Annotated in this window: 58 protein-coding genes (2 of these 58 running past the window's edge); 29 read left to right on the top strand and 29 right to left on the bottom strand. The window is 67.5% G+C overall.

What is annotated here, in order from left to right:
- A protein-coding gene (locus EGH21_RS01500) for an amidohydrolase (RefSeq protein WP_220616704.1) crosses the window boundary here: on the bottom strand, nucleotides 1-757 show its 5' portion. Its footprint begins 518 nt before the window's first position; the window shows 757 of its 1275 coding nt (coding positions 1-757); the start codon lies at nucleotides 755-757; its stop codon lies beyond the left edge, outside the window.
- A gap of 24 nt (nucleotides 758-781) precedes the next feature.
- Nucleotides 782-1114 carry an uS10/mL48 family ribosomal protein gene (locus tag EGH21_RS01495; protein ID WP_220616703.1) on the bottom strand — a complete coding sequence of 111 codons (333 nt, stop codon included), beginning with the start codon at nucleotides 1112-1114 and terminating at the stop codon, nucleotides 782-784.
- A 217-nt stretch (nucleotides 1115-1331) separates the two neighbouring features.
- Between EGH21_RS01495 and EGH21_RS01490 the strand changes: the two genes are divergently transcribed.
- Complete coding sequence (locus tag EGH21_RS01490; protein WP_220616702.1) at nucleotides 1332-1772, top strand: bis(5'-nucleosyl)-tetraphosphatase; 441 nt, start codon at nucleotides 1332-1334, stop codon at nucleotides 1770-1772.
- Nucleotides 1773-1787: 15 nt separating this feature from the next.
- On the opposite strand, the gene EGH21_RS01485 is transcribed toward EGH21_RS01490, so the two are convergent.
- A complete protein-coding gene (locus EGH21_RS01485; RefSeq protein ID WP_220616701.1) occupies nucleotides 1788-2081 on the bottom strand; it encodes a hypothetical protein in 294 nt (97 codons plus the stop codon).
- Between the two features lie 61 nt (nucleotides 2082-2142).
- On the opposite strand from EGH21_RS01485, the gene EGH21_RS01480 reads away from it, so the two are divergent.
- Nucleotides 2143-3177: a DUF5787 family protein gene (locus EGH21_RS01480; protein WP_220616700.1), complete on the top strand. Its 1035-nt coding sequence runs from the start codon at nucleotides 2143-2145 to the stop codon at nucleotides 3175-3177.
- Here the strand turns inward: EGH21_RS01480 and EGH21_RS01475 are convergent, their stop codons facing one another.
- On the bottom strand, nucleotides 3178-3657 hold the full coding sequence (locus EGH21_RS01475; RefSeq protein WP_220616699.1) for a DUF5797 family protein: 480 nt from the start codon (nucleotides 3655-3657) through the stop codon (nucleotides 3178-3180).
- Nucleotides 3658-3754: 97 nt separating this feature from the next.
- Here EGH21_RS01475 and EGH21_RS01470 point away from each other — a divergent pair, with 97 nt between their 5' ends.
- The 3 genes from EGH21_RS01470 to EGH21_RS01460 are packed head-to-tail and all read left to right on the top strand — an operon-like array spanning nucleotide 3755 to nucleotide 7174.
- Nucleotides 3755-5344: a COG1361 family protein gene (locus EGH21_RS01470; protein ID WP_220616698.1), complete on the top strand. Its 1590-nt coding sequence runs from the start codon at nucleotides 3755-3757 to the stop codon at nucleotides 5342-5344.
- On the top strand, nucleotides 5341-6042 hold the full coding sequence (locus EGH21_RS01465; RefSeq protein WP_220616697.1) for an ABC transporter ATP-binding protein: 702 nt from the start codon (nucleotides 5341-5343) through the stop codon (nucleotides 6040-6042). Before EGH21_RS01470 ends, EGH21_RS01465 begins: the two co-directional genes overlap by 4 nt.
- Entirely contained in the window at nucleotides 6035-7174 is a 1140-nt protein-coding gene (locus EGH21_RS01460) for an ABC transporter permease (RefSeq protein WP_220616696.1), read from the top strand. The genes EGH21_RS01465 and EGH21_RS01460 overlap by 8 nt, the downstream gene beginning before the upstream one ends.
- A 177-nt stretch (nucleotides 7175-7351) precedes the next feature.
- On the opposite strand, the gene EGH21_RS01455 is transcribed toward EGH21_RS01460, so the two are convergent.
- Genes EGH21_RS01455 through EGH21_RS01445 form a run of 3 tightly spaced genes read right to left on the bottom strand, consistent with a single transcriptional unit; the run spans nucleotide 7352 to nucleotide 9999 of the window.
- Entirely contained in the window at nucleotides 7352-7816 is a 465-nt protein-coding gene (locus EGH21_RS01455; protein ID WP_220616695.1) for a Mut7-C RNAse domain-containing protein, read from the bottom strand.
- Nucleotides 7809-9545: a DNA polymerase/3'-5' exonuclease PolX gene (gene polX, locus EGH21_RS01450; RefSeq protein ID WP_220616694.1), complete on the bottom strand. Its 1737-nt coding sequence runs from the start codon at nucleotides 9543-9545 to the stop codon at nucleotides 7809-7811. Before polX ends, EGH21_RS01455 begins: the two co-directional genes overlap by 8 nt.
- Nucleotide 9546: 1 nt before the next feature.
- On the bottom strand, nucleotides 9547-9999 hold the full coding sequence (locus EGH21_RS01445; protein WP_220616693.1) for a DUF5788 family protein: 453 nt from the start codon (nucleotides 9997-9999) through the stop codon (nucleotides 9547-9549).
- Between the two features lie 131 nt (nucleotides 10000-10130).
- Between EGH21_RS01445 and EGH21_RS01440 the strand changes: the two genes are divergently transcribed.
- A complete protein-coding gene (locus EGH21_RS01440) occupies nucleotides 10131-12230 on the top strand; it encodes a hypothetical protein (protein ID WP_220616692.1) in 2100 nt (699 codons plus the stop codon).
- 122 nt (nucleotides 12231-12352) lie between these two features.
- Here the strand turns inward: EGH21_RS01440 and EGH21_RS24350 are convergent, their stop codons facing one another.
- On the bottom strand, nucleotides 12353-12487 hold the full coding sequence (locus tag EGH21_RS24350) for a DUF7503 family protein (protein ID WP_268899034.1): 135 nt from the start codon (nucleotides 12485-12487) through the stop codon (nucleotides 12353-12355).
- A gap of 391 nt (nucleotides 12488-12878) precedes the next feature.
- On the opposite strand from EGH21_RS24350, the gene EGH21_RS01435 reads away from it, so the two are divergent.
- From EGH21_RS01435 to EGH21_RS01420, 4 genes are all read left to right on the top strand, one after another.
- Nucleotides 12879-13856, top strand: a complete 978-nt coding sequence (locus tag EGH21_RS01435) for a response regulator (RefSeq protein WP_328765029.1) — start codon at nucleotides 12879-12881, stop codon at nucleotides 13854-13856.
- 77 nt (nucleotides 13857-13933) lie between these two features.
- A complete protein-coding gene (locus EGH21_RS01430) occupies nucleotides 13934-14869 on the top strand; it encodes a rhomboid family intramembrane serine protease (protein ID WP_220616691.1) in 936 nt (311 codons plus the stop codon).
- A 1-nt stretch (nucleotide 14870) separates the two neighbouring features.
- On the top strand, nucleotides 14871-15683 hold the full coding sequence (locus tag EGH21_RS01425; RefSeq protein WP_220616690.1) for an endonuclease V: 813 nt from the start codon (nucleotides 14871-14873) through the stop codon (nucleotides 15681-15683).
- 54 nt (nucleotides 15684-15737) lie between these two features.
- Nucleotides 15738-16559, top strand: coding sequence for an SDR family NAD(P)-dependent oxidoreductase (locus EGH21_RS01420; RefSeq protein WP_220616689.1), 822 nt, complete (start codon nucleotides 15738-15740; stop codon nucleotides 16557-16559).
- 1 nt (nucleotide 16560) lies between these two features.
- Here EGH21_RS01420 and EGH21_RS01415 read toward each other — a convergent pair whose 3' ends face one another.
- The 6 genes from EGH21_RS01415 to mct form a co-directional block, all read right to left on the bottom strand.
- Nucleotides 16561-17628, bottom strand: coding sequence for an ArsA family ATPase (locus tag EGH21_RS01415; RefSeq protein ID WP_220616688.1), 1068 nt, complete (start codon nucleotides 17626-17628; stop codon nucleotides 16561-16563).
- A gap of 120 nt (nucleotides 17629-17748) precedes the next feature.
- Nucleotides 17749-17910, bottom strand: a complete 162-nt coding sequence (locus EGH21_RS24675; protein WP_262176004.1) for a DUF7563 family protein — start codon at nucleotides 17908-17910, stop codon at nucleotides 17749-17751.
- Between the two features lie 90 nt (nucleotides 17911-18000).
- Nucleotides 18001-20445, bottom strand: coding sequence for an ATP-dependent DNA helicase (locus EGH21_RS01410; RefSeq protein WP_220616687.1), 2445 nt, complete (start codon nucleotides 20443-20445; stop codon nucleotides 18001-18003).
- Between the two features lie 139 nt (nucleotides 20446-20584).
- Nucleotides 20585-22522 carry a methyl-accepting chemotaxis protein gene (locus EGH21_RS01405; RefSeq protein ID WP_220616686.1) on the bottom strand — a complete coding sequence of 646 codons (1938 nt, stop codon included), beginning with the start codon at nucleotides 22520-22522 and terminating at the stop codon, nucleotides 20585-20587.
- A gap of 85 nt (nucleotides 22523-22607) precedes the next feature.
- Nucleotides 22608-22820, bottom strand: coding sequence for a hypothetical protein (locus EGH21_RS01400; RefSeq protein ID WP_220616685.1), 213 nt, complete (start codon nucleotides 22818-22820; stop codon nucleotides 22608-22610).
- Nucleotides 22821-22869: 49 nt separating this feature from the next.
- Nucleotides 22870-24060 carry a succinyl-CoA:mesaconate CoA-transferase gene (gene mct, locus EGH21_RS01395; protein ID WP_220616684.1) on the bottom strand — a complete coding sequence of 397 codons (1191 nt, stop codon included), beginning with the start codon at nucleotides 24058-24060 and terminating at the stop codon, nucleotides 22870-22872.
- A gap of 121 nt (nucleotides 24061-24181) precedes the next feature.
- On the opposite strand from mct, the gene glmS reads away from it, so the two are divergent.
- From glmS to citE, 5 genes are read left to right on the top strand one after another with little or no spacing between them, the layout of a single operon-like run.
- Nucleotides 24182-24622, top strand: coding sequence for a methylaspartate mutase subunit S (glmS, locus tag EGH21_RS01390; RefSeq protein WP_220616683.1), 441 nt, complete (start codon nucleotides 24182-24184; stop codon nucleotides 24620-24622).
- 2 nt (nucleotides 24623-24624) lie between these two features.
- A complete protein-coding gene (locus tag EGH21_RS01385) occupies nucleotides 24625-26079 on the top strand; it encodes a methylaspartate mutase subunit E (protein ID WP_220616682.1) in 1455 nt (484 codons plus the stop codon).
- Complete coding sequence (locus EGH21_RS01380; RefSeq protein WP_220616681.1) at nucleotides 26069-27340, top strand: methylaspartate ammonia-lyase; 1272 nt, start codon at nucleotides 26069-26071, stop codon at nucleotides 27338-27340. Before EGH21_RS01385 ends, EGH21_RS01380 begins: the two co-directional genes overlap by 11 nt.
- Entirely contained in the window at nucleotides 27333-28418 is a 1086-nt protein-coding gene (mch, locus tag EGH21_RS01375) for a 2-methylfumaryl-CoA hydratase (protein ID WP_220616680.1), read from the top strand. Before EGH21_RS01380 ends, mch begins: the two co-directional genes overlap by 8 nt.
- On the top strand, nucleotides 28415-29461 hold the full coding sequence (gene citE, locus EGH21_RS01370; RefSeq protein ID WP_220616679.1) for an L-malyl-CoA/beta-methylmalyl-CoA lyase: 1047 nt from the start codon (nucleotides 28415-28417) through the stop codon (nucleotides 29459-29461). Before mch ends, citE begins: the two co-directional genes overlap by 4 nt.
- Before the next feature lie 52 nt (nucleotides 29462-29513).
- Here the strand turns inward: citE and EGH21_RS01365 are convergent, their stop codons facing one another.
- Both EGH21_RS01365 and EGH21_RS01360 read right to left on the bottom strand, forming a co-directional pair.
- A complete protein-coding gene (locus EGH21_RS01365; protein ID WP_220616678.1) occupies nucleotides 29514-30632 on the bottom strand; it encodes a pyridoxal phosphate-dependent aminotransferase in 1119 nt (372 codons plus the stop codon).
- Nucleotides 30633-30669: 37 nt separating this feature from the next.
- Entirely contained in the window at nucleotides 30670-30813 is a 144-nt protein-coding gene (locus tag EGH21_RS01360) for a hypothetical protein (RefSeq protein ID WP_220616677.1), read from the bottom strand.
- An 80-nt stretch (nucleotides 30814-30893) separates the two neighbouring features.
- Between EGH21_RS01360 and EGH21_RS01355 the strand changes: the two genes are divergently transcribed.
- Nucleotides 30894-31403, top strand: a complete 510-nt coding sequence (locus EGH21_RS01355; RefSeq protein ID WP_220616676.1) for a CinA family protein — start codon at nucleotides 30894-30896, stop codon at nucleotides 31401-31403.
- Between the two features lie 37 nt (nucleotides 31404-31440).
- A complete protein-coding gene (locus EGH21_RS01350; RefSeq protein ID WP_220616675.1) occupies nucleotides 31441-31947 on the top strand; it encodes a metal-dependent hydrolase in 507 nt (168 codons plus the stop codon).
- Here the strand turns inward: EGH21_RS01350 and EGH21_RS01345 are convergent.
- A complete protein-coding gene (locus EGH21_RS01345) occupies nucleotides 31944-32744 on the bottom strand; it encodes a PHP-associated domain-containing protein (RefSeq protein WP_220616674.1) in 801 nt (266 codons plus the stop codon). The genes EGH21_RS01350 and EGH21_RS01345 overlap by 4 nt on opposite strands.
- A gap of 62 nt (nucleotides 32745-32806) precedes the next feature.
- Between EGH21_RS01345 and EGH21_RS01340 the strand changes: the two genes are divergently transcribed.
- Nucleotides 32807-33097, top strand: coding sequence for a DUF7565 family protein (locus tag EGH21_RS01340; protein ID WP_220616673.1), 291 nt, complete (start codon nucleotides 32807-32809; stop codon nucleotides 33095-33097).
- A 133-nt stretch (nucleotides 33098-33230) separates the two neighbouring features.
- On the opposite strand, the gene EGH21_RS01335 is transcribed toward EGH21_RS01340, so the two are convergent.
- From EGH21_RS01335 to EGH21_RS01305, 7 genes are all read right to left on the bottom strand, one after another.
- Nucleotides 33231-33668 carry a transcription elongation factor Spt5 gene (locus EGH21_RS01335; RefSeq protein ID WP_166969030.1) on the bottom strand — a complete coding sequence of 146 codons (438 nt, stop codon included), beginning with the start codon at nucleotides 33666-33668 and terminating at the stop codon, nucleotides 33231-33233.
- A 4-nt stretch (nucleotides 33669-33672) separates the two neighbouring features.
- Entirely contained in the window at nucleotides 33673-33852 is a 180-nt protein-coding gene (locus tag EGH21_RS01330; protein WP_166969032.1) for a protein translocase SEC61 complex subunit gamma, read from the bottom strand.
- A gap of 58 nt (nucleotides 33853-33910) precedes the next feature.
- Nucleotides 33911-34177, bottom strand: coding sequence for a hypothetical protein (locus tag EGH21_RS01325; protein ID WP_220616672.1), 267 nt, complete (start codon nucleotides 34175-34177; stop codon nucleotides 33911-33913).
- Nucleotides 34178-34246: 69 nt separating this feature from the next.
- The gene (locus EGH21_RS01320; protein WP_220616671.1) at nucleotides 34247-35794 is read right to left on the bottom strand and encodes a methyl-accepting chemotaxis protein; all 1548 of its coding nucleotides are present in this window, start codon (nucleotides 35792-35794) and stop codon (nucleotides 34247-34249) included.
- A 123-nt stretch (nucleotides 35795-35917) separates the two neighbouring features.
- On the bottom strand, nucleotides 35918-37078 hold the full coding sequence (gene ftsZ, locus EGH21_RS01315) for a cell division protein FtsZ (protein WP_220616670.1): 1161 nt from the start codon (nucleotides 37076-37078) through the stop codon (nucleotides 35918-35920).
- A 103-nt stretch (nucleotides 37079-37181) separates the two neighbouring features.
- Nucleotides 37182-38537 carry a D-aminoacyl-tRNA deacylase gene (locus tag EGH21_RS01310; RefSeq protein WP_220616669.1) on the bottom strand — a complete coding sequence of 452 codons (1356 nt, stop codon included), beginning with the start codon at nucleotides 38535-38537 and terminating at the stop codon, nucleotides 37182-37184.
- A complete protein-coding gene (locus EGH21_RS01305; protein WP_220617282.1) occupies nucleotides 38537-39898 on the bottom strand; it encodes a sodium:calcium antiporter in 1362 nt (453 codons plus the stop codon). The genes EGH21_RS01310 and EGH21_RS01305 overlap by 1 nt, the downstream gene beginning before the upstream one ends.
- A 138-nt stretch (nucleotides 39899-40036) precedes the next feature.
- Between EGH21_RS01305 and EGH21_RS01300 the strand changes: the two genes are divergently transcribed.
- The 5 genes from EGH21_RS01300 to EGH21_RS01280 are packed head-to-tail and all read left to right on the top strand — an operon-like array spanning nucleotide 40037 to nucleotide 44434.
- The gene (locus tag EGH21_RS01300; RefSeq protein WP_220616668.1) at nucleotides 40037-40834 is read left to right on the top strand and encodes a shikimate dehydrogenase; all 798 of its coding nucleotides are present in this window, start codon (nucleotides 40037-40039) and stop codon (nucleotides 40832-40834) included.
- 50 nt (nucleotides 40835-40884) lie between these two features.
- Nucleotides 40885-41403: a helix-hairpin-helix domain-containing protein gene (locus tag EGH21_RS01295; RefSeq protein WP_220616667.1), complete on the top strand. Its 519-nt coding sequence runs from the start codon at nucleotides 40885-40887 to the stop codon at nucleotides 41401-41403.
- 48 nt (nucleotides 41404-41451) lie between these two features.
- Nucleotides 41452-42924, top strand: a complete 1473-nt coding sequence (gene pabB / locus EGH21_RS01290) for an aminodeoxychorismate synthase, component I (RefSeq protein WP_220616666.1) — start codon at nucleotides 41452-41454, stop codon at nucleotides 42922-42924.
- Entirely contained in the window at nucleotides 42921-43577 is a 657-nt protein-coding gene (locus EGH21_RS01285) for an anthranilate synthase component II (protein WP_220616665.1), read from the top strand. Before pabB ends, EGH21_RS01285 begins: the two co-directional genes overlap by 4 nt.
- The gene (locus EGH21_RS01280; RefSeq protein WP_220616664.1) at nucleotides 43562-44434 is read left to right on the top strand and encodes an aminotransferase class IV; all 873 of its coding nucleotides are present in this window, start codon (nucleotides 43562-43564) and stop codon (nucleotides 44432-44434) included. The genes EGH21_RS01285 and EGH21_RS01280 overlap by 16 nt, the downstream gene beginning before the upstream one ends.
- A 63-nt stretch (nucleotides 44435-44497) precedes the next feature.
- Here EGH21_RS01280 and EGH21_RS01275 read toward each other — a convergent pair whose 3' ends face one another.
- Complete coding sequence (locus tag EGH21_RS01275) at nucleotides 44498-45802, bottom strand: alpha-amylase domain-containing protein (RefSeq protein WP_220616663.1); 1305 nt, start codon at nucleotides 45800-45802, stop codon at nucleotides 44498-44500.
- 273 nt (nucleotides 45803-46075) lie between these two features.
- Nucleotides 46076-47134, bottom strand: coding sequence for a saccharopine dehydrogenase family protein (locus EGH21_RS01270; protein WP_220616662.1), 1059 nt, complete (start codon nucleotides 47132-47134; stop codon nucleotides 46076-46078).
- A gap of 98 nt (nucleotides 47135-47232) precedes the next feature.
- Between EGH21_RS01270 and EGH21_RS01265 the strand changes: the two genes are divergently transcribed.
- Nucleotides 47233-47649 carry a Rieske (2Fe-2S) protein gene (locus EGH21_RS01265; RefSeq protein ID WP_220616661.1) on the top strand — a complete coding sequence of 139 codons (417 nt, stop codon included), beginning with the start codon at nucleotides 47233-47235 and terminating at the stop codon, nucleotides 47647-47649.
- A gap of 46 nt (nucleotides 47650-47695) precedes the next feature.
- Here EGH21_RS01265 and EGH21_RS01260 read toward each other — a convergent pair whose 3' ends face one another.
- On the bottom strand, nucleotides 47696-47986 hold the full coding sequence (locus EGH21_RS01260; protein WP_166969058.1) for a transcriptional regulator: 291 nt from the start codon (nucleotides 47984-47986) through the stop codon (nucleotides 47696-47698).
- 84 nt (nucleotides 47987-48070) lie between these two features.
- On the opposite strand from EGH21_RS01260, the gene EGH21_RS01255 reads away from it, so the two are divergent.
- Together EGH21_RS01255 and EGH21_RS01250 are read left to right on the top strand one after the other, a co-directional pair.
- On the top strand, nucleotides 48071-48514 hold the full coding sequence (locus EGH21_RS01255; RefSeq protein ID WP_220616660.1) for a pyridoxamine 5'-phosphate oxidase family protein: 444 nt from the start codon (nucleotides 48071-48073) through the stop codon (nucleotides 48512-48514).
- A gap of 52 nt (nucleotides 48515-48566) precedes the next feature.
- Complete coding sequence (locus tag EGH21_RS01250) at nucleotides 48567-48761, top strand: hypothetical protein (RefSeq protein WP_188994033.1); 195 nt, start codon at nucleotides 48567-48569, stop codon at nucleotides 48759-48761.
- 77 nt (nucleotides 48762-48838) lie between these two features.
- On the opposite strand, the gene EGH21_RS01245 is transcribed toward EGH21_RS01250, so the two are convergent.
- Nucleotides 48839-49474, bottom strand: coding sequence for an FAD-dependent oxidoreductase (locus EGH21_RS01245; RefSeq protein ID WP_220616659.1), 636 nt, complete (start codon nucleotides 49472-49474; stop codon nucleotides 48839-48841).
- Between the two features lie 142 nt (nucleotides 49475-49616).
- On the opposite strand from EGH21_RS01245, the gene EGH21_RS01240 reads away from it, so the two are divergent.
- The 3 genes from EGH21_RS01240 (at nucleotide 49617) to EGH21_RS01230 (ending at nucleotide 53827) form a co-directional block, all read left to right on the top strand.
- Complete coding sequence (locus EGH21_RS01240) at nucleotides 49617-51395, top strand: 2-oxoacid:acceptor oxidoreductase subunit alpha (RefSeq protein ID WP_220616658.1); 1779 nt, start codon at nucleotides 49617-49619, stop codon at nucleotides 51393-51395.
- Entirely contained in the window at nucleotides 51392-52255 is an 864-nt protein-coding gene (locus EGH21_RS01235; RefSeq protein ID WP_220616657.1) for a 2-oxoacid:ferredoxin oxidoreductase subunit beta, read from the top strand. The genes EGH21_RS01240 and EGH21_RS01235 overlap by 4 nt, the downstream gene beginning before the upstream one ends.
- Before the next feature lie 201 nt (nucleotides 52256-52456).
- Complete coding sequence (locus EGH21_RS01230) at nucleotides 52457-53827, top strand: cryptochrome/photolyase family protein (protein ID WP_220616656.1); 1371 nt, start codon at nucleotides 52457-52459, stop codon at nucleotides 53825-53827.
- A gap of 13 nt (nucleotides 53828-53840) precedes the next feature.
- Here EGH21_RS01230 and EGH21_RS01225 read toward each other — a convergent pair whose 3' ends face one another.
- Nucleotides 53841-53998, bottom strand: partial view of a hypothetical protein gene (locus EGH21_RS01225; RefSeq protein ID WP_220616655.1) — the 3' portion only. The gene runs 997 nt beyond the window's last position; the window shows 158 of its 1155 coding nt (coding positions 998-1155); the start codon falls outside the window, past its right edge — the gene reads right to left on this strand; its stop codon occupies nucleotides 53841-53843.

Genomic DNA, 53998 nt, shown 5'->3' with positions numbered 1-53998 from the left:
GGACCGCCGTCGCGAGGGCCTGCACCGCGTCCCGGCCCGACCCCGGACTCGCGCCGGCGTGGGCCGACTCGCCGGTGAACGTCACCTCGAACTGGCGGACCGAGAGGAACCCGTCGACGCCCGCGACGACTTCGCCCGTCGGGTGGTCGAGGCCGACGTGGACGGCCAGCAGTCGGTCCACGTCGTCCAGTACGCCGCTCTCGGCGACGGCCTTCCCGCCGCCGATGACCTCCTCCGCCGGCTGGAAGAGGACGTGGAACGTCCCCGCGAACTCGCTCTCGGCGACGGCTTCGAGGACGCCGACGCCGAAGGCGGCGTGGGCGTCGTGCCCGCACGCGTGCATGTACCCCTCGTTGGTCGAGCGGAAGCCACCGTCCGCCGGCACGTGGGTCGGCTCCTCGGACTCGGTGATGGGGAGGCCGTCGATGTCGACCCGCAGTGCGACGGTCGGCCCGTCGCCGCGTTCGAGCGTCGCGAGTGCACCGGTGAACCCGCCGGCCGTCCGTTCGAGGACGTCCTCACGTGCACCCGCCTCGCGGGCGCGTTCGTGCCACTCGGCGAGTTCGTCGTCGTCCGGGACGGCCATGCGGGCGTCGCCGTCGAGCATCTCCGGGCCGAGTCGCAGGTCGTCGACGCCGATGCGCTCCAGTTCGTCGACGATGCGGCTGGTGGTGTAGAACTCGCGCCACGCCGGTTCGGGACGCCGGTGGAGGTCACGCCGCAGCGAGACGAGTCGCTCGTGTCTGTCGTCGTCCATAGGGGCCCAAGGCCCCGGAGGGACTTATGACCCGCTCCCGAGTTGGGTTCGCTGCTCGACGCCGACCGACACGTGGACGCCGTCGGGGAACTCCTCCTCGGTCACCGACCGGGCGAACGCCTCGTAGCCGACGATTTCGATGGTGCGGGTGTAGACGGTGTGGTGCCACGACTCGAAGCGGCCGCCGTCGGGCCCCAGCGTCTTCGACTGCGGGATGCGCAGTTCGTCGGGGGACTTCGGGTGCGGCCCCTTCAGTTCGACGCCTTTCCGTGCGGCGCGGTCCTTGATGTCCGCCACGACGTCGTCGAGACGGTGGCGGTCCCCACTCGTGAGCGTCAGGGTCGTGACGAAGGGCATCTCTGTCCTGACTCTCACCAGCGAGGTGTAAAAGGCCCTCCGTTTCGCGTATCGGCGTCCGACGCCGGTTGCAGAATCGGGACCTGCCACACGCGTTTCGGCCGTCACACGGCTTCGTGTCGGGGGCTACGATATGAAACCTACCGTTTCGGCTTCGCCGGCGACGTCGCGGCCGCCTCCGATATTCTCTTAAGTACCGGTGTACTAAATCTTCGCAATGATAGAGGCCACGAGCGCGGGAGCCATCCTCTTTCGCGATACGCGTGGCCGGCGGGAGTACCTCCTGCTCAAGAGCCGCCCCGGAGACTGGGAATTCCCCAAGGGCGGCGTCGAGGGCGACGAGGAACTCCAGCAGACCGCCATACGCGAAGTGAAAGAGGAGGCCGGAATCGGCGATTTCCGGCTCTTGGACGGTTTCCGCAAAGATTACGACTACGTGTTCGAGGCGAACGGGAACACCATCCACAAGACGGTCCACCTGTTCGTCGCGAAGTCCTTCGAGGCGTCCGCAGAGCTATCGACCGAACACCGCGACCTGCAGTGGCGCGACTACGATCAGGCGATAAACACCGTCACGCAGGACGGCCCCCGCGAGATACTGGAAGACGCCCACGACTTCCTCGACGAGAAGTTCGAGGACGAAGACACCGAGGAGTGAGAGGTCCCGTCGGCGTCAGGCCGCCAGCACCACCGGCGCGCCGGTGAGCAGGAGCGCCGCCTGTGCAGAGCTACCCACGCCGAGGACGAACGTCCCGAGGACGGCGGCGACGATAACCAGTATCGGGACCACGAGGAGTAACGCGAGCGCGATTTTCGCACCCGTCTCGCCGCCGAGTTCGACGGCGACGATACCGATGACGCCGACGAGGATGACGGCCCACGCTTCCCACGCACCCTGTTCGCTGGCCGTCCCGTTCTTCGTCTTGATGTAGAAGTCAGAACCGAACGCGGTGTCGGCGCTACCCACCCGCCCGGGACCGTCGGCGGAAGCAGTGGTTGTTTAGCGTTCGCGTGCCGAACGGTCGGTCGTGTCAGTCGACTCCGAGTTCGCCTTCGAACTGCGCGTCTGTCAGTGGGCCGAACGCGAGTGGTCGCCGCGGCGTGCGGACTCGGCCGTCGTCGTCGCCCGGCAACTCGGGACGAAGTACCGCCGGTGGGACACCGTCGTCCTCGAGTGCGACCCGGACGGCCTGCGTCGGCGGGCCGCGTTCGGCCCCGAGGCGTTCGATTCGGACCTCCTGCACGTCCTCGAACACGCCCCCGCCGAGTGGGCCTTCTACCGCGACGCCCTCCCGGACCCGGGCTATCCGTGGCGGTACGTCCGCGAGGCCGTCCACGCGGCCGCCGACCGGGACGCCGTCGAGACGCGCAAGCGCGGGAACCGCATCGAGATTCGCCGCCGACGCCCCTACCCCGACTGGGTGCGCCGCATCGTCGCCATCGAGAACAAACCGGACCTCACGGCGAGCGCGGCGCGTGACCTCGCGGGGCAGTTAGAGCGCGACGTGGCGCTGGGGCTGGCCGACGAGGTGTGGGTCGCGACGGCGGCGACGGGCGAGCGGGTCGAACCGATTCTGCTCGCGGACTTCCCCGCGGCGGTCGGCGTGCTGACCGTCGACGCCGATTCGGGGGCGGCCGAGGCGGTCTGGGAACCGCGGACGCTCGACGTCGCCTCGCCGGGGACCAGAATCCTCGAACGGCCCGAGGACGACGCCAGCGCCGCCCGCTTCGAGTACGCCGACCCGGAGTGGAAAGCCGAGAAGCGACAGGTCATCGCCGAACGGGCCTACGGGCGCGGCTGGCGGGCCTACGCGGGGACGATGCGGCCAGACTGCAGACACTTCCAGTTGCGGGCCGAGGCGTCGGGTGTCGTCCCGTACTGCGCGGCGAAAGAGCGGGTCCCGACACAGAGCGAGTGCCGTGGCTCGTGTCCCGAGTTCGAACCGGAACCGCCGGCGTGGCGCGCGAAGGGGTGGCCCGTCGAGGGAGGGCCGGGAAAGGGTATCAAACGGCTGCTGGACCGTCGCCGTCGCCGGACACGTCCCGGACTGCCGGAGGAGTAGCTACGCGTCGGTGACCTCGACGTCGACGTCCTCGCGGTCGATGGCCAGTCGGAACGTCGGCACCGTCTTCTGGACCGTCTCGACGAGCCCCTTGTCGGCGAGGCCGCGCAGGGCCGAGCGAACGTCGTCGACGTCGGGGTCCTCGCCGGCGTCGCGGAGCGCGTGCAACACCGAGACGACGCTCTGGCTCTCCTCGTCCGGGCCGGCGATGACCTCCACGATTGCCTGCTGGAGCGGCGTGACCGTCATCGTCTGGACTCGGTCGGAGCCCTCGCCGTCTATCAACTCCGTCGCCTCCGGCGTGGCACAGATGAGACTGTCCTCGTTGCGGTAGTAGTACTCCTTCAGTTCGGATTCGAGGTACTGGTGGACCTCGCTGCCGCTGTCCATGTCCCACAGGTCCTGCAGTTCGCCGTTCTTCGTCGGCTGGTTGGCGACGATGTCGGCGAGTCGCTCGCGGGCCGCCTCCGAGAGGGTCATTGCCCGAGTGTAGCGCGACCGAGGTTACAAGCGTTCTGGAGTCGGGCGGCCTCGGTCGGCGAGGGATATTTGCACGCTCGGCCCCTTACGACCGTAGATGGTGCGTGTTCGTCTCCGCTTGCTCGTCGTCGCACTGGCCGTCCTCGTCGCCGTGGGTCCGCTGACCGTCGCCGTCGGGCCGGCCGCCGGCGCCGACGCCCGCCTGACCCTCACAGACACGACGGTCACGCCGGCGACGCCGACCGCCGGAGCACCGATAACCGCCGAGACGACCGTTCGGCTCTCTGGCGGTAGCAACACGTCGCTCGCACTCGACAGCGTTCGCGTCGTCCGCTCGCCCGACATCGGCGAGGACGTGGTCCTCGGGAACGCGACGGCCCTCGGTCGGCTCTCACCCGGCGAGACGTTGACGGTGCCCGTGACGTTCACCGTCGACCGACCGCGGTCGTACGACCTGCGACTCGTGGCCGTCGGGACCGACGAGGCCGGCGACACGGTGCGTGCGACACGGCCGCTGACGGTCGGCGTCGAACGCGGCCAGCCACAGGTCGAACTCCGGACCGACGGCCTCGTCGCTCGCGCCGACACCCCCGTGACGGCCGTCGTCTCGAACCCGACGACGGCGGCGCTCCGCGACGTCGAGGTTCGGGTGACCGACCCGGCGACGGGCGAGCGGACCCGGCGCGTGATTCCGACGATAGCCGCCGGGGCGTCACAGACGGTGAACCTCTCGGTCAGGGCCCCCGCACCGGGCGAACGCCCCCTCGAAGTGACGACGACGTTCACGACGCCCAACGGCGTCCGGTCCGCCTCGACGTTCTCGAAGACGGTGACCGTCGCGCCGCTGTCTACCGACGTCGGCGTCCGCGCACAGCGTGCACAGGGGGACGACACACAGCAAGTCCCCGGTGGCCTGACCGGCATCCTCGGCGGTGGCGGCGGTGGCGGGGCGCTCCAGCCACAGTCCGGGAGCGACGACGCGACCAGCGAGTCACGGGTCGACGTGACCGTGACCAACTTCGGCAACGCGGCCGTCGAGCGCGTCGTCCTCACCGGCGAGACGCCGGACGGGACCGCCCTCTCCTCGGTCGGCAGGTACGCGCTGACCGAGGAACTCGCGCCGGGCGAGTCGACGACGGTGACGGTCGACCTCTCGGGCGTGCGGACCGCCGACGGCGTTCGGTTCGTCGCGCACTACGACGCGCCGACCGGACGCACCGAGAGCGCCGTCGCCTACGACTACGCTGCGGAGCGCGGTGCGGCCACCGTCACCGGCCTCGACGTCACCGTGGCCGAGGACGGACGCGTGAGCGTCGACGGCAACCTCGCCAACGTCGGGGACGGCGAGGTGACCAGCGCCGTCGTCGCCGTCCAGCCCACCCGGTACGTCGACCCGGCGTACCCACAGCGCAACTACTTCGTGGGGAGCGTCGCCAGCAGCGAGTTCGCGCCGTTCGAACTCACCGCGCAGGCCGACACCGAGAACGCGACGGCGCTGACCGTCCGGGTCGACTACACCGTCGACGGCGAGCGAGTCAGCGAGACCACCGAGGTACCGCTCCCGGCCGACGACGGCACGAACAGGGGGAGTGGCCAGCAGTCGATCGGTATCGCACTGGCGCTGACCGTCGGACTGGTCGTGACCGTCGCCGTGACACTGTTCGCCCGCCGCTCCCGGAACCGATGAGGACGGTCCAGACCAGCCCGGTCGAACTGGCGCCGCCGCTCCGCGTCGTGGACGTGAGCAAGCGGTACGACAGCGGCGCCGGCGGCGAGGTGGTCGCGCTCTCGCACGTCGACTTCGCCGTCGCTCGCGGGGAGGTCGTCGCGGTCATCGGGCCGAGTGGCAGCGGCAAGAGCACGATGCTGAACGTCCTCGGTCTGCTGGACGAACCGACGAGCGGCCGCGTCGAACTCCGCGGGCAACCGACCGCCGGCCTGACCGAGACCCAGCGGACGAACGCCCGTCGGGAGTCGCTGGGCTTCGTCTTTCAGGACTTCCACCTCCTGCCGACGCTGACGGCGCTGGAGAACGTCAGGCTCCCGACGGCCTTCCTGCCTGGCGACGCCACCGACCGGGCGCGGGACCTGCTGGAACGGGTCGGCCTCGGCGACCGACTGGACCACACGCCGGACGAACTGTCCGGCGGACAGAAACAGCGCGTCGCCATCGCGCGAGCCCTCGTCAACGAACCCGACGTGTTGCTGGCCGACGAACCGACGGGGAATCTGGACCGCGAGACGGGCACGAGCATCCTAGAGGAGATTCGGCGCATCACCGACGAGGCCGACGTTGGCGTCGTCGCCGTCACGCACGACGATTTGGTGACCGACTACGCCGACCGGACCGTCGAACTCGTCGACGGGGTGATGCAGCGTGACTGAGAACGGGCGTCGGTTCCCGGCGCTGTCGCTGGCGACCCGGAACCTCTCGCGGCAGCGACTCCGGGCAGCACTGGCGGCGCTTGGCATCGTCATCGGCGTGTTCGCCGTCGTCACGCTCGGTCTGCTGGGCAACGCACTGAGCGTCGCCGCCACGGAGGAACTGGGCGGCCTCGGCGACCAGGTCATCGTCAGCCCGGCCGACGGAAGCGACGCCGAATCGCTGGACTCGCGTGACCTCGCGGCGGTCCAGCGGGCCGCCGACGGCCGGGGGACCGTCGTCCCGCTGAAAGCGACCGGTGGGACGGTACGGGGGAGTGGGGGCCGCACAGTCGCGCAGGTGTACGGCACCGACAGTCCGCAGGCGCTGTTCGGCAACGGGAGCGGCGTCGTCCCGGCGTTCCATCGACAGGGTGCTATCGTCGGTGCCGACGTCGCCGAGGAACTGTCCCTGCGCCCGGGCAGTACCATCACCGTCGAGGGCAACGAGTACCGCGTCGTCAGCGTCCTGCCGGAGGTCCAGAGCATCTCACCGCTCCAGCCGGATTCGGCGGTCGTCCTCCCGCCGGACGAGTTCGCCACGTCGGGGTACTCACAGGTTGTCGTCCGCGCCAACTCGGCCGCCGACGCCCGGGCGGTCGCCGACGAGGTGGACCGGCGGTTGAACGCCAGACAGGAGCGGGTCAGCGTCTTCTCGCTGACGAGCGTGCTCGACCGCATCGCGGAGTTCTTCGACCTGCTGAACGGCTTCTTGCTCGCCGTCGCGGGCGTCTCGCTGGTCGTCGCTGGCGTCAGCATCTTCAACGTGATGCTGATGACCGTCTCCGAACGGCGGGGCGAGATAGGCGTCCTCAGGGCCGTCGGCATCCACCGCAGGCAAGTCCTGCGGACGTTGCTCGTCGAGGCGACGCTGCTGGGTGTCGTCGGCGGGGCCGTCGGTGCGGTGCTGGGCGTCGTCACCGTCGTCGTGACCGCCACGCAGACGGAGCTCCCGCTGTGGGCCGTCCTCATGCCCGCGAACGCCCTCGTCCCGCTCGGCGCGTTCGCCTTCGGCGTCGTCGTCGCGCTGGTCGGGGGCCTCTATCCGGCCTATCGAGCGGCGTGGGAACCGCCGGTCGAGGCACTCCGTGGCTGAACAGGACGGCTTGTCGGACGGCTGTCCGCTTCGGCCCGTGGGGTCGCCCGCCGACGAGCCGGACACCCCTCCCACCGCCCGGTGACCGACCGCGGCACTCCGGAGGACTTCGGCCGAGTGAGCGCCCTGCTCGAAACAGTCGGCGAGGAACTACGCTACGGCGTCGACGTCTGTCGGTTATAGCTCCGCGAGGGTGTCGGCGACGTCGTCCCAGTGACTCCCGCGCCAGAAGTGCTGGCCGCAGTCCCGACACCGCCAGACCGGTTCCTCCGCGGGGTCCGGGGCGTAATCCGGCGTCGGCTCCGTCCTGTCGACGCGTTCGACCGGCGCGTTACAGGTGCCACAGTGGACCGGTTCGTCCGAGAGGTCCAGTTCGAACCCGACCCCGGACAGTTCGCGGAGTTGCTCCTCTACGTCCCGTCTGGTGAGCAACAGCGCGTCGTCCATCTCTCGGGCCAGCCCCTCGTCCCGCGTCACGAGTCGGCGCCCCTCCGTTCGGGCGAGTGCGAGGACGTCAGCGTCGCTCTCGGCGCCCCGGTCCAGCGCGTAGGCGGCGTCGTACCCGCACATCCGGAGGTACGACGCCAGTTTGCCCAGCATCGCGTCGAGCAACAGGGGGTCCCGCCGGTCCGTCTCACTCATGGACGAACTCCCGGATGCCGTCGGCGTCGCGCGTGTTCAACACGTCGGCGGCCTCGGCCCACCCCCGACGGGCGGTGTGGACGCCGTAGCGTACCTGCTCGAAGTTCCCGGGACTGTGTGCGTCGGTGTTGACGACGACGGTCGCACCGGCCTCGATGGCCTGTTTGACGGCGCCCCCACCCAGGTCCAGACGGGCCGGACTGGCGTTTATCTCCAGCGCGGTCCCGTTGTCCGCGGCCACCCGGGCCAGTCGCTCGACGTCGAGGTCCAACCCTGCCCGCCGGTTGAGGTACCGGCCGGTCGGGTGACCGATGACGTTCACGTCGGGGTGCTCGGCGGCCGCGACGAGTCGGTCAGTCCCGTCGCCGTCAAGCGCCGCGTGCGGCGAGGCGACGACCACGTCCAGTTCGGCCAGCAGGTCGTCGGCCACCGAGAGGCTGCCGTCCTCGCCGACGTTCGCCTCGACGCCGCTGAACACGTCGATGTCGGCGTCCTCGGCGACGGCCTCCACCTCTGCCAGTTGCTCACGCAACTCCGCGTCGGGGACGCCGACGCCGCCGACCATCCCCGGCCCCGTCGCGTGGTCCGTGATGGCGACGTAGTCGTGGCCGAACGCGGCGGCGCCCTCGACCATCTCCGCGATACTGTTGCCCCCGTCGGACCACTCGGTGTGGGTGTGCAGGTCCCCGCGAACGTCGCTCTCCGCCACGAGGTCGGGGAGGTCGTTGTCCGCCGCCGCCTCGACCTCGCCCCGGTTCTCGCGCATCTCCGGCGGCATCCACGCCATGTCGAGCGCCTCGTAGACGCCCTCCTCCGTCTCGCCGGCGACCCGCTCGCCCGCGCGCTGGTCGTCGTCCTCTACGTCCGAGACGTCGAAGACCCCGTACTCGTTGACCTTCAGGTCACGTTCGATGGCGCGGTTGCGGACCGCGACGTTGTGGTCCTTGCTCCCGGTGAAGTACTGGAGGGCCGCGCCGAACTCCTCGGGGACGACCACGCGCAGGTCGACCCGGACGCCGCCGGCCATCACGCTGGCCTTCGTCTCGCCGGCCTCGATGACGCGGTCCACGTCCGGCCAGTCGGTGAACGCCTCGACGACGGCCTCGTCGGCCGCGCTCCCGACGAGGACGTCCACGTCGCCGATGGTCGGCTTCCAGCGGCGGAGCGACCCGCCGAGCGCGCACTCCTCGACGCCGTCGACGTCGGCCATGTACGATTCGACCCGTTCGCCGTAGGGGCGGGCCTCGCCCAGCAGGGTCCGCTCGTGGGCCTCGCGCGCGAAGTCGAGGTTGTCGAGGATGTTCTGTTCGGTCTTCGCGCCGAAGCCTTTCACCTCCTGAATCTCGCCGGCCTCCGCCGCGGCTTCGAGTTCGTCCAGCGTCGTGATTCCCAGTTCCTCGTAGAGGGTCCCGACCGTCTTCGGGCCGACGCCCTCGACGGCGGTCAGCGCTTCCATGTCGACGGGGAGTTCCGCGCGGAGTTCCGCTAGCTCCTCGATGTCGCCCGTCTCGAAGTACTCGACGACCTTCGAGGAGATGGCGTCGCCGACGCCCTCTATCTCGCCGACGGTGTCCGCGCCCTCGGCAGCCAGTCCCTCGATGGCCGCCGGGTGGTCCCGGATGTTCTCGGCCGCACGCCGGTAGGCCCGCGGTTTGTACTCGACGCCCTTCGCGTCGAGTAAGTCGGCGAACTCCTCCAGTCGTGTCGCGATTTCGTCGTTCCGGCTCATGTTATCTCCCTCGCCCGGCACGACCCGTGCCGGAATCGGCGTCCTCGTGGCCCAGCGCCTTCTGCAGGAACTTCATCCAGCGCTTGGTGTCGGCCGTCTCCTGGGCCTTCGCCTCCGCTTCGAGGTCGGCGGGGCCGAGCTGTTCGAGCGCGTTCAGCGCGCGGTCGATGCCGATGATGGCCTCGGCGAGTTCCTCGCCGCGCTCGTAGCTCACCTCCCCCTCCTCGATCAGTTCCTTGCGCTCGATGCGCTCGCGACGGAGGTTCTTCTTCGCCCGGTCGACCCGTTCGCGTTCGCCGCGCGGTATCGTGTCCCGGCGCTTTATCTCGAAGACGAACGACTGCAGGTCGACGTCTTCCCCCTGGACGGTGATCTCGTCGGGAATCGCCGCACCGACGGTCGCACCCTCCCGTTCGATGCGCTCCAACAGCTGTTTGCGCTCGAACTCTTGCACTACCCCGGCTTTCGAGCCACGGGGTCTTACCCGCTTCGCTCGGACCACCCGTGGGGTCGGTATCTTTTTCGTTCTCTCTGTTCCTACTACAGTACGTAACGAACGTCGGTAGTTCGGTGGCTCCCGATAAGATGTCCCTAACGTTCGAGCCCACAGCGGACAAGCCCGGGGTAGAAATCATCGACCCGGTGGAGCGCCAGCGCTACCGACTGTACACGTCCGCCCCCGTCTCCCCGACGCCGGTCTCGACCGACGGCTTCCGGTTCCCGGTCGGGTCGGCCGTCAGCGTCCGGACGAGCAGTATCGTCCTCCCGACCGTCGTGCCGGTGTACGTCCGCGACACGGCGGGCCAGACGGTCGCAGAGGTCAAACAGTTCGAGGCCGAGGCGGTGCCGGAGGGGACGTACAGCATCGACCTCTGTACCCGCATCAAGACCTACGTCCGGGCCGACACCGGGTTCGAGGTCAGCGTCGACATGGACCAGACCCGCATCGACTTCGGCGACCCGACCGAGATCCGGGTCGGTGCCCGCTCGCGTCACGAACGACCGGCGGCGACGGTCACGACTACCGAGGACCCGGTGGACGTGATGGCCGCCGTCGAGACGTTCGGGTCGGCGCTGAAGACGACCGACCCGGAGCGCTCGTATCCGACGCTCCGCGGCCACCCGCCAGCGCTCGAACTCGGCGACAGTCTGGACGTGCCCTCGTCTATCGAGCGCCCCGACACCGGGGTCCACCTCGAACTCCCGCCGGACCTCGGGTCCGTCTTCGTCGCCGCCCCCCTCGCGTACTATCTCGGGGCGTCCGTCGGTCCCGGTCCCGCACCGCGCCTGACGACCGACGACGGTTTCGAGCACTCGCTGTCGGGGCCGAGGGGGTACGAGCGCACGGTCGAACGGACGCTGAAGCAACTGTTCTTCCTCGACTGCGTCACCCGGACGGAGGGGCTCTACCAAATCGACCTCCACGAGCGGAACGCGGTCGAACCGTACCTCGACCTCGACTTCGCGGCGCTGTACGACCGCCCGCTGACCGAACAGGTGGCGGCCTACCTCGACGTGCCCTACGAGGTCGTCGAGGACCACGTCCCGGAGTGGCGGTTGACGACCCACGTCGACCCCGTCGCGGCCAACGCCGCACAGTTGCCCTTCGTCGTCGACGACCTCGCCGTCGTCCGCACGCACCAGCCGACCGGGAACAGTGGGACCAGCGAACCAGCGGGCTACGAGGAGACGCTCACCCGCTCTGACGACTTCACGCGCTCTGCCAGCACCGGAACTATGGCCAGGTCTACCGGCACGGAGGACGACTCGGACTCTCCCGGGCCGAACTACGTCGAACCGCAGGCCGACGACGCACTCGAACAGGCCTGGCTCGGCGACGGCGTCCCCATCGGCGCGACCAAACTCGTCCCCGAGGCGTTCCAGAACAGACTGGACCGCGAGACGACCGAGGGAGACATCACCATCAGGGTGGTCCAGAACGACGCCCGGATGGCCGCGGAACGCCAGATTGCCGACGAGGTGTACGGCAACCGCTCGGACCTGCCGTTCGAGATTACCGTTCACGAGAACCTGACGACCGACGAACTCGCGACGGTCCTCACGACCGACGCCGACTTCTTCCACTACATCGGGCACACCGAGCGCGACGGATTCACCTGCGAGGACGGCACGCTCGACGCCGCGACGCTTGACGACGTCGGCGTCGACACGTTCCTGCTGAACGCCTGCAACTCCTACCAGCAGGGGCTCAAACTGGTCGAGAAGGGTGCCATCGGCGGCATCGTCACGCTCAACGAGGTGCTCAACGACGGCGCCGTCCGCATCGGCGAGTCCGTCGCGCGCCTCCTCAACAGCGGGTTCCCACTCCGTGCGGCACTGACCATCGCCCGCGAGGAGAGCATCCTCGGCGGGCAGTACATCGTCGTCGGTGACGGCGGGATTACGGTGACGCAATGTGTGGGTGGTTCCCCAAATCTGCTTAGAATCGACAAAGAACAAGACGAATTCAAGGTGGCGATAAGGAGCTATGCCACCGATGAAAAGGGGATGGGGACGATATTCATGCCGTTCATATCTAACAGTGGCCAGTTCTATCTCGTATCTGGAGAAGTTGGGAGATTCACTCTCACACGCGGAGAATTGTCAGAATTTCTCAAGCTGGAGGAAGTTCCGGTTAGAAGAGACAGTATGCTTCAGTGGAGTACCTCATTAGACTTAGATTAGTCATCTGGGACGGTACACAACTATCCGGTCAATTTATCTAGTCTGAAAATACGAACGCTCCCCGAAATACTTCTTTTTCCATGTTCCATTCGGGTGTGCTGCCTAAGGATTCTATGTGAGGCTCAGGGACCAGCGATGCTCGCGTTGTTTGCGGCCACTGCACCCCCAGCCTGCGTGAGCAGGAGGAGAATCGTAAACAGTGCGCCAGCCATGCGTGGGTGTTCTGCGAGGTAGTCTCGCATCGTGTTGTCGGACATAGTACACCCAAACCATCACCGGGGTGTATATTAAAAATATTTGAAGTGTTCACACATATTTAAAATTGTATTAAGTAGAAATTAGTGGTATAATCGCTGCATACTACGATTCCGTCGGTCGAATGGGGGGACGTTCCGCTGTAACGCGGCCAATCACGGTCTGTCTCCGTCCTTGCTGGCGTTCATCCCGTCGTGGGAGTCGGTGTGTATTGGTAATCGGTGACTACCATCACTATCAGTATCGTTTTGTGACCGGCCACTAAATAGGTAGGTAGAGATACGTACCGATGGCTAACTACGAGCATACGCACGTCGCCCGCTTGCAATCGTCGATTTCGACCTGTCGGGGGGCCGGACTGGCTCGCATTCGTGGGTCAGACGACGGCGGGGCGTGGCGTACCGGCAGCGAACGCAGGCCGTCGACGGGTGGCGCGGCATGACGGCAGACGGAACCGGTGGCGGGACGGTGGAACTGTCCCGTGCGGTCCTTCGCGGGAGTCAGCGCGCGTCGAACCGGAGCGCTCCGCTCATCCGGACGGAGTCGTCGGACTCGGCCGAAGGGATGCAGTCGGAGGTGCCGATTCCGCTGGCGAAAGTCGAGACGAGCCAGCAGATTCGCGTCCTCCACGTCGACGACAACCCTCAGATCGGCGACCTGATAGAGACGTTCCTCGAACGGATAAACGACGAGTTCACCGTGGTCAGCGAGACGAGCGCCGTCGCCGCACTCGACCACCTTCGTGAGGGCACCGTCGACTGCATCGTCAGTGACTACCAGATGCCCAACACGGACGGGTTGGAGTTGCTCGAAATCGTCCGCGAGCAGTATCCCGACATGCCGTTCATTCTGTTCACCGGACGCGGGAGCGAAGAGATAGCGAGCGAGGCGATTCAGGCCGGCGTCACCGACTACATGCAGAAGGGGACCGGGACGGACCAGTACGAGGTGCTGGCCAACCGCATCCAGAACGCCGTCGAGAAACACCGCACCGAACAGCAGTTCTGGAACGCGCTGTCGTGGTACCAACGGCTCGTCGAACAGGAGATAGCCGGCGTCTGCATCGTCCAGAACTGCGAGTTCGTCTACGTGAACAAGAAACTGGCCGAGACGTTCGGCTACACGCAGGGCGACCTCGTCGGCGCGCCGCCGACCCGTATCACCGCCACCGACGACAGTTCCTTCTTCGAGGAGGTCCAGTCGGAGGACCACGGCGACCTGGAGTCGTTCGACGCGACGTTCACCGGCGTCCGCGCCGACGGCGAACGGGTCACCGTCGAAGTCTCCGGCGGCGCCATCGACTACGACGACGCGCCGGCGTGGATAGGCGTCCTCCGGGCGACCGACGGGCCGTCCGAGACAGACGAGTAGGCCGACCCGGACGCCCGTTCTTGCCGCGGTATCGCACAAGCACAACCCCTTTGCACGGCCCACCCGAAGTGTGGACAATGTCGGAGTGTGACGTCTGTGGTAAGCAAGAAAACATGCCCTACCAGTGCGGGCACTGCGGTGGTACTTACTGTGCCGAGCATCGGTTGCCGGAGTCCCACGACTGCGCGGGGTTAGACAACTGGGACGACCCGCAGGGGGTGTTCGACAGCGGGTTCGACGACAGCGTCGACACCGGCGGGTCGTCGAGCTCGGGCGGGGTCGCCAGCAGACTCGGTCTCGACACCGGTCCCGGCGGCCCGATGGCGTACTTCCGCGGGAACATGACCTACGTGTTCCTCGCGGCGATGGCCATCACCTTCATCGCCGAGCAAGTCGTGCTCGGGATAGCCGGCCGTGACCTGTTCCAGACGCTGTTCGTGCTCCACCCCGACAACCCCGAGTACGTCTGGACGTGGGTCACCTCCGTCTTCGCACACTCGCCGCGCGGGTTCTACCACATCCTCGGGAACGGCATCATCATCTACTTCTTCGGCCGCATCGTCGAGCAGCAGATGGGGTCGAAGCGGTTCACGGTGTTCTTCCTCGTCTCGGGGATGCTCGCTGGCCTCGGGCAGATTGCCCTGCAGGTCGTGCAAGGGACCGGCGCGTACGGCGTCCTCGGAGCGAGCGGTGCCGCACTCGCCATCCTGGCGTTCCTCACCGTGCTCAACCCCAGCCTCCGCGTGTACCTCTACTTCCTGATTCCGGTACCGATATGGGCCATCACCGGGTTCTACGTCCTGTTCAGCATTCTCGGGTCGCTGTCACCCGGGTCCGTGGGCCTCCTCGGCGGCAACATCGCCCACACCGCACACCTCATCGGCCTCGCCATCGGCCTCTGGTACGGCCGGAAGTTCAAGAGCGAGATGCGCGTACCCAGCCAACTCCAGTTCGGGCGGGGCGGCGGTGGCCCAGGCGGCCCGGGCGGACCGGGTGGACGCGGTCCCTTCTGAGATGGACGTCGTCCGCCCCGAGTTCGTCCCGGACCCGTCGCTGTCGACGGCCGAGATGGAGGCGCTCCAGCGAGACATCGCCGACGTGGCGGTCTTCGACGACGACCACGGCGTCGACCCGGCCGCCGTCGCCATCGACGGGCCGGTCGGACAGTCGACGCTCGGCGAGGCCGGCGACGGGGCGGCGGACGAACCGGACGCCGACCGGCCACTCGTCGCCGGCGTCGACCAAGCGTTCGTCGGTGACCGGGCCGTCTCGGCCGTCGTCGTCCTGCGCGGCCGAACGGTCGTCGAACGGGCCTTCGCCGTCGAACCGACGGAGATTCCCTACGTCCCCGGCCTCCTCTCCTTCCGCGAGGGCGGGGCCATCCTCTCGGCGTTCGCGGAACTCGACGCCGACCCCGACCTCGTGTTCGTCGACGGGAGCGGGCGCATCCACTACCGCGAGGCGGGCCTCGCGACACACGTCGGCGTCACCCTCGACGTTCCGACGGTCGGCGTCGCGAAGAACCTCCTCTGTGGGACCCCACGCGAGTCGCTGGACCGCAAACTCCCCGAAGGTACGCGGGTCCCCATCGACGCCGACGGCGACGTCGAGACGGCCGAGCGCGGGACCTGTATCGGCTACGCCGTCCAGACCCGGCAGTACGAGTCGGAGACGCAGTACGTCAACCCGCTCCTCGTCAGTCCCGGCCACCGCGTCGGAACGGAGACGGCCGCGGACCTCGTGCTGGCGACGGCCGCGGGGTACAAACTCCCCGAACCGACGCGCGTGGCGGATAGCTACGCCGACGAACTCAAGAGCGAGGTGTAGGCCGGCCGACCGCGACCGGGTGGGCTTAATTGCCCGGGGTGTGTCGGGCCTGCCATGGCCAAGACGGTGCTGATTACGGGCGCGGCCGGCGGCGTCGGCCGCGCGACCGCCGAGGCGTTTCTGGACGACGACTGGCGCGTGTGGGCGACGGCCGCCGACGAGGCCGACCTGACCGCCCTCGCCGAGGACGGCTGTGAGACGGCCGAACTCGACGTGACGAACGCGCGCGAGTGTGAACGTGTCGTCGAGGACGTGGTCGACGAGGCCGGACGCATCGACTGTCTAGTGAACGCCGCGGGGACGGCCCAGTTCGGAGCCGTCGAGGACGTCTCGACGGCCGAGCTAGAGGCGCAGTTCGACCGCAACCTGCTCGGCACCCACCGGATGGTCCGAGAGGTGTTGCCGCACATGCGCGCTCGCGAGAACGGGACCGTCGTCTCCGTCTCCAGCGTCGCGGGCCGCCTCTCGCTCCCGGGACAGGGCGGCTACGCGGCCTCACAGTTCGCCGTCGAGGGACTGAGCGACGCGCTCCGCGTCGAGGCCGCGGAGTTCGACGTGGACGTGGTCGTCGTCGAACCCGGCCCCGTTCAGACGGCGGGCGACGACGAAGCGGAACGAGGACCGAACGCCGAACAGACCGGCGCGTACGACTGGCTCTATCAGGCACAGGAAGACTCGCGCCTCGCCGGCGTCAGGGACGCCGTCTCGGTGACGCCGGGGGCCGTCGCGCTGACCGTCCGCGACGCCGCCAACGCCAGCGACCCCGCCCCTCGCTATCCCGTGGGCGAGGGTGCGAAACTCCTCTTGCTCGCACGGCACGTCCCCGCCCGGTGGCGCGACGCCGCGTTCTCGGTCGTCCGGAAACTGCTAGACTGAGTCAGTCGAGGCAGGCCGCCACGACGGCGAGCAGTCGCTCGCCGTGGACCTCCTCCGCGAACAGCGGGACCCGACGGACCTCGTGGCCCCGGAACAGGTCCTGTGCGCGCGCCAGCGCGTCCTGCTGGACCTGCCAGCGCCGCGCACAGAACTCACAGTCGTCGTGGTTCGGACCCGCGATGTCGACGTCGCGGCCCAGCACCTCGCTGGGGTCCTGCATCACGCGGTTGACGACGACGGTGCCGACCGGGATGTCGAACTCCCGCAACTGTCCGAGGAGGCGTTCCGACTCGACCACGGAGAGTTCCTCGGGGACCATCACGACCCGGAAGTCCGTCTTCGTCGGGTCCCGCAGAATCGCCCGCAGATGCTCGATACGGTCGCTGAGTTCCCGCAGGTCGTCGATGCCCTCCTCGGGGTCCACGTCCTCGTCGGCGCCGAACATGCCCCCGAGGTTGCCCATCATCCCGGAGAAGCGCTCGCGTAACTGGAGAATCTTCCCGACCATCGAGTCCATTGTCTCGGGCAGTTCCAGCAGTCGAAGCGTGTGGCCGGTCGGAGCGGTGTCGACGACCACGCGGTCGAACCGGTCGTCGTCGATGTAGTCCAGCAGGAGTCGCATCGCGGCGGCCTCGTCGGCCCCGGGCATGGACCCGCCGAGGAGGCCGTCGTCGCCACCGACGGGGTCGTCGCCGGCCCCGCCACCGAGTGGACCGTCGTCACCGCCCAGCATCCCACCGAGGCCGCCCAGCGCGTCGTCTTCCATGCCGAGCGGTCCCTCGCCCACGGCCGCCTCCGGGTCGATTTCCGCGGCGAACAGCGGCACGTCCTCGCGGATGCGCGTCGGTTCGGCCGGTATCTGCGTCTCCAGCGTGTCCGACAGCGAGTGGGCGGGGTCCGTCGAGACGACGAGCGTCGCCGTCCCGTCGCGGGCGGAGGCGAGCGCAGTGGCGGCCGCACACGTCGTCTTACCGACGCCGCCCTTGCCGCCGTACAGCACGTAGTCCGGTGCGTCGACACCGGTCGGCGTGTCGATGTCGTCGACTGCCTCGACGTCGAGATTGTTCATACCCGAGGCTACGCCTCTGGCCTTGAGTACTTCCCGAAAACGGCACGACGGGTCCGGTGGGCCGTCCCCGCGTCGGGTGTGGCGAGTCCGACGGGGACCACTCACGGGGGCCGAAGAGCGCTACTGGCGAGAGGACCGCGCTTCACGGACTTCCGCACCGTCGCGTAGTTTGTCCTCGCAGTTCGGGCAGACCCTGGGCCCGTGTGCTTCGGAGGCTTCTGGTGTAAACACCCGCACGTACTGCTCGGTTACGAACTCACCGCAGTTTTGACACTCGGGCATCTCTTGTAACACTCTAATGATTCTGTATAGGCTTTTTGTTGCCAACGAAATGTTCCGGTTAATAACTGCTTGCAGCCGAACTGCCCGGGGTTACTCGTGCTTTCGCCAGAACGCGTCCAGCTGGCCGGCGAGGAACTCCGGGGTCATCCGCGTGAACTCCTCGCGTTCGCCGGGCGGGAGGAACGGATAGACGGAGTGGCGGGCATCCGGGGTGTACCGTCGGCCGACGAACGCGCGGACGCCCACTTCCTCGCTCCCGCGGATGACGCGCCCGATGGCCTGCCGTGCGCGACGGACGGCGGGGACCGTCAACGCGTACTCGAAGGCGTTCTCGTCGCCGAAGGCGTCGCCGTAGGCCCGCTGGACCGCTCGCACGCGGGGCGACCCGATGTTGACCAGTGGGACGCCGACCACGGCACAGGTCGACAGTTTCGCGCCGTCGTAGTCGACGCCCTCGGTCAGCGTCCCCCGGGTCGAGGTGACCAGCACCTTCCCGTCGCCGCGGAAGAACGCCTGTTTGCGCCGCTCGGTCTCCTCGTTGGACGAGGACTCGTCGACGACGACTGGTTTCTCGACGGCCGCCTGTAGATACGCGCCCGCCCAGCGCGCCTCCCGGTAGTTCGGCATCGCCACCATGACGTTGCCCGGCGAGCGAGCGAGGGCCCGCAGCGCCTGCGCGTACTCGTCGCGGGTCGGGTTCCAGTTCTCGCCGAGCGGTTCCATCTCCTCGGGGTCCCCCCGATTGCGAGCGGTGAACGGCCGCGCGTCGACGAGGTACGACGCGCGGTTCTCGGGCGGGAACGGGAGGTCGTACGTCGTCGTCCGGACCGGCCGCGTCAGGTCGTCGCCGTCGTCGCCGTCGTCCGTCTCTGCCAGCGCGTCGAGTCCCGAGACGCGGGTGAACACGTCGAGCGGTTCTAGCGTCGCGCTCATCAGCACGCCACCGCCTAACTCGTCGAAGGCGTCCCGGAGCGCCGTCGCCGGCATGCAGTTGTAACAGAGCAGGCCCGCCGTGTAGACGGCTTCGTAGTCGGCGTCGGTGCTCCGAGACTCCTTCGGCGAGTGGTCGAGTTCTATCTCTCGGAGGAACGTCGAGTGGTCGCGCTCCCACCACTGGCCCGCGAGGACGCCGACGGCCGCACACACCGGCTGGCGGGTCAGGCCCAGTTGGTCGATGGCGTCCTCGACGGCCGCTCCGATCTTCGACAGCGAGCGCCACAGTTGCCCGTCGTACCCCTTGTCCTCGGCCCACTCGGTGAGTTCGTCTCGTTCGACGGTATCGGGGTCCCGGAGCGGAATCTCGCGGTCGTGTTCTGGCAGTCGCTCCGGGTTCGCCCGCCAGCCCTCGTGTTCGGCGTCGAGGAACGACTCCACCCGGTCGTCCAGCCAGCGCCCCAAATCGTCGTAGAACTTCCGGGCGTGGTCGACCGCTTCGAGTGGCACCTCGCGGGCCGAGAGCACCTCCCGGACCTGCGCCTTGTGGTCGGCGCTCTGCTGGGCGCGCTGGACCAGCAGGTTGCAGTCGTTGCGCGCCTGCGCGATGGTCTGCTTGCCCAGTCTATCCGAGAGCAGGTCCCGAACCCGTTCTTCGAGGCGGTGGGCCTCGTCGACGACGACGAACGTCTGGTCGTCGAGCACCGACGACAGGAGCGGTCGCGCGGTCGGGTCGAACAGGTGGTTGTAGTTGCCCACGACCACGTCCGCTTCCTCCAACATGACGCTCATCACTCGGTGGGGGCAGGTCCCCCGTTCGACGGCGGCCGGGAGGTAGTTCTCCAGCGTCACGACGTTGTTCGGCCCGGCCGAGAAGTCCACCGGCGACCCCTTGTTCCGGGCGTACCAGTCGGCCTCGAACGGGCAGTACAGCGGCGGGTCGTCGCTCTCGGCCATCGACTCGGGCGCGGTGGGTTGCTCGGGCCGATAGGGCGAGGCCGCCCCCGCCGTCGAGAGCGTGTCCTCGCCGAGTCGCGTCTGGGACTGGGCGTCCGGTCGCGCCGCCGCGGCGAGGTCCTGTCCTTTCCTCGGGTCCCACCACTGGTCCTCGTCGTCTACCTCGTTCTGGATGGCCGTCTCCGCGACGGCGGCCCCGTCCGAGCGGCCGTCGTCCTCGACGAGTCTGGCCGTCGCCTCGCGTAAGTCCTCACACCGGTCGTGGGTCCCGACGTCCTCGGGGAACTGCCCTTCCCGCCCGTACGGGCAGAGGTCCGTCTTCCCGACCAGCGCGATGCCGTCGAACGGCTCTTCGACCCCGGCGTTCAGCGTCCGCAGGTCGTCGACGAACTGCTGTAACTGCTGTTTGACCGGCGTGACGACGACGACTCGCTCGTAGAGGTCGGTGTCCCGGACGAGGTGGGCCGCGGCGGTCAGCGCCGCCATCGTCTTGCCCGTCCCGCAGGGACCCTCCATCGCCAGAAAACCGCGCGACTTCCCGGCCTCGATGGCGCGCTCGACGGCGTCGGCCTGATTCTCGTACGGTGCCTCGAAGCCGAAGTACTGCCGCCATGACTCGTCGCCTGTCGAGGCCGTGTCCCGCATCGGCACAGGGTTAGGCGGCCCGGTATTTGAACCGCCGGGTTCGCTGGCACGGCGCTGGGGCGGGCCCGGTCACACACCTCGGTGGCCGTGAAGCAGAACACTGGGCGAGGACGGAACCGACCCGCGACGCCGGCGTCGGTTACACCCCAGTACTGACCCCGGACTCGACGGCGGCCCGGGAGTCGCTCACGTCGAACTTCGCCAGCAGGGACTGGAGTCGCTCTGCCTGCTGGTTGAGCGACTGCACATTGCCGTCCACCTGTGACATCGACGCGGCCTGTTCCTCCGCGGCCGCGGACGCGCTCTCCGTCTCGTCGGCCGTCGACCGACTGATGTCGGCTACCTCCTCGACCATCGAGACGGCCTCCTCCGTGCTCGCGGCCTGCTCGTCGGCCGTGTCGCTTATCTCCTGAATCCCGTCGTCAGTCTCCGCGGCGTTCTCTCTGACCGTCGTGAACGCGTCGAGGACTTCCTGAACCGCCTCGACGCCCTCCTGCATGTTCCGCTCGGCCGCTCGGGCTTCCTCGACCGTCGCGTCGGTCTGTGCCTGCGTCTCCGCGATGAGTTGTTCGATCTCGTTGGCCGACTCCTGGGTCTCCTCGGCCAGTTGCTTGACCTCGTTCGCGACGACGGCGAACCCGTCGCCGCTCGCACCGCCCTCGCCGCCCCCGGCGCGCGCGGCCTCGATGTTGGCGTTCAGTGCGAGCATGTTCGTCTGCTCGGCGATGTCGCCGATGAGTTCCACGATGTCGCCGATTTCGGCCATCTGGTCGTCCAGCACCTCGACGCTGTCGACCGTCGCGTCGATGGCCGACTGCACCTCCCGCGAGTCCTCGATGGCCCGTCGAGCCGTCGACTCGCCCGACTCCGCGATTTCGGTCGTCTCGCGGGACCGCTCGGCGACGGTCTCGGCCGACGCCGCGACTTCCTCGACGGTCGCCGAGAGGTCGGTCATCTCCCCCGAGACGGTCTCGAGCATCTCCCGCTGGTCGCTCGCGCCGGCGGCTATCTCCTGAATCGCCCGGCTCACCTCCTCGCTGGCCTGCTTCGCTTCGCCGGTGCCCGCACTCGCCTCCGTCGTCGTGGCCGTGACCTCCTCTGCGAACGACTGAATCTCCCGCATCGCCGACTCCGTCTCGTCCATCATCTCGTTGAACGACGCGGCGATCTGGGTCATGGCGTCGCTCTCGCTGTCGGCGTCCAACCTGACGCCGAGGTCGCCCTCGGCGGCCCGCGCCATGGTCTCGCTGTAGGCGTCGGCCGTCGCTTCGAGGTGCTGGTTGGCCTCCTCGACCGCTCGCTGTTTCGCCTCGGCCTCGGCCTTCAGCTCCTCGGCCTCGGCTCTGGCCTCCTCTATCTCGGCCTGCTTCGCCTCGAGGTCGGCGATCTCCTCGCTCTTCGCTCGTGCCTGCGCTAACTGTTCGGCCGCTTCTTCGCGCGACCGCTCGGTCGAGTACCAGTGTGCCATCAGCGCCATGGCGAGCGCGAGGACGAACACGCCGTGGATGAGCCCCCAGACCCACGGGTTGTCGATAGCGGCCGTGTGGTTGTAGACGCGGCTGGGATTTATCATCCCGAAGACGCCGTGCGTGAGCACGACGTAGCCGATGCCCAGCGCGAACGGGACCCAGTCTTCGTAGACGGCGACGACGGCCATCCCGACGAAGAAGTGGAAGTGCGCCTCGATGAACCCGCCCGAGAAGTGGACGAGGACGACCGAACACGACAGGAGCCCCGTCGTCGCGAGTGCCGTCCGAACCCGGAGTGGTAGCCGCGACACGCTGGCGGCGGCGACGAGTGCGACCACGACGCCCAGTTCGAACAGGACGGTCCCCAGTGGAATCGACGGCACCGTCGCCCCCGTGACGAGCGACTCGGTCCCCTCGAACATCCCGAGAGCGAAGAGGAACGGCACGTGAGCGAGCACGAGGAAGATAATCTTCCGGTGGCGGGCCCGCCACGTCTCTTCGGGAATCGAATCGCCGCTCGGCGTGTACTTGACGAAATCACGGAGCGCTTGCTCCCACTTGGAACCCCGGACGAGCGCGTCGCCGGAACTCACGTTCGCATCGGCCATACGAGATGGGAAACCTAGTCGGAGAAAAGCGCTCGCCTCACAGTATCAAACGTTGTAATCGACGGAAGTGTACCGGTAACGGCACTCACACGAGGGCGAAACTCGGGAGGTACAGCGCCAGACAGACGACGGCCGCACGCCGGTCGATACCCCGTCGCCAGTAGAACAGCGCGAGGACGGCGATGGAGACGCCGAGCATGTACCACAGCGAGGGCACGATGGCGGCGGTGACGGCGCGGTCGGCACCGACGACGAGGGCGGCGAGTCCGGAGACGAACAGTGCGGCCTCGACGAGCATCGGCCGTCGGCACTCCCGCCGGACAGTAAAGTATGGAGTCTGAACGCGGTTAGTCGTCGCTTTCCGCGGGTTGGCGGTCGCTCGTCGGTTCCTCGTCGCCGAGCAGTTCCTCCCGGTGTTCGTCCAGCAGGGGGGCACGGCCGCGGGGCCGGGGGTTCGTCTCGGTCATCTTGATGGGACTGCCGGCGACGGTCATCTCGTCGTCCACGCCCGGTTGGGAGATGTCGGCGAGCATCTCCCGGTCTCGGACGTGCGAGTCAGCGAAGACGTCACTCGCGTCTTGGACGGGTGCCGCCGGGACGCGCCCGTCGAGTCGCGCCACGAGTTCGTCGGTCGTCTGCTGGCGCGTCCAGTCGGCTATCTCGGCGCGCAACGCCTCGCGGTTGCGGAGTCTGTCCGGCGTCTCCGGGTAGTCGGCGGCGAGGTCCGGTCGGTCCATCGCCTCGCACAGCGTCTGCCAGTGGCGGTCGTTGAACGCGGCGACGACGACGTAACCGTCCGCCGCCTCGAAGGCGTCGTAGGGGAACAGCGTCGGGTGGGAGTTGCCCTGCCGGGTCGGTGCCTCCCCGTCACAGGAGTACTGGTAGACGGTCCGCTCGGCCAGCGACACCATCGCGTCGTACATCGCCGTGTCGACGTACTGGCCCTCGCCGGTTCGCTCGCGGTGGTGGACGGCCGCGAGGATGCCGACGGCGTTCAGCGCCGCGGTGAAGATGTCGCCGACGCCCGGCCCCACTTTCGTCGGCGGGCCGTCCTCGGGGCCGGTTATCTCCATGACGCCGCCCAACGCCTGTGCGATGAGGTCGAAGGAGGGCTGGCCCTGTCGGTGCGTCTCGCCGGTTCGGGGGTCGCCGAAGCCCCGAATCGAGGAGTAGATTAGCTGGGAGTTCCGCTCGCGCAGGGTCTCGTAGCCGAGGTCGAACTTCTCCATCGTCCCGGCTTTGAAGTTCTCGACGACGACGTCCGCGCGGTCGACCAGCGAGAGGAACGCCTCGCGGTCCTCGTCGGTCCGCAGGTCGAGTTCCAGCGAGCGCTTGCCGCGGTTGACGCTCTGGAAGTACCCGCCGTAGGCCTCCGCCTCGGGGTCGTCGACGAAGGGCGGGTTCGAGCGAATCATGTCGCCGCCGGGTCGCTCGACTTTTACGACGTCCGCGCCCATGTCCGCGAGCAACATCGTGCAGTACGGTCCGGACAGGACCTGCGTCAGGTCGAGCACCCGCAGGTCGGCAAGCGCACCCATGTCGAGACGGACCGACGGCGACGGCATAAATCTTGGTGATAAATCATTATATATTCTCTAGGGGCGTATTATCATGAAAGACCATTAAGTTTATACTGTCGCCGCGAGCACCGTGTAGTACATGCCCCGGACCGTCATTCTCGGCGTGATTGGTTCCGACGCTCACGTCGTCGGTATCACGATTCTCGAGCAGGCGCTCTCGGCCGCTGGCTTCGAGGTCGTCAACCTCGGCGTCCAGACCTCACAGGCCGAGTTCGTCGACGCAGCGAAAGCTCACGGCGCCGAGGCTGTACTGGTCTCCTCGCTGTACGGGCACGCCCGGCAGGACTGTGAGGGGTTCCACGACCTCCTGGAGTCCGAAGGGCTCGACGTCCTGACCTACGTCGGCGGCAACCTCGCCGTCGGGCAGGACGACTTCGAGTCCACCCGCGAGACGTTCCGCGAGATGGGCTTCGACCGGGTCTTCGACGCGGAGACCGACCCCGAAGACGCCATCGCGGACCTCCGTCGTGACCTCGAACTCACGGCCACCGAGGGCGAGCAGGTCAGGGTCGACAGCTGACCATGCTCACGGACACGAGGCTCGCCGCCGACGAGCTACAGCACATCGCGAACGACTTGCGGGACAACTGGCACACGGGCCGGCAGGTCGACTTCGAGGAAGCAATCGCCTTCCACGAGTCCCTCCCCGCGAGCAAGCAGTTCGCGCCGGTTCTCGAATCCGCCGACCAGCCGCTGTTACAGCCCCGTGCCGGCGTCCCCCTGCTCGAAGACCAGATAGACCTCCTCCGGTACTTACAGGACGAGGGCGGTGCAGACCTGTTGCCCACCACCATCGACTCCTACACGCGTGACAACGAGTACGAGAAAGCGGAGGAGGGCCTCGCGGCCTCTCGCAACGGCGACGCCGACGAACTCAACGGCTTCCCGGCCGTGAACCACGGCGTCGAGGACTGTCGTCGCCTCGTGCGCGCGCTGGACGCACCGATAGAGGTGCGCCACGGGACGCCCGACGCGCGCCTGCTGGCGATGGTCACCCTCGCGGGCGGGTTCCAGTCCTTCGAGGGCGGCCCGATATCCTACAACATCCCCTACACGAAGCGTCACGACCTGGAGACGACCATCGAACACTGGCAGTTCGTCGACCGGCTCTGCGGTGCCTACACCGAACGCGGCGTCACGATCAACCGCGAACCGTTCGGCCCGCTGACCGGCACCTTGGTGCCGCCGTGCATCGCCATCGCGGTGATGCTCGTGGAGGGCCAACTCGCGGCCACGCAGGGGGTCCGCTCGCTCACGCTGGGCTACGGACAGGTCGGCAACGTCGTGCAGGACGTCGCCGCCCTGCGCGCGCTCCGTGAACTCGGCGAGGAGTTCCTCCCCGATTCGGTCACCGTCACCACCGTCTTCCACGAGTGGATGGGCGGGTTCCCGCCGGACGAGGCCCGCGCCAACGGTGTCATCAGTCTCGGCGGCGCGACGGCGGCCGTCGCCAAACCGGACAAGGTCATCACGAAGTCCCCACAGGAGTTCCAGGGCGTCCCGACGAAGGAGGCCAACGCCTCCGGGTTGCGCACGACGAGACAGCTCATCGACATGATGATAGAGCAAGACATCGACCTGAACGGCATCGACGAGGAACAGCGCCTCATCGAGCGCGCGACCCGCGCGCTGATGGACGCAATCTACGAGGCCGGCGACGGCGACGTAGCGCAGGGGGTCGTCCGGGCGTTCGACTCGGGCGCGATGGACGTGCCGTTCGCGCCGAGCGACGCCGCCGCCGGTGCGGTCCTCCCAGCCCGGGACGACGACGGCCGGGTGCGCATCTTCGAGTTCGCCGACCTCGCCCTCCCCGACGACATCAAGGAGACGCACAAGGCTCGACTCGGCGAACGCGCGCGGACGGAGGGCCGTGACCAGTCGTTCCGGATGGTCGCCGACGACGTCGACGCCATCAGCGACGGCAAACTCATCGGGCGACCGACCGGGAAACGGGGAGGTGCCAGCGATGCGGATTGAGGAGGTCCGTGCGGTGCCGGGCCTCTCCGGGTTCTTCTTCGACGACCAGCGCGCTATCAAGGACGGCGCGACCCAGCGAGGGTTCGCCTACGACGGCCAACCGGTGACCGACGGCTTCGAGCGAGTCCGAGAGGCCGGCGAGTGTCTCATCGTGGAACTCGAACTCGCCGACGGCTCAGTCGTGACGGGCGACTGCGCCGCGGTGCAGTACTCCGGCGCCGGCGGCCGGGACCCGCTCTTCCGCGCCGACGAGTACCGTCCGGTCGTCGAGGGGACCGTCGCCGACACGCTGCGGGGCCGGGACGCGACGCTGTTCCGGGAGAACGCCGAGACGCTGGAGGCCATCGACCCGGAGCGCTCCGGCGGTGACCGCCTGCACACGGCGGTCCGCTACGGCGTCTCGCAGGCGCTCCTGAACGCCGCCGCTCGCGCCCGCGGACAGACGCCGACGGCCGTCCTCGCGGCGGCCTACGACACCACGCCGGCCACGTCGCCGGTCCCGGTGTTCGGCCAGTCGGGCGACGAGCGCCGGACCAACGCCGAGAAGATGCTCATAAAGGGCGTCCCCGTCCTCCCCCACGGCCTGTTCAACAGCGTCGAGAAGGTGGGTGAGGACGGCAAAGGATTACGCGAGTACCTCGCGTGGCTCTCGGACCGCGCGGGCGAACTCGGCCCCGAGAACTACGCGCCGCGGTTCCACGTCGACGTCTACGGCATCCTCGGGAAGGTGTTCGGCCCGCCGTACGACCGCACCGAGGTCACCGACTACTTCGAGACGCTCCGGGAGGCCGCCGCGCCGTACCCGCTGCAGGTCGAAGGGCCGATGGACGCCGGCGGCCGCACCGAGCAGATCGAGCAGATGGCCGAGTTGCGCGAAGGGTTACGGAGCGCCGGTGTCGACGTCGACATCGTCGCCGACGAGTGGTGCAACACCTTCGAGGACGTTCAGGCGTTCGTCGACGCGGGCGCGGCCGACGTGGTGCAGGTGAAGACGCCGGACCTCGGCGGCGTCCAGCGCTCCGCCGAGGCGGTGCTGTACTGCGACGGGACGGACACTCGCGCGTACCTCGGCGGGACCTGCAACGAGACGGTCACCTCCGCGCGGGCCTGTGCCCACGTCGCCCTCGCGACGGACGCCGCACAGGTGCTGGCCAAGCCTGGCATGGGCTTCGACGAGGGGTTCATGGTCGTCACCAACGAGATGCGACGGGCGCTCGCCCGTCAGCGCGGCGGCCGACAGGAGGTGCAGGCCGATGACTGACTGGAGCGACCCCGACGCCCTCGACTGCTCGGACGAGACGACGTTCGACGCCTTACTGGACCGTGCCGACACCCGCGAGAAGGGCCACTACTTCGAGTTCTTCGCGGAGGGCGACGAACTCACTCACGACCCCGGACTCCGCCTCTCCCGGCACGGGAGCGAGCAGTGGATGGGCCAGACCCTGAACCACGACCCGGCGTACTGGCGTTCCGACACGGCCCGCGAGCGCGGGTTCGACGGCGTGCCCGTCCACCCGGACTACCTGCTGGCCTGCGTGATGGGTATCACGGTCGAGGACCTCTCGGAGAAGGGCGGCTACTTCCTCGGCCGGACAGACGTCGAATTCCACCGGCCCGCACGGCCGGGCACCGAACTCGCCGTCACCTCCCGCGTCGTCGACACCCGGACCTCCTCGTCCCGGCCGGCCTACGGCATCGTGACGTGGGCGACGGAGGGCCGGGACCGCGAGACGGGCGAGACGCTCGTCTCCTACGAGCGGACGAACATGATTCCGCGCCGGGAGCCAGCGGCGACGGACGGCAGCGGGTCGATGGCCGACGGCGAAGCAGACCCCGAAGCGCCCGACATCCCCGACACGCTCCTCACGCCGGACGGCGGCCACTTCGAGGACTTCCGTGACGCCCTCGAACGCGCCCGCGAGGAACAGGCCGCCGTCGCCTACCGCCACGAACGCGGTCGCACCATGGACGACCAATTGGTCGCGGGCCTACCGCTGGCGACGCTCAACACCGCCCGTCAGCACCACAACCGCGACGAGATGGCCGACTCGCCCTCGGGCGACATCGTCGCCTACGGCGACGTGACGCGCTCCATCGCGCTGGCTCACGCCCGCTCGGACGAAGCGACGTACCGCGAGCGACGCTTCGAGGACGAGCGGTTCCACTCGTTCGTCACGCTCGGCGACACGATATACGGCTTCACTCGAGTCCTCGACTGTGACGCCGACGACGGCCCCGAAGAGGCCGGCGCGGTCACCTTCGAACACGTCGCGTTCAATCAGGACAGCACCCCGGTCTACAGCGGCCGGCGAACCGCACTCGTTCAGCGCTCCCAATGACAGACACACGACTCTGCCGCACGTTCCAGACCGCACCCGCTGCCGTCCCGCGTGACGACAGCGCGAAGTTCCTCGACTCCGGCCTCACCAGCGAGGGGTTCCAGACCCCCGATTGGCTGGTGCCGGACATCGAGGACGGCACCGCGCCGTCGATGAAGGAGGAGGCCGTCGACAACATCGTCGAGCGAGTGCCCGACCACGCCCCCGACTTCGCCGGGAAGATTCTCCCGCGCGTCGAGTGGGCCTACGACGGCGCTCAGTTCCGCGAGCGCGGGACCGAACAGGTCCGCCGCCTCGCGAGCGAGGTGGGCGAGCATCTCGACGGCGTCGTCTTCCCGAAGGTCGGCCGTCTCGACGACGTGCGCGAGGCCGCTGGGGTGCTGGCCGACGCCGAACGCGACGCCGGCCTCGACGACGGGTCGCTGGAGATGGCCATCATCCTCGAGACGGCGGCCGCCCGCTCGGACCTCCGAGAGATTTGCCAGTTCGCCACCGACTCCAGACTCTCGGGTATCGTCTTCGGTCCCGTCGACTACACGGCCGAACTGGGCGGTCGGGCGCTCCACGGCGAGCGACCGCGCTGGGACGGCCTGCTCGAAGCGATGTCCAACGAGACGAGCGCCGCGGGCATCGTCTCCATCGGCGGCCCGTTCGACCAGTTGTTCCACGAACGCGCCGGCGTCACCTACTACAACGCCGAGGGGTACGCCGACCAGGTCGAACACGAGGCGACCATCGGCATCGACGGGTCGTGGTCGCTCCACCCCAAACAGACCGCGCAGGCCAACCGCATTCACATGCCCAGTAGCGACGAACTGGACCGGGACCTCTCGAAGATAGAGGCCTTCAACGAGGCCAAGCGCGAGGGGACTGGCGCCGTCGTCGTCGACGGCCAGATGGTCGACGAGGCGACGTACAAGAACTTCGCCAACACGGTTCTGACGGTGCGAGCCATCGACGACTCGCACCCGGACCAGACCGGCCAGTACTACGACGACAGTCTGTTAGAGCGGGCGCTGAACGTCGAGTTACAGTTCAACTGACTGACGGTGGTGCTCGGTGCGGCGCCGTTCCGACGGGTCGAGTCCGTCTGACCTACTCGAAGAAGTTCCCTAGTCGCTCGGCCGCCTCCTCGACGCGGGGCGTCACGAGGGCGAACCGTATCCAGTCCGACCGGGACTCGCCGAACGCCTCCCCGGGCATCCCGGCGACGCCGGCCTCGTCGACGAGTTCGTAGACGTTCTCGAAACTGCCGGCGAAGTCGGGGAACCGCGCCATCACGTAGAACCCGCCCTCCGGCCGGTTGTACTCGGCGCCTGCGGCGTCCAGCGCCGCACAGAACGTGTCGATGCGCCGTTCGAGGCGGCGCCGACACTCGGCGTAGTACTCCGGCGAGGTGGTCTGTAAGGCTCGTTCGACCGCGTACTGGGCGGGGCGACTCCCGCTGACGTTGGTCAGCATGTGTCGTGTCGCTGCGCGGTCGACGAGGTCACCACTCGGCCCGTCGGGCGACGGGAAGACGGCGTAGCCCACCCGCAGTCCGGTTATCGCCATCGACTTCGAGAAGGCGTTCGTGGCGACGACGTTCGGCGAGTCGTGTTCCAGCGCCGACGCGAACCGGCCGGCGTAGTCGAAGTGGTCGTACACCTCGTCGCTGACCAACAGCGCGTCGTGGTCCTCGGCGATAGCGACGAACTCGGCCATCGCGTCGGCGTCGTAGATGGCACCGGTCGGGTTGTTCGGCGAGTTGACGACGATGACGCTCGTCTCGTCGCTGGCGGCGGCCCGCACGGTCTCCGGGTCGAGGCGGCCGTCATCGCCCGCGGCGACGAACGTCGTCTCCGCGTCGAGGAAGTTCGCCCGGCCGGCGTAGTAGGGGTAGACGGGGTCGGTCAGCACAATCTCGTCGCCCGAGAAGTGGTCCAATCCGCCGGTCATCGCGAGGTGGTTGGCCTCGCCCGTCCCGTTCGTGACGACGACGCGGTCGACGGTGACGTCGCGTCTGGCGGCTATCTCCTCGCGGAGCGACTTGAGGCCACGGCTGGGCGCGTACTGGTACTCGTCGGCGTCGGCCTCGGCGTAGTCTCGGAGACCGTCCCGGAGTCCATCCGGCGGGTCCCAGTCGGGGTTGCCCGATACCATGTCGACCACGTCCCGGTCGGCCCGGGCCGCGTACTGCATCACCCGGAAGAACTGCGGCGTCTCGTAGTCCATACCAGCGGTCGGCGCTCCGCGGCCGTCTTTCTTTCCGTTACTGCCTGACGTAGAGGGTCAGGACGCCGAGTGCGAGGAGCAACGCCCCCCACAGGAGGTCCGACCCGGGCAGGAACCCGAGGACGAGCGTGACGATACCCGAGGAGACGAGCGACCAACCGAGGGTGGTCTGGTAGGCCATAGGACGTGTTGGTGACCCAGACGGAAAGGTCCGAGCCCCGCGACTGAACGCTTATCCACGCCCGCGTGCAACGACCGGCCATGACCGACGACGAGACACCTATCGAGGAACGCGTCGGCGACGAACTCCGCGACCGCGGGGAGACAGTCGCCGTCGCCGAGTCCTGTACCGGCGGCCTCGTCGGGTCGCTGTTGACCGACGTCCCGGGCTCTAGCGACTACTTCGACCGCGCCATCGTCTCGTACTCCTACCGTGCGAAACAGGAACTGCTGGCCGTCTCCCGCGAGGCTCTGGACGCCCACGGCGCCGTCTCCGAACCGGTCGCCCGCGAGATGGCTCGGGCCGTCCGAGACACCGCGGGGACCGACTGGGGCGTCGCTACCACGGGCGTCGCCGGCCCCACCGGAGGCTCTCCGGAGACGCCGGTCGGGACCGTCTACGTCGCCGTCGCACACGCCGCGCCGTGGGAGACGAACGACTCCGACTGTACGGTCACTCACTACGAGTTCGACGGGTCCCGAACGGAGGTCAAGACACGCATCGCCAGACAGGCGCTCACGGACCTGTTAGACGCCACACAGGAGGAGTAGCAAAACCTATCGGGTGGCCGTCCATCGAACCGCGTAGATGGACAAACGCGGCCACGTTCTGAACGCGGTCCTGTTGAGCATCGGGCTGGGGTACGTCCTCGACCCCTCCGGGGACGTCTCGACGTTCGCGACCATCGCGGAGGTGTTCCTCCCGGTGGTGCTGGGGGCGCTGTTCCCCGACGTCGACACGGCCTTCGGGAAACACCGGAAGACGCTCCACAATCTCCCGGTTCTCCTCGTCTTCGTCGCCCACCCAATCTACCACGGCGGCAACCTCCAGTGGGTGTGGCTCGGCGTCCTGACCCACTACGTCCTCGACTATCTGGGGTCGAAACGGGGCATCGCGCTGTTCTACCCGCTCTCGGACACCGAGTACGGGTTCCCCTCGGGGGTCACCACGTCCAGCGACAGGGCCGAAATCGTCACTGTTGCCGTCACGATATTCGAACTCGTCGCCATCGCGGCGCTGGTCCACGTCCTGCCGCAGTACCTCCCGCCAGAGATAACGCAGACACTCGCCGAGAACACGGCGCTCGTCGCTTAGTACACTTTCACGTCGTCGAACTGGCCGTCGTAGGCGACGTGGTCCGGGTGGGTCGGCGCCGTCCCCTGGAGCATCACCCGGTCGAACTTCTCCCAACTGTTCTCGTAGCCCAGATGCGCGAACTCCAGCCCACGGCGGAGCGTGTGGCTCAGTCCGTCGCGGTGGACGATTCGCCGCGGGACCTCGTCTCGTAGCGCCTGCGCCAACTCGTCTGCCGTCTCGAACGCCTCGTCGAACGCCGTCCACGCCTCGCCGATGCTCCCGGTGAGGTGGGCGTACGACGAGGCGAACGTCGACAGTCCCGTCTCGCGGGCGAACCGCCGGGCCCGCCGATTGTGGTGCGGGAGGTGTTTGGGGTTGTACACTTCGACGGCGTCGATGGTGCTGTTGTACGTCCGCAACGCCTCGATACCGAGGCTCACACTCAGGAATCCGGGGTGGGGGACGAGTACCGCCGCTTCCTGTCGCTGTAACTCGGCCATCGTCCCGTCGAGGGTCAGAAAGTCCGGGACCTGTTCGTCTAAACCGACGGCGAGGACGTGTCGGCGTCGCTGCCACGTCCCCGTGAACAGTTCTCGGCCCGGGAAGACGGTCAACTCGTCGTCGGAGAACCGCTCGGCTCTCGCACGGATGTCCGGCAACCGCGTGAAGTGCGGGGCGTACACGAGGGCGTCGAGCCCCCGTGCCTTCGCTCGCTGGACGACACGCTCGTCCAGAATCTTGACGTGTAGGTCGACGTGGAACCCCTCACTCGTCACGGCTTTCGCTATCCCGGTGTCACAATTAGAGGTTTCCATTTACGGGAGTCGTCCGGCGTCGTGGCGAACGCTTTTGGTGTCGCACGGCCTGCCTCTCAGCAATGTCACGCTGGGAGTGTGCTATCGAGGGCGACGACAGCCAGTTCGACCGCGTCGAGGACCTCATCGTCCACCAGTCGACCGAACACGACCGCGTCTCGTGTAAGGTGTGCGGGACCGTCGTCCCCGACGGGTACTTCGCTATCAAACACGCCTTCGACGAACACTCGCGCGCGGAGTACGTCCGCGCCTACGACGCCTCCGCCGCCGAGGTCAGGCGTCGGGAGAACATCAAGGAGTCCGTCGAGTCCACCGCCGACATGAGCGAAGTCATCGACAGACTGGAAGGCTGAGAGGCCACCTCTCACCTCGGTACGCTGCGGCGCGACCCCCGTTACAAAAACGCGGCGGTGACGCCGTCAGACGGTCGGGCCCCGCTCTTCGTCGTCTCAGGGATCGCTACGCTCCCCCTCGACCGTAACTGGCCTACCGTTCCTCGCTGTCCAGCACCCGAATCTGGTCGCCACGGACGGTGACCGGAATCGGGACCGTAGCCTCGTACAGTTCGACGGTGACCTGGTCTTTCCCCTCGTCGATGCGCTGGACCTGCGCCTTCTCGCCTTTGAACGGCCCGGCGATGAGTTCGACGATGTCCCCTTCGGCGATGCCCTCGACGTCGGGTTTCGGCGACAGGAAGTGTTCGACCTCCGCGATGGAGGACTCGCCCTGCACCACGCCGTTGGCGTGGGGGATCTCGTCCAGGATGCGGTCGAAGACGGCGTGGTCGTCCGCCTCGACCATCACGTAACTCGTCAGCGAGTCCGGTGCCAGCGCCGCGTGGATGTCCGGTTCCTCGCGGTTGATAATCATGTCTGCGACGGTGCGCTCCTGGCTCGCCGTCGTCTTGACTGCGTAGATACCCATCTGTTTACACCGGTTTGCTGCCGGGGACGAAGGTCATTATGGCGAAGATGATGAAGCCGACGAGGCCGACGAGCATGATGCCGGCACCGGCAATCTTTGCGATCTGCGAGAACTCCTCCCACGACGGCGTACTCGCCAGTTTGAGTACGCGAACGTAGGAGGTGAGGTCGTACGGAACGTCCATACCGAGGCGTACCCACTGGTGGCTTTTCTATATTGTGGTGCGCGACGGCCTGCGGGTGTCAGTCGTCCGCAACCGCCGACCGACCGGACCGACGCGTCGCCGACGGCTGTCGGGCCGTGTCGTCTCGACCGAGCGTGTCGGCCGTCTCGGTCATCCGCTCGGCGACGGCGGACTGCTGGGCGCTCAGTCGCTGTGTGGAGGCCTGCAACTGCTTGACGGCGGCCCCGAGACCTGTGGTGTTGGTGCTGAGTCGCTCCATCGAGTCGCCGAGTGCCGATAGCGCATCGCTGACGTCGGTATCGCCGTTCGTGCCGGTTTCGGACATACACGGTACTATACGGTCGTCGAACCTCGCTTGGATACCTAACAAGTTAGGAACGGGTGGCAGACCCAGTCAGCGGTTCATCGACTGTCCGCCGGAGAGACGACTGACGGTCTCGTTGATCTCCTCGACCTGCCGGGTCTGCTCGCGCGTGTTGGCCGCGGCGTCCTGCATCTCGGTCGAGACCTCCTCCGCCCGGCGCACGACTTCGTCCAACATGCTCGCTATCTCCTCGGTGCTCGCGGCCTGGTCGTCGGTGGCCTCCGAGACCTGTTCGATGCCCCTCGCCGTCTCCTCGATGGCGGCGACGATGTCGGTCAGGGCCTCGGTCGAGTTCTCGACCTGTTCGATACCACGCTTGACCTGTTCGTTCGTCGCCTCGAGGTTCTCGACGGTGTCCTGCGTGTCCGCCTTGATTCGCCCGACCATCGCCTCGATTTCGGACGCACGTTCCTGTGACTCCTCGGCGAGGTTCTTGACTTCGTCGGCGACGACGGCGAACCCTTCGCCGGCCTCGCCCGCCCGCGCGGCCTCGATGGATGCGTTCAGCGCCAGCATGTTCGTCTCGTCGGCGATGTCGTCGATGACGGCGACGATTTCGTCTATCTCGTCGACGCGGTCACGGAGTGCGGACACGTCCTCGGCGACCCGCTCCGTGGACTCGCCGACGTCCTGCATGACCCGTTCCGTCTCCTCCGCGGTCTCTTGCACCTCCGTGGCGGCGTCGTCTGCGTTCCGGGCCGTGGAGGCCACCTCGTCGCTCGTCGAGGCTATCTCCTCTATCGTGGCCGAGAGCGATTCGACCTCCTGACTGACGGTGGCGAGCGTCTCCGACTGCTCCGTCGACAGTTCGGAGACCCGCTGACTGCTGTCGGCGACCGACTCGACGGAGTCGTGGAGGCTGTCGGTCCGTCCGGCGACGTCGGTGACGATGTCGTCCAGTCGCTCGGCCATCTGGTTCAGCGAGTCGACGACGTCTAGCAGTTCGTCGTCGACGTAGTCGGTCTCGGTGACGGAGGCGCGGGCCTGCAGGTTCCCGGCTTCGATGTCGGCCATCGTCCCCTGCAGTTCCGCGACCATCCCTCGGAGTTGGTCCTGCCGGCGCGCGTCTTCGGTCCGGTCCTGTATCATCTCGACGACGCCGGTGAGCGTGCCGTCCTCGTCGTACATCGGGGCCGCGCTGAACCGGATGTGGCGGTCCTCCCCGTGGGCGTCTTTCATCACGCTCTGGTCGGCGTAGAGCGTGTAGTCGACGTCTTCGATTCGCGGGACGCCGTACTCCTCGTCGGCGGACTCGGGCGCCTCGATGACCTTCTCCGCGAGGGTCATCGACCGGCGTCCGTCGTGGTAGAACGCCGGTCCGACGACGCCGTGTTCCTCGGCGAGTTCGACGGCTTCGGCCTGTGACTCGCCGGTGAGGGCCGCGATAGACCTGTTCCAGTGCGTGATGGCGCCGTCGCCGTCGAGGACGAAAATCGGTGTATCGACGTGGTCCAGAATGAGCTGATAGTCCAACGGACCGCCGCCTGTCCCGCCACCGCCGATTCGCGTCTCGTCTGTCTCCTCTGTCTCGACTTCCGCATTCGATTGTTCGTGAGATGCCGGCCGACCTGTTCCCATATACCTGAACAAAGCCAAATCTACTCCTATAATACTTATCTTTACTCACCAACAGGAAGTCGAGCGGGTCGTTCGACGGCGGACCGGTTACGACGAGAACTGCGCCGCCCGTGACGGGTCCACTCAGTCGACGTAGTCGATGTCGTCGCCCAGTTGCTGGGCGGCCTTCTCCTGTTCGGCCTCGCTCTGGCCGTATATCTGCGGGGACTCGACGCCGGTGACGACTATCATGGTCTCCATCTTGCCCTCGAAGTCGTTGTTGATGGACGCGCCCCAGATGATGCGGGCGTCGGGGTCGATGCGGTCGTATATCTCCTCGACGACGCCCTCGGCCTCCTCGATGCTCATGTCGGGACCGCCGACGACGTTGACCAAGGCGGAGTTCGCGCCGTCGAACTCCACGTCGAGTAGCGGCGAGCGGAGCGCCGAGCGGATGGAGTCCTGTGCCTTGTTCTCGGAGTCGGACTCGCCGAGCCCTATCATCGCGACGCCGCCGTTCTCCATGATGGTGCGGACGTCGGCGAAGTCGACGTTGACGAGGCCGGGCTTGGTGATGAGTTCGGTCATCCCCTTGACCGAGCGCATCAGGACGCGGTCACAGATTTTGAACGCGTCCTGCAGGGGCATCGACGGCGCGTAGTCGAGCAGTCGGTCGTTCGGGACGACGATAACCGTGTCCGAAACTGCGCGGAGCCGTTCGAGGCCGGCGTCGGCGTTGGCCCGGCGGCGCTCACCCTCCGCAGTGAACGGGATAGTGACGATAGAGATAGTGAGAGCGCCGGCCTCCTGTGCGGCCTGCGCGATGACGGGGGCCGACCCCGTCCCGGTGCCGCCACCGAGACCGGCGGTGACGAACACCATGTCTGAGCCGTCGATGGACTGCTGGATGTCCTCGATGTCTTCCTGTGCGGCCTCTTCGCCGATTTTGGGGACCGAGCCGGCACCGCGACCACCGGTGCGCTTGCGGCCGATGAGAATCTTCGTGTCGGCTTTCACCTCGTCGGCGAGGTGCTGGGCGTCCGTGTTGGCGGCCACGAGTTTCGCCCCGTGGATACCCTCCTCCATCATCCGGGTGACGGTGTTGCCGCCCGCCCCCCCGGCACCGACGACGGTAATCTTCGTCTCGAGGTCTTTGACGACGCTCGCGAGTTCGTCGTCGGTCATCGTCCCCGACGTCGACATGTCCTCTCTGCTCGGCGTCGTCTCGGTTGCCGTCTCGCCGTCGGAGGCCGCGTCCTGTTCCTCCTCGGCCTCGTCGATGGCGTCGTCGATAATCGAGTCCATATTTAAATCCCCGTTGCAGACGAACACTCATTAGTTTTCCCCCTGTGTCTGACACTCGTCTGACGATTTGGTCGCCGCCTTCGGGCGTTTTGCGGGCCGTTTTCTACAACGTAAATCGGCGTATACGTTCCCGTTGGAACCGCTCGGGCCCGATTTCTTCACCATCGACCTCGACAGACTGGCCCGCGGAGAGCTTTCCGAACTTCGGTCCTTCGGGCACGCCCGCGGTGCGTGCGAGGTCCGGGTCGAACCGCTCCTCGCGAGCGACGAGGGCACCGTCCTCGCGTTCGACGCTGTCGTAGCGCTGGCGGAGGACGTCGGCCAACGCCGCGACGGCGTCGTCGCGCGAGCGACCGGCCGGCAACACGACGGGCCCGGTGACGACGGTGCCGTTCTGTTCCGTGTCGAACGCGAGTGCGTGGTCCTCGAGCCACGACCGTACCGTCGCCTCGTCGATGCCGACGGCCTCCGAGAGCAAACCGTCTGGGAGGTCGACGACGGCCCACTCGTCCGTGTCGCCCCTCGCCGGGTCACCGAACCGCAGACCGGCGTCGACGGGCGTCACCGCCGCCTCCAGCGCTTCGACGAGGGCCAGCGAGATACCGCTGGTCTCCCGGACGAACGTCTCGTCGACCACGCGGTAGCCGAGCGACTCCAGCGTCGCGACGAGGTCGGGGCGGTCGTCTTCCAGTAGCGCGTAGTCGGCCTCGCTGGCGGCGAAAGCGCGGTCGAGGACCGCTCTCCGCTCGGTCTCGTCGTCGGCCCACTCGTCGAGGGCGTCGAGTAACCAGTCGGCGGCGACGTGGCCGACCGACCAGTCAGTCTCGCGGACGACCCGTTCGAACCGGGGTGCGTAGTGACCGCCGCCGAAGCCCACGAGGTGCCGACGCGTGCCGTTCTCCCGCGGGGCGTCGGCCGCGACGCCGCGGACGTCGAGGATGGCCTGCGCCACGGCGCGGGCGGCGTCGGGGTCGCGCCACTGTGCCTCGGCACTCCCGACTTCGACGAACATCGAAGGCACGCCGACGTCCGTCGGGCCGTGGTGCGTACACTCCATCCCCACCTCGTAGTCGTCGGGCGCGTGCTCCGTCAGGGCGTGGACGACGGCGCGGTGGGCGTTCGGACACGCCCTGGCGAACTGCCCCGCCTCGCCGCCGAACTCCGCCGCGCCGAAGTTGCCGGTGTGGTGGGCGGTCAGCAACTCGTCGGTCTCTCCGGCGTGCCGGGAGGCGAACGCGAGACAGTCGGGGTCGTCGAAGGCCTCGGCGACGCCGTCGAGTTCGAGGTGGAGCGCGTCGAACTCGCGGAGTTCGGCACCCTCGGTCCGGTAGACGGTCCCGCCACCCTCGCCGTCCGGTCGGCCGTCGTCCGTCGTCTCCGACCACGCTTCGAGTTCGAGGAGGTGCTCGCCGACGTGTGTCGACGCTTCGTCCGCCCGTGAGACGGCGATAGCGAGCATCAGTCGGCCTTGTCCACGTGGACCGGTTCGTTACCCAACGCCGTCCGGAAGGCGTCGCCGGCCAGTCCGAGGAGGCGTTTCAGCGACTGCCACCGCAGGGCGAACAGCACGACGCCGGCGACGATGTACAGCGCCGTGTACCCCAGCAGGAGGTCGTGGCTCGATATCGGGAGCACTATCAGGTCCCGGATGAGCGCGAACTCGACGAGCACCTGACTGATGAACAGCACGAACAGCAAGACGGCCTCGCGGACGGATATCTCGAAGTTACAGAGCAGTGCCAGCGCGAAGAACGACTGGCCCGCCGTAATCCATATCTCGGCGGCCTGTCGAGCGTCGAACGGGAGGACGCCGTACCGCCCCAGCGCGATGGAGTAGACGACGGCGATGGTCCCGATGAGGAGCGTCCACTGGTTGAGCTTCGAGGAGATGAGCGCGTTGAACCCCGCCGTCGACCGGGCCTTGTTGACGAGGACGGCGACGACGATGAGCTCCGGCGACTCGCTCGCCAGCGGCGCTATCCACTGAATCATGAAGAACGAGGGGACGCCGATTTGCAGGCCGATCTCCTCCAGGCCGTGGGCGAACGGCTCGACGGCGGTGAATATCATCACCCCGGAGTAGCCAAAGAGCACGAGGACGACGAGCGGCCGCCACGGCAGCGACCACGTCTGGAAGTACTGCGGGACGCCGACGGTGTGGTCGTGTGCCTCGATGTCGGACTTAAGGACGAGGCCGATGTAGGCCACGTACAGCCCTACGAGGAACAGCGTGTCGAGCGCACCGATGCCGCCGCCCAGCGGCACGGCGAACGCCCACGCGGTGGCCGCCAGCAGGAACGTAATCTCCGTCGCGATGTCCGTGTCGAGTTGGACCACGTCGGCCATGAAGCCCTCGCGCTTCTGGACGGCGGGGTCCTGCGTCGACGTGGACCGGAGGATGGTGAACACGGCGATGCCGGCCCACCCGATACCGATGAGGATGCGGTTGGCACCGGTCATGTTCGCGATGGCGAGGTTGGCGTCGTGACAGGCCTGTGCGAGCGGTGTCTCGCCGGCCTCGATCGCGGCCGCCGAGAGTCTGGCACACGCCTCCGTCGTCGCCCCGCCGGCCCCCGCGTTCCACGCGAACAGTGCGTCGACGGCGTACTCCGGCGCGACGGCGAGAACCGCGAGGACGGCGATTGCGAACGCACGGGGGACGTCTTTCTCTGCCGTCTCCGCACCCCACGCCAGCAGGAAGGAGGCACCGAGAACGGCCAGTCCACTCACAGCGACGGTCGCGACCGTGTCGAAGCCGACGCCGAGGAGGACAGCACCGACCCAACCCGCGGTCAGCGACACCGCGAGGGCCACCTGCACCAGGGGATGACGTAGACGACTCACTAGGTGGTGACAGCACAGGTCAGCGTGAAAAGCTTGCGAAAGTCGGGGCCGGTGGCCCGACCGTGTCGGCACGGGAGCGTGGCGTTCATATCCGAGGCGCGCGCTGGCGGGTGTATGGACGTCTACGGTCTCATCGGCAACCCGGTCGGGCACTCGCTGTCGCCGCCGATGCACGAGGCGGGGTACGAGGCGCTCGGACTGGACGCGACGTACGTCACGTTCGAACCACCGGCGGACGAGGGGGCCGCCGCCGTCGAGGCGGCCGACAGGCTCGGCGTCGCCGGCCTGAACGTCACCATCCCCTTCAAGCAGGACGTCCTCGACGCCGTCGACCCGGACCCGCTGGCCGAGCGAATCGGCGCCGTCAACACCGTCGACTTCTCCGGGGAGACGCCTCGGGGGTACAACACGGACGCTGTGGGCGCCGTGCGAGCCCTCGACCACCACGGCGTCGAGTTGTCGGGGACGGCCGTCGTCGTCGGTGCGGGCGGGGCGGGCCGAGCAGTCGCGTTCGGCCTCGCCGACGAGGGGATGTCGGTCCGTATCGCCAACCGAACGGCGTCGAAGGCCCACGCGCTGGCCGACGAGGTGCCGAACGCCACCGGCCACGGCCTCGGCGACTTCGACGCACTACTGGCGGACGCCGACGTCCTCGTCAACTGCACGAGCGTCGGCATGGACGAGGACGAGACGCCGGTCCCGAAGGCGGCGCTCACCCCCGACCTCGCGGTCCTCGACGCGGTGTACTCCCCCATCGAGACGCGCCTGTTGCGCGACGCCGCCAGCGTGGGCGCGACGACCGTCGACGGCGCGTGGATGTTACTGTATCAAGGTGTCGAGGCGTTCGAGCGATGGACCGGCGAGGACGCCCCGGTCGACCCCATGAACGAGGCGTTACGAAGCGGCCTGTAACCGATAGCGTACCAGCAAGAGATTAGTGCCGGGGGGCAGTATCGTCAGGCATGGGTCTCCTTCAGAAACTGAAGTCTGCACTCGGGCTCAACGGGGCAGAATCTACGTCTGGGTCGGGGTCGTCCGGTGACGTAGACGTCACCGTCGAGCGCGAACCATCTACAGAGAGCGAAGACGCGGTCAAAGGGACCGGGACGGCGGCGACCGAACCCGAAACGGACGTGTCCGACGCCGACGCCGGGGCGGCGACCGAACCCGACGCGGGCGACGCCGAGACGGACGAGGACGACGTCGACGCGACGGTCCCCGAAGCAGAACCGGACGCTGCAGCGGACGCCGAAGCCGAGTCGGAACCGGAACCAGTGCCGGAACCCGAGGCACCCGAGGGGAGCGACGACCCGGTCACCGAGATCAAGGGTATCGGCCCGGCGTACGCGAAGCGTCTCTCGGGGCTCGGCATCGAGACGGTCGGCGAACTCGCGGTGGCCGACGCCGCCGAGATAGCGGCCGAGACGGACCTCTCGGAGAGTCGCGTCGACGGCTGGATAGAGCGCGCCGAGGCGTACTGACTGCTCGAACCGCAAGCGAATTACTCCCCCGCCTGTTCTCTCTCGGTAATGGCAACGGTCGAGACCGACCGGACCGCCTTCGAGCGGCTGGCAGCGGAGGCACCACCGACCGCTCGGATTCCCGTCGCGGTCCGAGTCACCGTCGACGACCCGTTCGAGGCCTACCGGCGGGCCCGTGACCCCACTGGCGGCGTCTATCTGGCGACGACCGGGGGGCAGTCCGGCTGGGGGTACTTCGCGACGGCGCCCGCCGAGTTCACCGAGGTGGCTCCCGACGAGAGCGACACGCTCGGGACGCTCGCCGGCCTGCTCGACGAGGAGACGCTCGTTCGGGGGGACTGCGACGTGCCGTACCCCTGTGGCGCCGTCGGATGGCTCTCGTACGACGTGGCCCGGGAACTGGAGACGCTCCCGGACAGCGCCGTCGCGGACCGCGCCCTCCCACGGATGCAGATGGCGACCTACGACCGCGTCGCGGCGTGGGAGGAACCGCGTGGGGACGGCCCGGTCGAACTCACCGTGACCGCGTGCCCCCGACTCGACGACCACGACGACGCCGGACTGGCCTACGAGTTCGGCAAGCAACACGCGCTGGACCTCGCTCGCGCGGCCACCGAGGGTGACCCGGGCGTCGGGGACCCGCCGGTCGAGACGGACTCCGCCAAGTTCGAGAGCGACTGCACCCGCGAATCGTTCGCCGACCGCGTGCGGACCGTCAAACAGTATATCCGCGACGGCGACACCTTTCAGGCGAACGTCTCCCAGCGACTGAGCGCGCCGGCGGCGGTCCACCCGGTCGAGGCGTTCGACGCGCTCCGGGCGGTCAACCCCGCCCCCTACTCCGCCCTCGTGGAGTTCCCGGGCGTGGACCTCGTCAGCGCGAGTCCGGAACTCCTCCTCCACCGCGACGGCGACCACCTCGTCACGGAACCGATTGCGGGCACGCGACCCCGCGGCGAGACGCCCGCGGCCGACGAGCGACTCGAAGCCGACCTGCTCGACGACGAGAAGGAACGGGCCGAACACGCGATGCTGGTCGACCTAGAACGCAACGACCTCGGGAAGGTGAGCCGGTTCGGCACCGTTGAGGTGACCGACTACCGCCGCGTCGACCGCTACTCGGAGGTGATGCATCTCGTCTCGGAGGTCACCGGCGAGATGCGCGAGCGTGCGACCCTCGAAGACGCCGTCGCGGCGGTGTTCCCCGGCGGCACCATCACCGGCGCGCCCAAACCCCGGACGATGGAGATAATCGACGAGGTCGAGCAGACTCGCCGTGGCCCCTACACCGGCTCTATCGGTATCTTCGGATTCGACGGCCGAGCGACGCTGAACATCGTCATCAGGACGCTGGTACGGTACGCCGAGGAGTACCATCTCCGGGTCGGCGCGGGTATCGTCCACGACTCGGACCCCGACAGCGAGTACGACGAGACGCTCGACAAGGGTCGGGCGCTCGTCACGGCCGTCGACGAGGCGCTGGGCCGGCGGGCTGACCTCTCCGTGGAGGAGTCGCGATGAACGAACGCGACGCTCGTCGCGGCCGCGGCCCACCGTCCAGCGACTCGCTGGCACCCACCGTCCTCGTCGTCGACAACTACGACTCGTTCGCGTACAACCTCGTCCAGTACGTCGGCGAGGTGGTCCTCCGGTTGGGCGGCGACGACGACGACGTGGTCGTCCGCCGCAACGACGCCGTCACCGTAGAGGAGATACACGATATCGACCCCGACGGCATCGTCGTCTCGCCCGGGCCGGGGACGCCCGACGAGGCCGGCGTCTCGATGCCGACGTTCGCCGAACTCCGGTATCCGACGCTGGGCGTCTGTCTGGGCCATCAGGCGCTGTGTGCCGCCAACGGCTCGACCGTGAGCCACGCCGAGGACGTCGTCCACGGCAAGTCCTCGCTCGTGACCCACGACGGCGACGGCATCTTCGAGGGCGTCCCAGACCCCGTGAAGGTGGGCCGCTACCACTCGCTGGCAGTCCGGCGAGACGACGTACCCGACGCCCTCGAAGAGACGGCCTACACCGAAGAGGAGGCGAGCATCGTGATGGGCGTCCGCCACGGTGAGTACCCCCACGTCGGCGTCCAGTTCCACCCCGAGAGCATCCTGACCGACCACGGGAAGACGATGGTCGAGAACTTCTGTCTCACATGCACTACCACGTAGACGGCGACCTGGTCCCGGCCGACGAGGCCACGGTATCGGTACTCGACCGCGGGTTCATGTACGGCGACGCGGGGTTCGAGACGCTCCGGGCGTACGGCGGCGACCCGTTCGCGTGGGACGCCCACCGCGAGCGACTCCAGCACACCGCCGAGACGCTGGGGTTCGCCGACGCCGTCCCCGAGGACCTGCGAGCGCGGGTCGACGAGACGCTCGACGCGAACGACCTCACCGAGGCGTACGTCAAAGTCTCGGTGACGCGAGGGGTCCAGCCCGGGAAACTCACGCCGGACCCCGACGTCGACCCGACGGTAGTCGTCGTCGTGAAGGAACTGCCCCGCGGCGGTCGCGATGGCGAGCGAGTGTGGGACAGTCCCGCCGACGTGCAGACGGTGCGGACCCGCCGCGTCCCGAGCGAGGCGATTCCGGCGGACGTGAAGACGCACAACTACCTCAACGGCATCCTCGGCAAACTCGAACTCCGGCGGGCGGCCGTCGACGGCGACGCCGCCGACGAGTGCCTGATGCGAACGACGGCGGGACACGTCGCGGAGGGGGCGACGAGCAACCTCTTCTTCGTGACCGAGAACGGCCTGCGGACGCCCAGCGAGGACTTGGACCTCCTGCCGGGCGTGACCCGTGACGTCGTGATGGAACTGGCTCGCGAGGAGGACCTCCCGATGGAGACGGGCCACTACTCGCTAGACGTCGTGCGAGACGCCGACGAGGCGTTCCTCACGAACTCCACGTGGGAGATTCGCCCCGTCGCCACCGTCGACGGCATCGAGGTGGGAGCGGGACCGATGACGAAACTCCTCCAGCGGCTCTACGACGAACGCGTCGAGGCCGAACACTACTGAGAAAGCGACCGCCAACGGATATGGCGGTCGAGCGAGACGGTCGGTGCAACCGTGGTCGTCGGTTCAGTACGGGGCGTAACAGACCCAGCCCGTCGGTGGGACGGAGATGTCGACGTAGCCGTTGCCGTCGGTCGTCACGTCGCCGGCGTTGCCGCTGTAGTCGTTGAGCGTCGTGTTCGCCCAAGACGTGTAGACGGTGGTAGACTGCCAGCTCGTCGACCGGTTCAGCCCGACGAGCAGGTTGTTGTACCGCTCGAAGGCGTAGAGGTTCTGGTCGGCGTGGCGCTGGTAGGCGGTGTCGCCCGCGAGGTTGTTGCGAATCCACAACAGGTTCCGGATGTCGTCGTCGCTGATGCCGATGCGGTTGCTGTAGACGCGCGGGTACCCCTCGTACGTGAGGATGTACGCGTAGGCCAGTTTCTCGTACTGTGGCGGGCCGCTGTCGTGGTTAGAGACGAACGTCAGCGACTGGAACGGCGACTGGTCCACCAGTCCGGCGCCGTCGAGCGCCCGCAGGTCGCCGTTCTCGTTGAACGCGTCGTCTTTCATCGTGTAGTACAGCGGGTAGTCGGTGACGGACATTCCCGTGTCCGCGTAGCCCTGACAGTAGTCGACGCTCCCTTGCAGGCACTCCCCCACCGTCCAGAGGCCGAGGTCGTCGGCCCACTGGTTGGCGTAGTCGCTGAAGAACCACTCTGGAACGTGCTTGACGGCGTCCCACCGGATGCCGTCGACGCCCATGTCGGCGTACTTCTCGACGTAGTCGTACAGCTGACCCCGGACGTAGGACGACTCCTGCTTGAGGTCCTTGAGCTCGCAGGTCAGCCAGTCGTTCTCGACGGAGTCGGGGTCGCTGTAGTCGATACAGTCCTTGGCGTGGAAGTCGGCCTCGCTGAAGTACGGCAGGTCGCTGTAGTACACCGGTTCGGCCCCGCGGAAGTCGTCGGCCGCCGCCATGTGGTTTATGACGGCGTCGGCGACGACGTCCAGCCCCTGTGCGTGGGCTTCGTCGACCATGGCCTTGTACTCCGACTCCGTGCCGAACACGCTGTTGAAGTTCTTCAGGTCAATTGGCTGGTAGCCCAGTGGCGGGTCGGTGACGCCCTCCTGATGGCTCCGGTCGAGACGGCTGTACTGCGCCGGCGGGACCTGAACCGTGTCGTAGCCCTGGTCCGCGATGGTCGAGAGGTCGCTCTCGACCTGATTCCAGTCGGTGTGGTAGTACTGGTACACCGCGCTGGAACCGACCGCTTCGGCACCGCCGGTCGCTACCGAGGCACCCGTCGCCGCCGCGCCGAGTGCGCCCATACCTCTGAGTACGTCGCGTCGGGAGAAGTTCTCGCTTCCCCTGCTGAACTGTCGTGTCATCTGCGTGGTTTCCCTTTGTCGCCAGTCGCGTGTGGTCCGCTCTCACAAGCCACGAACTATGATGAATTACTACATAACATTAAAGATGAGGATGTTGTCGAAACGTAATATATTCGTCGCCGAACGTAACAAACGGATGCTCCAGACTCGCCTGTAGGTCGACGAGAGGCTCCCGAACGCCCGTTCTCCGAATCGTGAACGGTCGACTGTCGACGTCCCGAGAATAATTCGGGAGGAGACTCGTCTCCGACCGGCCGATGCTCGCCGTCTCTCTCAGACTACGTCTTCCCGCTCGACGCCGTCGACGTCCAGAATCAGGTCGGCGCCGTAGGCTCCGGCGGGCGTCTGGAACCCGGTCGGCGCGTCGCCGTCGAGGACGCGGTCCAGCGCGGCCAGCGCCGTCTCGACGGTGAGGTCGTAGGTGTGTGGGCCACGGAGCCGGCTGACCGCCCTGTCACCGTCCGGCGTCGTCGCCGCGCCCCAGACGTAGCTCTGTTCGCTCGCCCGTTCCTCGGCGTCGGGTCCGTCGGTGGTCTGCTCGACGTACCACTTCAGCGCGGCTTTCACCGGTGGCAGGCCGAGGAGCGGCGAGAGCGCCCCGGTGAGTCGTTGCATCCGTGCCGCGCTCTCGGGCATCGACATGTACACCGTGACGTTCGGGATGCCGGTGGTGTAGTAGGCCGTCGAGACGTCGCCCCACGGCATCGCGGCGGCGTGGAGTCCGTCGTGGCCCCACCCGAAGTCGATAGTTCGCGACTCGTGGGCCGGGTCGACCCGCTCGATGTGGCCGTCGCGGCGGACCGCACCGCCCGCGTCGAGGTGTTCGACGACTGTCTTCAGCGTCCCACGGGAGAGGCCGACGTCGGCGTGGAAGGCGAGTTCGAGCGTGTCGGCGTCGGGGAGTCGGCCCGCCAGATGGGCGGCGATGCAGTCGGTCGGGACGACGTCGAACCCGACACCCGGCATTAGCATCACGTCCGCGTCCTCGGCCTCGTCGTCCCGTGCGTGGATGGCCTCGAACACGTCGAGTTCGCCGGTGATGTCCAGATAGTGGGTCCCGGTCCGCAGACACGCGTCGACCATCGGTTCCCACGTCCGGGTGAACGGACCCGCACAGTGCAGTACCGCCGTCGCGTCTTCCAGCACCATGTCGAGGACTTTCGGTTCGTCCAGTCCGACCACCTCGAAGTCACACCGGAGTTCGGCGGCCTGTCTGTCGACCTTCTCGCGGTCGCGCCCGACCAGTACTGGGTCGAGACCCCGGTCGACGGCCGCGTCCGCGACGAGCGACCCGGTGTAGCCGTAGGACCTGTAGACGACGAACTCGCCCATGCCAGCGGTGTTCGGCGGAGGTTCGGATAAACGTTGGCGGTGTGGTCAGTTGTCTGACCGAGGAATTGAAACCGACGACTCACGTACCCTGACTCAGCATGGACGAGGACAGTCGGATTGCGGCAGTCAGCGACGTCCCCGAGGACGGCAGTTTCCTCTTTACCGTCCGGGACGGGTTCGACACCGAAGAGGCGATTCTGGTGCGACTCACCGACGGCGTCGTCGCCTTCGAGAACTACTGCCCCCACTGGCGCGACATCCGTCTCGACAAGGGTAGCGGGGCGACGATGCGAGCGGACGAACTGGTCTGTGAGAAACACGGCGCGACGTTCGAGTCCGACACCGGGACCTGTACGTTCGGGCCGTGTGAGGGGGCGGTCCTCGAAGAGATAGCCGTCGCCGTCGACGACGGCGTGGTGTACCTGACCGACGACCGCTACGAGTTCGAACAGCAGGGGCCGTCCGGGGAGTACGACCGCTCCTCGCGAGGGCGCATCGGCTTCTCGGGCCAGTAAGCCGGCCCCGAAACTCCAGCGGTCCAGCGGTCCATCGGTGACTCGCCTAGCCGATTCGATAGGCGGGTTCGGCGACGCTCTCGGACTTACACTCCGGGCAGCGACTCGGTCGGTTCGTCAGGTCGTCGAAGTCCGTGAAGCCACAGCGCTCGCACTCTGGCGGCGCGACGAGTAGTTGCTCGTCTGTCGCGTCGAGCGACTTCGCGATGTGCTCGACGTGTGTGAGCGCGGTGCTGGTCTGTATCTCGAACGTGTTCGCAATCGTCCCTGCGGCCATCGCCTCGTCGCGTAATCGGTCGGCGATGCGCTGGCGCGTCGTGCGACTTGCCTCGCGCATGCGATACCTTGGCGGCCGCCGACAATCAGTTTTCCCCCGCCGTCGCCGCGGAGATTTATTAGCCATCCAACAAAAAGTCCGTGTATGGCAGACACGACACCGGTAGAGATGGGCGCCGACGAGCGAGACGCGTTCCTCGGTGTCGGCGGGACGGGGGTCCTCGCCTTCGGCGAGGCCGACGACGCGTCTCCACACGCGGTTCCGGTCTCGTACGGCTACGACCCCGGTGAGACGACCTTCTACTTCCGGTTAGCACAGGAAACCGACAGCAGGAAGGGACGACTGGAGGGGCGCGCCGTCACGTTCGTCACCTACGACGGCGACGACGGCGATTTCAGGAGCGTGGTCGCTACCGGACGACTGGAACCGGTTCGCATCGAGGACGTGGCCGACCGGTCGCTGGCGGGCCTCCAGAACGTCGACGTCCCGGCCGTCGACGTCTTCGAGCGACCCCTCTCCCGGGTGTCGTTCGAACTCCGCCGCCTCGTGCCCGACGAACTGACGACCAGACGGACGCGAGAGGTGTGACACCGACGCCACCGACACGAAGTTTACAATCCGTGCGATAGTGTGTTCGAGTATGACGCGCCCCCTGATGGACGCCGTCCGACGACGGCAGTTCCGAACCGCGCTGTTCGTGGCCGCGGCCGTCGTCGTGGTTCTCACCGCGGCGGGATGGCTCGGGTACGGCAACTTCGCGACCACGCTCCCCGGCCTCGCCCTGCTCGTGGTCGCGGGGTATCTGGGCTTCCGAGCTAGCCGCTCGCTGTCGTAGCACCGACTGCGTCGCGTTCGCACTCCGACCCGCGAGACCGACCGAGAGCGGCGTGATTCCGGCGCTGAAAAGGGAGGTCAGCCGAAGTTCTCGACCTTCGCGTCGTCGGTACCGACGCCGGCGGCCTCCAGTGCACTCGTCGCGGCGTCGAGGAAGTCGGCGAACCCGTAGACGAACACCTGTCCACCGTCCACGACGGCGTCCGCGACGGCGTCGGTCAGGGCCGCGTCGGCGTCGAGGACGTGGACGACGGCACCGGCCGCCTCGAGCGCCTCTAACCGGTCCTCGTGGATGGGCGACGCGTCCTGATAGACGATAGCGGCCTCGTTGCCGTCGGCCAGCGCGCGCTCGGCGATGCCGACGGCGGGGCCGATACCGGGGCCGCCCGCCAGTAGCACCGCTCGCTCCTCGCCCTCGTAGTAGTCCGACCCGAAGGGGCCGGCGATGCGGACCGAATCCCCGGCTTCGAGGTCCGCAAGCAGGGGTGCGACCGCTCCCTCGGGGTCGATACCGACGGTAATCTCGAACTCGTCCTCGACGTCGGGCGAGGAGATAGTGTAGAAGCGGGACTCGTCTTCCCCGTCGACGGTGAGGGTCAGTTTGACGAACTGGCCCGGTTGCGCGTCGAACGCCGGCGGCGTCTCGATGTCGACGGCGATGGCGTCCGGCCCGACAGACCTGACCGCAGTGACGGAGAGTGAACGTTCGTCCATATCACGGTCGAAGTCGGGGCCGGACAAGGGGATTTCGGTTGATTCTGCCGGATGCAGCGACCGTCGTTACAAAATCGGACAGCCACGCGCGCGGGCGCACACAGAAGCCTTTTCACCCCCGGTTTGCTACCCTTGCGGTAGTATGCCAGACGACCTCAACTGGGCCATCGGCGGGGAGGCCGGCGATGGAATCGACTCGACCGGGAAGATCTTCGCACAGGCGCTCTCCCGGGCCGGTCGACACGTCTTCACGTCGAAGGACTTCGCCTCACGGATTCGCGGCGGCTACACCGCCTACAAGGTCCGGACCTCGGTGGACCGCGTCGAGAGCGTCGTCGACCGCCTCGACATCCTCATCGCGCTGACCGAGCGCACCATCCACGAGAACGAGGACGAACTGCACGACGACTCCGTCATTATCTACGACGCCGAGCGCACCACCATGCAGGACGTCGAGGTGCCCGGCGACGCCACCGCGCTGGAGGTCCCGCTCAAGCGCCTCGCCGAGGACGCCGGCGGCGCTATCATGCTCAACGTCGTCGCGCTGGGCGCGGCGTGTGAGGTGACGAACTTCCCCATCGAGAACCTGGACGAGAGCCTCCAGAAGCGCTTCGGCGACAAGGGCGAGGCCATCGTCGAGAACAACAAGCAGGCCGCTCGGATGGGACAGGAGTACGTCCAGGAGGAGTTCGACTACGAGTTCGGCTACGACTTAGAGACGACCGACGAGGACTACGTCCTCCTGAACGGCGACGAGGCCATCGGGATGGGTGCCATCGCCGCTGGCTGCCGGTTCTACGCCGGCTACCCCATCACACCGGCCACAGACGTGATGGAGTACCTCACCGGCCGCATCGACCAGTTCGGCGGCAAAGTCGTCCAGGCCGAAGACGAACTGTCGGCCATCAACATGGCGCTGGGTGCGGCCCGTGCCGGCGCACGGTCGATGACCGCCACCTCCGGACCGGGTATCGACCTGATGACCGAGACGTTCGGCCTCGTCGCGACCAGCGAGACGCCGCTGGTCATCTGTGACGTGATGCGTAGCGGTCCCTCGACGGGGATGCCCACGAAACAGGAACAGGGCGACCTCAACATGACGCTGTACGGCGGGCACGGCGAGATTCCGCGCTTCGTCCTCGCGCCGACGAGCATCTCCGAGTGTTTCTGGAAGACCGTCGAGGCGTTCAACCTCGCCGAGAAGTACCAGACGCCCGTGTTCCTCGTCTCGGACCTCGCGATGGCGGTCACCGAACAGACGTTCTCCCCGGAGACCTTCGACATGGACGAGGTCGAGGTCGACCGCGGCAAGGTCGTCGACGAGAACGACATCGACACGTGGCTGGACGAGAAGGGCCGTTTCCAGGCGCACTTCCCTGCCGCCGATGGCGTCTCGCCGCGGGCGTTCCCCGGCACGGCCGACGGCGCACACATGACCACGGGCCTCGAACACGACGAACTCGGCCGCCGGACGGAGGACACGGACGTCCGCGTCGAACAGGTCGACAAGCGCCAGCGGAAGGTCGAGACCGCCCGCGAGCAAGAGGAGTTCGACTACCGCGAGTACGGCGACCCCGACGCCGACACGCTGGTCATCTCGTGGGGGTCCAACGAGGGCGCGATGCGTGAGGGACTGGAGTTCCTCGAAGAAGACGGCTACGACATCCGCTTCATCTCGGTGCCGTACATCTTCCCGCGACCGGACCTCACGGAGGAGGTCGAGGCGGCCGACGACGTCATCGTCGTCGAGTGTAACGCCACCGGCCAGTTCGCCGACGTCGTCGAACACGACGTCCTCGAACGGGTCGAGCGCATCAACAAGTACACCGGCGTGCGGTTCAAGGCCGACGAACTCGCAGACGAAATCAAACAGACGCTCGCTGGCGACGCGGGCACGACAACGGAGGTCGAAGCAGAATGAGCTCAGACGTTAGATTCACAGACTTCAAGTCCGACAAGCAACCGACGTGGTGTCCCGGCTGCGGCGACTTCGGGACGATGAACGGCATGATGAAGGCCCTGGCCGAGACGGGCAACGACCCGGACAACACGTTCGTGGTCGCCGGCATCGGCTGTTCCGGCAAAATCGGGACCTACATGCACAGCTACGCGCTGCACGGCGTCCACGGCCGCGCGCTGCCCGTGGGCATCGGCGTGAAGATGGCCAATCCCAATCTGGAAGTGATGGTCGCCGGCGGCGACGGCGACGGCTACTCCATCGGCGCGGGCCACTTCATCCACGCAGTGCGCCGGAACGTCGACATGAGCTACGTCGTGATGGACAACCGCATCTACGGGCTGACGAAGGGGCAGGCCTCGCCGACGTCGCGCGAGGACTTCGAGACGGGCACCACCCCGGACGGCCCGAAACAGCCACCGGTCAACCCGAAGGCACTGGCGCTGGCCTCCGGCGCGACGTTCATCGCCCAGTCGTTCAGTTCGAACTCTCAGCGACACGCCGAAATCGTCCAGCAGGCCATCGAGCACGACGGCTTCGGCTTCGTCAACGTCTACAGTCCCTGCGTGACGTTCAACGACGTCGACACGTACGACTACTTCCGGGACACCATCGTGGACCTAGACGAGACGGACCACGACGCGGGCAACCGCGACCAGGCGAAGGACAAGATTCTGGAGAGCGAGAAGGAGTACATGGGCGTCCTGTACCAGGACGAGGAGTCGGTGCCGTTCGAGAAGCGTGAGGGCATTGAGGACTCGATGGCCGAGATTCCCGACGGCGCACCCGAGGGTGCGATGGACCTCGTCCGCGAGTTCTACTAACCGCCTTTTCGGCGTCGGGTTCGCGCTTCGTGCGACCCACACCTCGAAAAACGCGGTTTTCGTAGGGGGACGAACTCGTGGCTCGGCACAGCCACGGCGATTCCGTCTACTGTGCGATTTCTCGGCCGATAGTTTGCCACAATCTGACACACCCAACAGCGTTGGGCTTGCACCCATACGCCCCTGTTCCGTACCCGCAGTATGCACGTCTTCTGGCACCAGCGGGACCTGCGAATCCCGGACAACCGGGGGCTGACGGCCGCCGCGGACGAGGACACCGTCCTCCCGGTCTACGTCGTGGACACGGACGTTCTGCACAAGGTCGGGAAGCGACAGCGAGCGTTCTTCGCGGAGGGCGTCCGGGCGTTGCAACGCGCCTATCGAGCGCGCGGGAGCGACCTGCTGGTTCGGTCCGGTCCGGCCGCCGACGTACTCGCAGACGTGGTTGACGAGTACGACGCCGACCGGGTGTTCTACAACGAGCACTACCGCCCGGCCCGTCGGAACCGCCAGCGTCGGGTCGACGACGCCGTGCCGACGACGTCGCTGACGGACCTCTTGCTGGTCGACCCTGCCGCCCTCGACGACCGCTACGAGAACCACAGTCGGTTCTACGACGACTGGCAGGCCCACCAGAAACGCCCGCCCGCAGAGCCACCCGACGAGGACGCGCTGGCCGACTTCTCGGACTCCAAGACGGTACCCGCTATCGACGTCGCCGTCGACCTCCCGACGCCGGGCTACGAGGGCGCACGCGAGCGGTGGGACCGGTTCCTCGCCGACGGCATCGAGACGTACAGCGACACGCGCGACGACATGCGTGCGGCCGTCGAGCAACCCGTGGGGGCCGTCTCCCGGATGTCCCCGTACATCGCCGCTGGGATGATAGGCGTCCGTGAACTGTGGCGCGACGCGAGCGAACGCCACGCCGAAGTTGGGCCCGACCAGAAGCGACAGGTCCAGAAGTACCGCTACGAACTCTCGTGGCGCGAGCAGAGCTACCACCTGCTGTACTACACCCCGACGCTGCTGACGGAGAACTACAAGTCCTTCCCCAACCCTATCGAGTGGGAGAACGACCCGGAGACGTTCGCGGCGTGGCAACGCGGCGAGACAGGGTATCCGCTCGTCGACGCCGGGATGCGCCAGCTAGACGCGGAGGGGTACGTCCACAACCGCCCCCGGCAGAACGTCGCCTCCTTCCTCACCAAGCACCTCCTCGTCGACTGGCGGAAGGGGGCGCGCTACTTCACGAAGCAGTTGGTCGACCACGACCCGGCCTCGAACTACGCCAGTTGGCAGTGGACGGCCTCGACGGGGACCGACTCCGTCGACGTGCGCATCTTCGACCCCGTCGCCCAGATGCACAAGTACGACAGCAGCGCCGACTACGTCACCGAGTACGTGCCCGAACTCCGTGGGGTGCCGGCGTCGAAAATCGTCGACTGGCCGACCCTTTCCGACGCCGAGCGACAGGAACTGGCGCCCGACTATCCCCACCCTATCGTCGACCGGAACGCGGCGTACGAACGGGCCCAGCGGGTGTTCGAGCGAGCGCTCGGCAAACGGTAGTCCGGCAGGGCGGTCAGTGATGCCCGGGCAACACGCTCGGGTCACCGGAGCGGTAGATGTACTCGACGGCGATGCCCGTCAGCGGCGAGTCCGCGGCCGTCGCGTACTCCTTCGCGAGGTCGAGGTACTGCTCGGTGACGTCGACGACGCGGTTGTACGCCGCTCTGTCGT

Source organism: Haloarcula rubra (genome assembly GCF_019599465.1).
Classification (GTDB): domain Archaea; phylum Halobacteriota; class Halobacteria; order Halobacteriales; family Haloarculaceae; genus Haloarcula; species Haloarcula rubra.
Note: the sequence above shows the minus strand (reverse complement) of the source record. Positions and strands in the feature narration are given on the sequence as shown.

What these genes read in the sequence shown, in the direction of transcription:
- EGH21_RS01495 (WP_220616703.1), bottom strand. Translation starts at nt 1,114, where the DNA reads ATGCCCTTCGTCACGACCCTGACGCTCACGAGTGGGGACCGCCACCGT.
- EGH21_RS01490 (WP_220616702.1), top strand. Translation starts at nt 1,332, where the DNA reads ATGATAGAGGCCACGAGCGCGGGAGCCATCCTCTTTCGCGATACGCGT.
- EGH21_RS01475 (WP_220616699.1), bottom strand. Translation starts at nt 3,657, where the DNA reads ATGACCCTCTCGGAGGCGGCCCGCGAGCGACTCGCCGACATCGTCGCC.
- EGH21_RS01470 (WP_220616698.1), top strand. Translation starts at nt 3,755, where the DNA reads ATGGTGCGTGTTCGTCTCCGCTTGCTCGTCGTCGCACTGGCCGTCCTC.
- EGH21_RS01465 (WP_220616697.1), top strand. Translation starts at nt 5,341, where the DNA reads ATGAGGACGGTCCAGACCAGCCCGGTCGAACTGGCGCCGCCGCTCCGC.
- EGH21_RS01455 (WP_220616695.1), bottom strand. Translation starts at nt 7,816, where the DNA reads ATGAGTGAGACGGACCGGCGGGACCCCCTGTTGCTCGACGCGATGCTG.
- polX (WP_220616694.1), bottom strand. Translation starts at nt 9,545, where the DNA reads ATGAGCCGGAACGACGAAATCGCGACACGACTGGAGGAGTTCGCCGAC.
- EGH21_RS01440 (WP_220616692.1), top strand. Translation starts at nt 10,131, where the DNA reads ATGTCCCTAACGTTCGAGCCCACAGCGGACAAGCCCGGGGTAGAAATC.
- EGH21_RS24350 (WP_268899034.1), bottom strand. Translation starts at nt 12,487, where the DNA reads ATGTCCGACAACACGATGCGAGACTACCTCGCAGAACACCCACGCATG.
- EGH21_RS01430 (WP_220616691.1), top strand. Translation starts at nt 13,934, where the DNA reads ATGTCGGAGTGTGACGTCTGTGGTAAGCAAGAAAACATGCCCTACCAG.
- EGH21_RS01425 (WP_220616690.1), top strand. Translation starts at nt 14,871, where the DNA reads ATGGACGTCGTCCGCCCCGAGTTCGTCCCGGACCCGTCGCTGTCGACG.
- EGH21_RS01420 (WP_220616689.1), top strand. Translation starts at nt 15,738, where the DNA reads ATGGCCAAGACGGTGCTGATTACGGGCGCGGCCGGCGGCGTCGGCCGC.
- EGH21_RS01415 (WP_220616688.1), bottom strand. Translation starts at nt 17,628, where the DNA reads ATGAACAATCTCGACGTCGAGGCAGTCGACGACATCGACACGCCGACC.
- EGH21_RS24675 (WP_262176004.1), bottom strand. Translation starts at nt 17,910, where the DNA reads ATGCCCGAGTGTCAAAACTGCGGTGAGTTCGTAACCGAGCAGTACGTG.
- EGH21_RS01410 (WP_220616687.1), bottom strand. Translation starts at nt 20,445, where the DNA reads ATGCGGGACACGGCCTCGACAGGCGACGAGTCATGGCGGCAGTACTTC.
- EGH21_RS01405 (WP_220616686.1), bottom strand. Translation starts at nt 22,522, where the DNA reads ATGGCCGATGCGAACGTGAGTTCCGGCGACGCGCTCGTCCGGGGTTCC.
- EGH21_RS01400 (WP_220616685.1), bottom strand. Translation starts at nt 22,820, where the DNA reads ATGCTCGTCGAGGCCGCACTGTTCGTCTCCGGACTCGCCGCCCTCGTC.
- mct (WP_220616684.1), bottom strand. Translation starts at nt 24,060, where the DNA reads ATGGGTGCGCTTGCCGACCTGCGGGTGCTCGACCTGACGCAGGTCCTG.
- glmS (WP_220616683.1), top strand. Translation starts at nt 24,182, where the DNA reads ATGCCCCGGACCGTCATTCTCGGCGTGATTGGTTCCGACGCTCACGTC.
- EGH21_RS01385 (WP_220616682.1), top strand. Translation starts at nt 24,625, where the DNA reads ATGCTCACGGACACGAGGCTCGCCGCCGACGAGCTACAGCACATCGCG.
- EGH21_RS01380 (WP_220616681.1), top strand. Translation starts at nt 26,069, where the DNA reads ATGCGGATTGAGGAGGTCCGTGCGGTGCCGGGCCTCTCCGGGTTCTTC.
- mch (WP_220616680.1), top strand. Translation starts at nt 27,333, where the DNA reads ATGACTGACTGGAGCGACCCCGACGCCCTCGACTGCTCGGACGAGACG.
- citE (WP_220616679.1), top strand. Translation starts at nt 28,415, where the DNA reads ATGACAGACACACGACTCTGCCGCACGTTCCAGACCGCACCCGCTGCC.
- EGH21_RS01365 (WP_220616678.1), bottom strand. Translation starts at nt 30,632, where the DNA reads ATGGACTACGAGACGCCGCAGTTCTTCCGGGTGATGCAGTACGCGGCC.
- EGH21_RS01360 (WP_220616677.1), bottom strand. Translation starts at nt 30,813, where the DNA reads ATGGCCTACCAGACCACCCTCGGTTGGTCGCTCGTCTCCTCGGGTATC.
- EGH21_RS01355 (WP_220616676.1), top strand. Translation starts at nt 30,894, where the DNA reads ATGACCGACGACGAGACACCTATCGAGGAACGCGTCGGCGACGAACTC.
- EGH21_RS01350 (WP_220616675.1), top strand. Translation starts at nt 31,441, where the DNA reads ATGGACAAACGCGGCCACGTTCTGAACGCGGTCCTGTTGAGCATCGGG.
- EGH21_RS01345 (WP_220616674.1), bottom strand. Translation starts at nt 32,744, where the DNA reads ATGGAAACCTCTAATTGTGACACCGGGATAGCGAAAGCCGTGACGAGT.
- EGH21_RS01340 (WP_220616673.1), top strand. Translation starts at nt 32,807, where the DNA reads ATGTCACGCTGGGAGTGTGCTATCGAGGGCGACGACAGCCAGTTCGAC.
- EGH21_RS01335 (WP_166969030.1), bottom strand. Translation starts at nt 33,668, where the DNA reads ATGGGTATCTACGCAGTCAAGACGACGGCGAGCCAGGAGCGCACCGTC.
- EGH21_RS01330 (WP_166969032.1), bottom strand. Translation starts at nt 33,852, where the DNA reads ATGGACGTTCCGTACGACCTCACCTCCTACGTTCGCGTACTCAAACTG.
- EGH21_RS01325 (WP_220616672.1), bottom strand. Translation starts at nt 34,177, where the DNA reads ATGTCCGAAACCGGCACGAACGGCGATACCGACGTCAGCGATGCGCTA.
- EGH21_RS01320 (WP_220616671.1), bottom strand. Translation starts at nt 35,794, where the DNA reads ATGGGAACAGGTCGGCCGGCATCTCACGAACAATCGAATGCGGAAGTC.
- ftsZ (WP_220616670.1), bottom strand. Translation starts at nt 37,078, where the DNA reads ATGGACTCGATTATCGACGACGCCATCGACGAGGCCGAGGAGGAACAG.
- EGH21_RS01310 (WP_220616669.1), bottom strand. Translation starts at nt 38,537, where the DNA reads ATGCTCGCTATCGCCGTCTCACGGGCGGACGAAGCGTCGACACACGTC.
- EGH21_RS01300 (WP_220616668.1), top strand. Translation starts at nt 40,037, where the DNA reads ATGGACGTCTACGGTCTCATCGGCAACCCGGTCGGGCACTCGCTGTCG.
- EGH21_RS01295 (WP_220616667.1), top strand. Translation starts at nt 40,885, where the DNA reads ATGGGTCTCCTTCAGAAACTGAAGTCTGCACTCGGGCTCAACGGGGCA.
- pabB (WP_220616666.1), top strand. Translation starts at nt 41,452, where the DNA reads ATGGCAACGGTCGAGACCGACCGGACCGCCTTCGAGCGGCTGGCAGCG.
- EGH21_RS01285 (WP_220616665.1), top strand. Translation starts at nt 42,921, where the DNA reads ATGAACGAACGCGACGCTCGTCGCGGCCGCGGCCCACCGTCCAGCGAC.
- EGH21_RS01280 (WP_220616664.1), top strand. Translation starts at nt 43,562, where the DNA reads ATGCACTACCACGTAGACGGCGACCTGGTCCCGGCCGACGAGGCCACG.
- EGH21_RS01275 (WP_220616663.1), bottom strand. Translation starts at nt 45,802, where the DNA reads ATGACACGACAGTTCAGCAGGGGAAGCGAGAACTTCTCCCGACGCGAC.
- EGH21_RS01270 (WP_220616662.1), bottom strand. Translation starts at nt 47,134, where the DNA reads ATGGGCGAGTTCGTCGTCTACAGGTCCTACGGCTACACCGGGTCGCTC.
- EGH21_RS01265 (WP_220616661.1), top strand. Translation starts at nt 47,233, where the DNA reads ATGGACGAGGACAGTCGGATTGCGGCAGTCAGCGACGTCCCCGAGGAC.
- EGH21_RS01260 (WP_166969058.1), bottom strand. Translation starts at nt 47,986, where the DNA reads ATGCGCGAGGCAAGTCGCACGACGCGCCAGCGCATCGCCGACCGATTA.
- EGH21_RS01255 (WP_220616660.1), top strand. Translation starts at nt 48,071, where the DNA reads ATGGCAGACACGACACCGGTAGAGATGGGCGCCGACGAGCGAGACGCG.
- EGH21_RS01250 (WP_188994033.1), top strand. Translation starts at nt 48,567, where the DNA reads ATGACGCGCCCCCTGATGGACGCCGTCCGACGACGGCAGTTCCGAACC.
- EGH21_RS01245 (WP_220616659.1), bottom strand. Translation starts at nt 49,474, where the DNA reads ATGGACGAACGTTCACTCTCCGTCACTGCGGTCAGGTCTGTCGGGCCG.
- EGH21_RS01240 (WP_220616658.1), top strand. Translation starts at nt 49,617, where the DNA reads ATGCCAGACGACCTCAACTGGGCCATCGGCGGGGAGGCCGGCGATGGA.
- EGH21_RS01235 (WP_220616657.1), top strand. Translation starts at nt 51,392, where the DNA reads ATGAGCTCAGACGTTAGATTCACAGACTTCAAGTCCGACAAGCAACCG.
- EGH21_RS01230 (WP_220616656.1), top strand. Translation starts at nt 52,457, where the DNA reads ATGCACGTCTTCTGGCACCAGCGGGACCTGCGAATCCCGGACAACCGG.